At 64.3% G+C, this 56,431-nt stretch carries 54 protein-coding genes (2 of these 54 only partly in view); 22 read left to right on the plus strand and 32 right to left on the minus strand.

Annotated features, from left to right (window positions below):
• The 4 genes from XW59_RS26410 to XW59_RS26425 form a co-directional block, all read left to right on the plus strand.
• A protein-coding gene (locus tag XW59_RS26410) for an IlvD/Edd family dehydratase (protein ID WP_047148392.1) crosses the window boundary here: on the plus strand, positions 1–1,159 show its 3' portion. It extends 659 nt beyond the left edge of the window; only the last 1,159 of its 1,818 coding nucleotides appear in the window; its start codon lies off the left edge, out of view; its stop codon occupies positions 1,157–1,159.
• A 77-nt stretch (positions 1,160–1,236) separates the two neighbouring features.
• Entirely contained in the window at positions 1,237–2,211 is a 975-nt protein-coding gene (gene denD, locus XW59_RS26415) for a D-erythronate dehydrogenase (protein WP_047148462.1), read from the plus strand.
• The gene (locus tag XW59_RS26420; protein WP_047148393.1) at positions 2,208–3,104 is read left to right on the plus strand and encodes an NAD(P)-dependent oxidoreductase; all 897 of its coding nucleotides are present in this window, start codon (positions 2,208–2,210) and stop codon (positions 3,102–3,104) included. Before denD ends, XW59_RS26420 begins: the two co-directional genes overlap by 4 nt.
• A 60-nt stretch (positions 3,105–3,164) precedes the next feature.
• Positions 3,165–3,911 carry an SDR family NAD(P)-dependent oxidoreductase gene (locus tag XW59_RS26425; protein WP_047148394.1) on the plus strand — a complete coding sequence of 249 codons (747 nt, stop codon included), beginning with the start codon at positions 3,165–3,167 and terminating at the stop codon, positions 3,909–3,911.
• A gap of 64 nt (positions 3,912–3,975) precedes the next feature.
• Here XW59_RS26425 and XW59_RS26430 read toward each other — a convergent pair whose 3' ends face one another.
• The 4 genes from XW59_RS26430 to XW59_RS26445 all read right to left on the minus strand — a co-directional run bounded on the left by XW59_RS26430 (position 3,976) and on the right by XW59_RS26445 (position 8,137).
• Positions 3,976–5,484, minus strand: coding sequence for a tripartite tricarboxylate transporter permease (locus XW59_RS26430; RefSeq protein WP_047148395.1), 1,509 nt, complete (start codon positions 5,482–5,484; stop codon positions 3,976–3,978).
• A 16-nt stretch (positions 5,485–5,500) separates the two neighbouring features.
• Positions 5,501–5,971: a tripartite tricarboxylate transporter TctB family protein gene (locus XW59_RS26435; protein ID WP_047148396.1), complete on the minus strand. Its 471-nt coding sequence runs from the start codon at positions 5,969–5,971 to the stop codon at positions 5,501–5,503.
• 85 nt (positions 5,972–6,056) lie between these two features.
• A complete protein-coding gene (locus XW59_RS26440) occupies positions 6,057–7,013 on the minus strand; it encodes a tripartite tricarboxylate transporter substrate binding protein (protein ID WP_047148397.1) in 957 nt (318 codons plus the stop codon).
• Between the two features lie 110 nt (positions 7,014–7,123).
• Positions 7,124–8,137 carry a LacI family DNA-binding transcriptional regulator gene (locus XW59_RS26445; RefSeq protein ID WP_047148398.1) on the minus strand — a complete coding sequence of 338 codons (1,014 nt, stop codon included), beginning with the start codon at positions 8,135–8,137 and terminating at the stop codon, positions 7,124–7,126.
• A gap of 250 nt (positions 8,138–8,387) precedes the next feature.
• Between XW59_RS26445 and XW59_RS26450 the strand changes: the two genes are divergently transcribed.
• The 5 genes from XW59_RS26450 to XW59_RS26470 all read left to right on the plus strand — a co-directional run bounded on the left by XW59_RS26450 (position 8,388) and on the right by XW59_RS26470 (position 13,714).
• The gene (locus XW59_RS26450; RefSeq protein ID WP_047148399.1) at positions 8,388–9,161 is read left to right on the plus strand and encodes an SDR family oxidoreductase; all 774 of its coding nucleotides are present in this window, start codon (positions 8,388–8,390) and stop codon (positions 9,159–9,161) included.
• A 66-nt stretch (positions 9,162–9,227) separates the two neighbouring features.
• On the plus strand, positions 9,228–10,292 hold the full coding sequence (gene ugpC, locus XW59_RS26455; RefSeq protein ID WP_047148400.1) for a sn-glycerol-3-phosphate ABC transporter ATP-binding protein UgpC: 1,065 nt from the start codon (positions 9,228–9,230) through the stop codon (positions 10,290–10,292).
• Positions 10,293–10,413: 121 nt separating this feature from the next.
• Positions 10,414–11,733, plus strand: coding sequence for an ABC transporter substrate-binding protein (locus XW59_RS26460; protein ID WP_047148401.1), 1,320 nt, complete (start codon positions 10,414–10,416; stop codon positions 11,731–11,733).
• Between the two features lie 138 nt (positions 11,734–11,871).
• Positions 11,872–12,807 carry a sugar ABC transporter permease gene (locus tag XW59_RS26465; RefSeq protein WP_047148402.1) on the plus strand — a complete coding sequence of 312 codons (936 nt, stop codon included), beginning with the start codon at positions 11,872–11,874 and terminating at the stop codon, positions 12,805–12,807.
• A 40-nt stretch (positions 12,808–12,847) separates the two neighbouring features.
• Positions 12,848–13,714, plus strand: coding sequence for a carbohydrate ABC transporter permease (locus tag XW59_RS26470; RefSeq protein ID WP_246666233.1), 867 nt, complete (start codon positions 12,848–12,850; stop codon positions 13,712–13,714).
• A gap of 57 nt (positions 13,715–13,771) precedes the next feature.
• On the opposite strand, the gene XW59_RS26475 is transcribed toward XW59_RS26470, so the two are convergent.
• The 8 genes from XW59_RS26475 to XW59_RS26510 are packed head-to-tail and all read right to left on the minus strand — an operon-like array spanning position 13,772 to position 23,384.
• A complete protein-coding gene (locus XW59_RS26475) occupies positions 13,772–15,568 on the minus strand; it encodes a gamma-glutamyltransferase family protein (protein ID WP_047148404.1) in 1,797 nt (598 codons plus the stop codon).
• Between the two features lie 19 nt (positions 15,569–15,587).
• Complete coding sequence (locus XW59_RS26480) at positions 15,588–16,454, minus strand: ABC transporter permease (protein WP_047148405.1); 867 nt, start codon at positions 16,452–16,454, stop codon at positions 15,588–15,590.
• Entirely contained in the window at positions 16,451–17,398 is a 948-nt protein-coding gene (locus XW59_RS26485; RefSeq protein ID WP_047148406.1) for an ABC transporter permease, read from the minus strand. Before XW59_RS26485 ends, XW59_RS26480 begins: the two co-directional genes overlap by 4 nt.
• Positions 17,399–17,439: 41 nt before the next feature.
• On the minus strand, positions 17,440–18,936 hold the full coding sequence (locus XW59_RS26490) for an ABC transporter substrate-binding protein (protein ID WP_047148407.1): 1,497 nt from the start codon (positions 18,934–18,936) through the stop codon (positions 17,440–17,442).
• A 53-nt stretch (positions 18,937–18,989) separates the two neighbouring features.
• Entirely contained in the window at positions 18,990–20,486 is a 1,497-nt protein-coding gene (locus XW59_RS26495) for an ABC transporter substrate-binding protein (protein WP_047148408.1), read from the minus strand.
• Positions 20,483–21,619 (minus strand): oligopeptide/dipeptide ABC transporter ATP-binding protein, encoded by a 1,137-nt coding sequence (locus XW59_RS26500; protein WP_047148409.1) that lies wholly within the window; start codon positions 21,617–21,619, stop codon positions 20,483–20,485. Before XW59_RS26500 ends, XW59_RS26495 begins: the two co-directional genes overlap by 4 nt.
• Positions 21,616–22,659: an ABC transporter ATP-binding protein gene (locus tag XW59_RS26505; protein WP_047148410.1), complete on the minus strand. Its 1,044-nt coding sequence runs from the start codon at positions 22,657–22,659 to the stop codon at positions 21,616–21,618. Before XW59_RS26505 ends, XW59_RS26500 begins: the two co-directional genes overlap by 4 nt.
• Complete coding sequence (locus XW59_RS26510; protein ID WP_206077758.1) at positions 22,656–23,384, minus strand: FCD domain-containing protein; 729 nt, start codon at positions 23,382–23,384, stop codon at positions 22,656–22,658. Before XW59_RS26510 ends, XW59_RS26505 begins: the two co-directional genes overlap by 4 nt.
• Positions 23,385–23,666: 282 nt before the next feature.
• Here XW59_RS26510 and XW59_RS26515 point away from each other — a divergent pair, with 282 nt between their 5' ends.
• Complete coding sequence (locus XW59_RS26515) at positions 23,667–24,929, plus strand: hypothetical protein (protein ID WP_047148412.1); 1,263 nt, start codon at positions 23,667–23,669, stop codon at positions 24,927–24,929.
• Here the strand turns inward: XW59_RS26515 and XW59_RS26520 are convergent, their stop codons facing one another.
• The 4 genes from XW59_RS26520 to XW59_RS26535 form a co-directional block, all read right to left on the minus strand.
• A complete protein-coding gene (locus XW59_RS26520) occupies positions 24,930–25,517 on the minus strand; it encodes a hypothetical protein (RefSeq protein ID WP_047148413.1) in 588 nt (195 codons plus the stop codon).
• Positions 25,504–26,106 carry a hypothetical protein gene (locus tag XW59_RS26525; protein WP_047148414.1) on the minus strand — a complete coding sequence of 201 codons (603 nt, stop codon included), beginning with the start codon at positions 26,104–26,106 and terminating at the stop codon, positions 25,504–25,506. Before XW59_RS26525 ends, XW59_RS26520 begins: the two co-directional genes overlap by 14 nt.
• Entirely contained in the window at positions 26,103–26,681 is a 579-nt protein-coding gene (locus XW59_RS26530) for a hypothetical protein (RefSeq protein WP_047148415.1), read from the minus strand. Before XW59_RS26530 ends, XW59_RS26525 begins: the two co-directional genes overlap by 4 nt.
• A 106-nt stretch (positions 26,682–26,787) precedes the next feature.
• On the minus strand, positions 26,788–28,284 hold the full coding sequence (locus XW59_RS26535; protein ID WP_052958498.1) for a glycosyl transferase family protein: 1,497 nt from the start codon (positions 28,282–28,284) through the stop codon (positions 26,788–26,790).
• Between the two features lie 149 nt (positions 28,285–28,433).
• On the opposite strand from XW59_RS26535, the gene XW59_RS26540 reads away from it, so the two are divergent.
• From XW59_RS26540 to XW59_RS26565, 6 genes are all read left to right on the plus strand, one after another.
• Complete coding sequence (locus XW59_RS26540) at positions 28,434–30,512, plus strand: TonB-dependent receptor (protein WP_136068477.1); 2,079 nt, start codon at positions 28,434–28,436, stop codon at positions 30,510–30,512.
• Between the two features lie 40 nt (positions 30,513–30,552).
• Entirely contained in the window at positions 30,553–31,320 is a 768-nt protein-coding gene (locus XW59_RS26545) for a siderophore-interacting protein (RefSeq protein WP_047148416.1), read from the plus strand.
• A gap of 34 nt (positions 31,321–31,354) precedes the next feature.
• A complete protein-coding gene (locus XW59_RS26550; protein ID WP_047148417.1) occupies positions 31,355–32,269 on the plus strand; it encodes a siderophore ABC transporter substrate-binding protein in 915 nt (304 codons plus the stop codon).
• Between the two features lie 89 nt (positions 32,270–32,358).
• Positions 32,359–33,336, plus strand: coding sequence for an iron chelate uptake ABC transporter family permease subunit (locus XW59_RS26555; protein ID WP_047148418.1), 978 nt, complete (start codon positions 32,359–32,361; stop codon positions 33,334–33,336).
• A gap of 31 nt (positions 33,337–33,367) precedes the next feature.
• A complete protein-coding gene (locus tag XW59_RS26560) occupies positions 33,368–34,294 on the plus strand; it encodes an iron chelate uptake ABC transporter family permease subunit (protein ID WP_246666235.1) in 927 nt (308 codons plus the stop codon).
• Entirely contained in the window at positions 34,291–35,043 is a 753-nt protein-coding gene (locus XW59_RS26565; RefSeq protein WP_047148420.1) for an ATP-binding cassette domain-containing protein, read from the plus strand. The genes XW59_RS26560 and XW59_RS26565 overlap by 4 nt, the downstream gene beginning before the upstream one ends.
• Before the next feature lie 78 nt (positions 35,044–35,121).
• Here XW59_RS26565 and XW59_RS26570 read toward each other — a convergent pair whose 3' ends face one another.
• The 11 genes from XW59_RS26570 to XW59_RS26620 form a co-directional block, all read right to left on the minus strand.
• Complete coding sequence (locus XW59_RS26570) at positions 35,122–36,696, minus strand: ABC transporter substrate-binding protein (protein ID WP_047148421.1); 1,575 nt, start codon at positions 36,694–36,696, stop codon at positions 35,122–35,124.
• 27 nt (positions 36,697–36,723) lie between these two features.
• Complete coding sequence (locus XW59_RS26575; protein WP_047148422.1) at positions 36,724–37,812, minus strand: DUF917 domain-containing protein; 1,089 nt, start codon at positions 37,810–37,812, stop codon at positions 36,724–36,726.
• 2 nt (positions 37,813–37,814) lie between these two features.
• Positions 37,815–38,924, minus strand: coding sequence for a DUF917 domain-containing protein (locus XW59_RS26580; RefSeq protein WP_052958505.1), 1,110 nt, complete (start codon positions 38,922–38,924; stop codon positions 37,815–37,817).
• Positions 38,917–40,476: a hydantoinase/oxoprolinase family protein gene (locus tag XW59_RS26585; RefSeq protein WP_047148424.1), complete on the minus strand. Its 1,560-nt coding sequence runs from the start codon at positions 40,474–40,476 to the stop codon at positions 38,917–38,919. The genes XW59_RS26580 and XW59_RS26585 overlap by 8 nt, the downstream gene beginning before the upstream one ends.
• Positions 40,477–40,511: 35 nt before the next feature.
• Positions 40,512–42,191 (minus strand): ABC transporter ATP-binding protein, encoded by a 1,680-nt coding sequence (locus XW59_RS26590; protein WP_047148425.1) that lies wholly within the window; start codon positions 42,189–42,191, stop codon positions 40,512–40,514.
• Between the two features lie 3 nt (positions 42,192–42,194).
• A complete protein-coding gene (locus XW59_RS26595) occupies positions 42,195–43,070 on the minus strand; it encodes an ABC transporter permease (protein WP_047148426.1) in 876 nt (291 codons plus the stop codon).
• On the minus strand, positions 43,070–44,098 hold the full coding sequence (locus XW59_RS26600; RefSeq protein ID WP_047148465.1) for an ABC transporter permease: 1,029 nt from the start codon (positions 44,096–44,098) through the stop codon (positions 43,070–43,072). The genes XW59_RS26595 and XW59_RS26600 overlap by 1 nt, the downstream gene beginning before the upstream one ends.
• Positions 44,099–44,218: 120 nt before the next feature.
• Positions 44,219–46,123: a LuxR C-terminal-related transcriptional regulator gene (locus XW59_RS26605; protein WP_052958501.1), complete on the minus strand. Its 1,905-nt coding sequence runs from the start codon at positions 46,121–46,123 to the stop codon at positions 44,219–44,221.
• Positions 46,124–46,246: 123 nt separating this feature from the next.
• A complete protein-coding gene (locus XW59_RS26610) occupies positions 46,247–47,488 on the minus strand; it encodes a saccharopine dehydrogenase family protein (protein WP_047148427.1) in 1,242 nt (413 codons plus the stop codon).
• 41 nt (positions 47,489–47,529) lie between these two features.
• On the minus strand, positions 47,530–48,627 hold the full coding sequence (gene nspC / locus XW59_RS26615) for a carboxynorspermidine decarboxylase (RefSeq protein WP_047148428.1): 1,098 nt from the start codon (positions 48,625–48,627) through the stop codon (positions 47,530–47,532).
• Positions 48,628–48,819: 192 nt separating this feature from the next.
• On the minus strand, positions 48,820–49,683 hold the full coding sequence (locus tag XW59_RS26620) for an endonuclease/exonuclease/phosphatase family protein (RefSeq protein ID WP_082137794.1): 864 nt from the start codon (positions 49,681–49,683) through the stop codon (positions 48,820–48,822).
• A gap of 178 nt (positions 49,684–49,861) precedes the next feature.
• On the opposite strand from XW59_RS26620, the gene XW59_RS26625 reads away from it, so the two are divergent.
• Positions 49,862–51,406 (plus strand): phospholipase D family protein, encoded by a 1,545-nt coding sequence (locus tag XW59_RS26625; RefSeq protein ID WP_082137795.1) that lies wholly within the window; start codon positions 49,862–49,864, stop codon positions 51,404–51,406.
• A 37-nt stretch (positions 51,407–51,443) separates the two neighbouring features.
• Here XW59_RS26625 and XW59_RS26630 read toward each other — a convergent pair whose 3' ends face one another.
• From XW59_RS26630 to XW59_RS26640, 3 genes are all read right to left on the minus strand, one after another.
• On the minus strand, positions 51,444–51,653 hold the full coding sequence (locus XW59_RS26630; RefSeq protein ID WP_047148429.1) for a KTSC domain-containing protein: 210 nt from the start codon (positions 51,651–51,653) through the stop codon (positions 51,444–51,446).
• Between the two features lie 80 nt (positions 51,654–51,733).
• Entirely contained in the window at positions 51,734–52,162 is a 429-nt protein-coding gene (locus XW59_RS26635) for a hypothetical protein (RefSeq protein WP_052958502.1), read from the minus strand.
• 19 nt (positions 52,163–52,181) lie between these two features.
• Positions 52,182–52,985 (minus strand): TIGR02587 family membrane protein, encoded by an 804-nt coding sequence (locus XW59_RS26640; RefSeq protein ID WP_047148430.1) that lies wholly within the window; start codon positions 52,983–52,985, stop codon positions 52,182–52,184.
• Positions 52,986–53,187: 202 nt separating this feature from the next.
• Between XW59_RS26640 and XW59_RS26645 the strand changes: the two genes are divergently transcribed.
• From XW59_RS26645 to XW59_RS26660, 4 genes are all read left to right on the plus strand, one after another.
• Positions 53,188–53,763 (plus strand): HPF/RaiA family ribosome-associated protein, encoded by a 576-nt coding sequence (locus tag XW59_RS26645; RefSeq protein ID WP_047148470.1) that lies wholly within the window; start codon positions 53,188–53,190, stop codon positions 53,761–53,763.
• A gap of 77 nt (positions 53,764–53,840) precedes the next feature.
• Positions 53,841–54,521: a protein-L-isoaspartate(D-aspartate) O-methyltransferase gene (locus tag XW59_RS26650; RefSeq protein ID WP_246666232.1), complete on the plus strand. Its 681-nt coding sequence runs from the start codon at positions 53,841–53,843 to the stop codon at positions 54,519–54,521.
• 64 nt (positions 54,522–54,585) lie between these two features.
• Positions 54,586–54,870, plus strand: a complete 285-nt coding sequence (locus XW59_RS26655; protein ID WP_047148432.1) for a DUF3175 domain-containing protein — start codon at positions 54,586–54,588, stop codon at positions 54,868–54,870.
• A 13-nt stretch (positions 54,871–54,883) separates the two neighbouring features.
• On the plus strand, positions 54,884–55,213 hold the full coding sequence (locus XW59_RS26660) for a four-helix bundle copper-binding protein (RefSeq protein WP_047148433.1): 330 nt from the start codon (positions 54,884–54,886) through the stop codon (positions 55,211–55,213).
• A gap of 25 nt (positions 55,214–55,238) precedes the next feature.
• Here XW59_RS26660 and XW59_RS26665 read toward each other — a convergent pair whose 3' ends face one another.
• Together XW59_RS26665 and XW59_RS26670 are read right to left on the minus strand one after the other, a co-directional pair.
• Complete coding sequence (locus XW59_RS26665; protein ID WP_047148434.1) at positions 55,239–55,628, minus strand: DUF427 domain-containing protein; 390 nt, start codon at positions 55,626–55,628, stop codon at positions 55,239–55,241.
• 47 nt (positions 55,629–55,675) lie between these two features.
• Complete coding sequence (locus XW59_RS26670; protein ID WP_047148435.1) at positions 55,676–55,951, minus strand: hypothetical protein; 276 nt, start codon at positions 55,949–55,951, stop codon at positions 55,676–55,678.
• Positions 55,952–56,034: 83 nt separating this feature from the next.
• On the opposite strand from XW59_RS26670, the gene XW59_RS26675 reads away from it, so the two are divergent.
• Positions 56,035–56,431, plus strand: partial view of a DNA-3-methyladenine glycosylase gene (locus XW59_RS26675; protein WP_047148436.1) — the 5' portion only. It continues 164 nt past the right edge of the window; the window shows 397 of its 561 coding nt (coding positions 1–397); the start codon lies at positions 56,035–56,037; its stop codon lies beyond the right edge, outside the window.

A 56,431-nucleotide genomic window follows, 5' to 3' on the forward strand; every position in this document is an offset into this window, starting at 1 on the left:
GCAACTGCCTGGCTCAGCCGCCATCCCGGCTCCCTATCGCGATCGGCAGGAGGTTGCGTATCTCACCGGGAAGCGCATCGTGGACATGGTCTTCGAGGATCTGAAGCCTTCGGATATCCTCACCCGCGACGCCTTCATCAACGCCATCCGCGTCAATTCGGCGATCGGCGGCTCGACCAACGCGCCGATCCACCTCAACGGACTTGCGCGCCATGTCGGCGTCGAACTCTCGATCGACGACTGGCAGACCTATGGCGAGGACGTTCCGCTGCTGGTCAACCTGCAGCCTGCCGGCGAATATCTCGGCGAGGACTATTATCGCGCCGGCGGCGTTCCGGCCGTCGTCAACCAGCTCATGCGCGAGGGGCTGATCGCCGAGAATGCGCCGACGGTCAACGGCCGCTCGATCGGCGATAATTGTCGCGGCGCGGAAATCGTGGACGAGAACGTCATCCGCCCGATCGATCGTCCGCTGAAGACCCACGCCGGCTTCCGCGTGCTCAGGGGCAATCTGTTCGATAGCGCGATCATGAAGCTGTCGGTGATCTCGCAGGAGTTTCGCGAGCGCTATTTGTCGAACCCGGACGATCCGATGGCCTTCGAGGGCAGGGCGGTCGTCTTCGAGGGGCCGGAGGACTATCACGCGCGCATCGACGATCCGTCGCTCGAAATCGACGAGCGTTGCGTGCTCTTCATGCGCGGCGCCGGGCCCATCGGCTATCCGGGCGCGGCGGAGGTCGTCAACATGCGCGCCCCGGATTATCTCTTGAAGCGCGGCGTGCATTCGCTTCCCTGCATCGGCGACGGCCGGCAGTCGGGTACCTCGGGCTCGCCGTCCATCCTCAACGCTTCGCCTGAAGCCGCCGTGGGTGGCGGGCTTGCGCTGTTGAGGACAGGCGACAAGGTGCGCATCGATCTCGAGCGCGGCTCCGCCGACATCCTGATCTCCGACGAGGAACTGGGGAGCCGTCGAGCTGCCCTGGCGGAAGCCGGCGGCTATCAATATCCGGCGCACCAGACGCCGTGGCAGGAAATCCAGCGCGGCATCGTCTCGCAGCTCGAAACCGGCATGGTGCTCGAGCCCGCGGTGGCCTACCGCCGCCTTGCCCAGGGCGGCGTCGACGGGAAAAGCGCCACGGTTCCCCGCGACAATCATTGACGCAACGAGCCGCGAGGGACGGCGCGGCGCAACAATCGACGAACGACATGGCCGGCCTGGCCAAAGGGAGGATATCGATGCGGATACTGATACTCGGCGCCGGCGGAATGATCGGACGCAAGCTCACGGAGGCGCTGCTGGCGCAGGGCAGCCTCGGCGGCCGTTCGGTCACGGCGATCGACGCCTTCGACGTGGTGGAGCCGGCGGCGGCCTCCGATCTGGTCGAGACCAGCGCCGGCGACATTTCCGATCCGGCCACGATCTCCGCGCTGGTGGCCAAACGCCCCGACGTGATCTTCCACCTCGCGGCCATCGTCTCCGGCGAGGCGGAGGCGGACTTCGAGAAGGGCTACCGTGTCAATCTCGACGGCACGCGCGATCTGCTCGAGGCGATCCGCAAGCAGGGCGAAGCCTATTGCCCGCGGCTCGTCTTCACCTCCTCGATCGCTGTCTTCGGCGCGCCTTTCGAGGAGGCGATATCGGATACGTTCCTGCAGGCGCCGCTGACGAGCTACGGCACGCAGAAGGCGATCGGCGAACTGCTGCTCGCCGACTATACGAGGAAGGGTTTCGTCGACGGCGTCGGCATTCGCCTGCCAACAATCGTCGTGCGGCCGGGCAAGCCCAACAAGGCGGCCTCGGGCTTCTTCTCCGGCATCATCAGGGAGCCGCTCAGTGGCCTCGAGGCGGTGCTTCCGGTCAGCGATGACGTTCGACACTGGGTTGCGAGCCCGGCTGCCGCCGTCGGTTTCCTGATCCACGCGGCGACGATGGACACCTCGGCGCTCGGGCCGCGCCGCTCGCTCACCATGCCCGGTCTTTCGGTGACCGTCGGCGAGATGGTAGAGGCGTTGCGCGAGGTTGCGGGAGACGAGGCGGTCGCGCTGATCCGCCGCGCGCCGGACGAGACCATCGCGAAGATCGTCGCCGGCTGGCCGCGCAACTTCGCCGCCGACCGCGCCTCCGAGGCGGGGTTCGCGGCCGACGCCGATTTCACCTCGATCATCCGCGCCCATATCGCGGATCTCGCGGAAGAGGGGCAGCGATCATGACGGGCCGGCCCCGCATAGGTTTCATCGGCGTTGGGCTGATGGGCCATGGCATCGCGAAGAACATCGTCGAGGCGGGCTACACGCTTACGGTTCTCGCCCACCGCAATCGCAAGCCGGTCGAGGATCTGAAGTCGCGCGGAGCGGAGGAGGCGGAGGACGTCGCCGCGCTCGCCGGCAAGTCGGACGTCGTCTTTCTGTGCCTGCCGGGAAGCCCGGAAGTGGAGGCGGCGGTTGCCGGCATTCTTGCTTCCGGCGCGGCGGGCAAGACGATAGTCGACTGCTCGACGAGCAATCCTGTCTCGACGCGCGCACTAGCGGGCGCATGCGCCGAGGCGGGTGTCGTGCTGGTCGATGCGCCGCTGTCACGGACGCCGAAGGAGGCCTGGGAAGGCACGCTCGACACGATGGTCGGCGCGTCGCCGCAGGATTTCGAGCGACTCCGTCCCATCTTCGAATGCTGGGCGGGAAAGATCGTCCGTGTCGGCGAGACCGGCGCCGGCCATACGATGAAGCTGCTCAACAATTTCGTCTCGCTCGGCTATGCCGCCGTCTACTCCGAGGCGCTCGCGATCGGCGCCAAGAGCGGCATTACGGCCGAGGTGTTCCACGGCGTCATCGGCAGCGGGCGCATGGATTGCGGCTTCTACCAGACATTCATGAAATATGTGGTCGAGCGCGATCGTGATGCGCACAAATTCACGCTGCGCAACGCGCACAAGGACATGCGCTATCTGGTCTCGCTCGCCAACGAGAGCGGCATAGCGGCCCATCTTTCGGCCAGCGTGAAGAATGGACTTGCCACCGCCGAGGCCCTCGGCAGAGGTGGCGATTATGTGCCGATGCTCTCGGATATCGTCGCGGAGTTGAATGGCTTGACGCCCGCCAAGGCGTAGCGCGACCTGGTCTAACGAACCCGGGGCCTGGAGCGCCCGGATTTCAGGAGGAGAAAAAGAATGAACCGGATCGATCTCGAAGGGCGCACGGCCGTCGTCACCGGCGGCGCGCGCGGCATCGGATTGGCGACGTCCGAACGGATCTTGGCGAGTGGCGGAGCCGTCATCATCTGGGACATGGACGGCAAGGCGATCGACGAAGCCGTCGCCAAGCTCGGCGCGGGGGCGAGCGGCCGGGTGGTCGAATTGACCGACGAGGCGTCGGTCGTGGCCGCCACCCGGGAAGCCTTCGAGAAGGCCGGCAAGGTCGACATCCTGGTCAACAATGCCGGGATAACCGGTGGCAACGCCAAGACCTGGGAACTTTCGCCCGAAATCTGGCGCAAGACCGTCGAGGTCAACCTCATCGCGCCTTTCCTGACATGCCGCGCGATGGTGCCGCTGATGATCGAGAAGGGCTATGGCCGCATCATCAACATCGCTTCGATCGCCGGCAAGGAAGGAAACCCCAACGCGTCCCATTATTCCGCGTCGAAGGCCGGCCTCATCGGCCTCACCAAATCGCTCGGCAAGGAACTCGCGGGGTCGGGCATTCTCGTCAACTGCATCACGCCGGCGGCCGCGCGTACGGCGATCTTCGACCAGATGAGCCAGGAGCACATCGACTTCATGCTGTCGAAGATACCGTTGCAGCGCTTCGTCGAACCGGCGGAGATCGCGGCGATGATCTGCTGGCTCGCCTCGGAGGATTGCTCCTTCTCCACCGGCGCCGTCTTCGACATTTCCGGCGGTCGCGCCGTCTACTGACGGGAATTCATTCCGATTTTCGCATCGCCCGCGACGAAAGTCGCGGGCGATGTTTCGTTTGCCGCTATGTCTGGTCGGCCTCGCTCATTTGGCCGGAGCGGCGCTGCCGGATCACCCCGACGAGCACCGAGAGCCAGACCAGGATCAGGAAAACCCCGAGTCCTGCCGCGATCGGACGATCGAAGAAGGCGACGATCGATCCGTCGGACTTGATCATCGTGGTGATGAAGTTGCGCTCCAGTATCGGGCCGATGACGATGCCGAGAATGCAGGGCGCAATCGGTATGTCGTTCTCCTCCATGAAGAAGCCGAGCACGCCGAAGACGAGCATCACGATGATGCCGTAGGCGGTGTTGTTGGAACCGAATGCGCCGACGATGCAGAAGGCGAGGATAATCGGCATCAGCACCGTGCGCGGTGCCTGCAGCAGGCGCTTCGCCAGCTTGATCGCGACCCAGCCGAGCGGAACCATCAAGAGGTTGGCGAGGATGAAGATGAGGAAGACGGCGTAGATCGTCTGCGGGTTGAACAGGAACAGCGTCGGCCCGGGATTCATGCCCTTGACGTAGAGGACGCCGATGACGATCGCCGTGATCGTGTCGCCCGGAATGCCGAAGACGAGCGCCGGGATCCACGCGCTCGACAATGAGGCGTTGTTCGCCGAGGTGCTCTCCACGATGCCTTCGAGATGGCCGGTGCCGAACTTTTCAGGCGTCCTGGAGAAGCGGCGGCTGACGGCATAGCTGACATAGGCCGCGACGTCGGCGCCCGCGCCCGGCAGGATGCCGATCAGCGTTCCCATGACGTTGCCGCGGATCTGCTGGCGCCAGTAGGTCTTCACCATGCCGCCCCAGTTGCGGAAGATGTTGCCCACCTTGCCCTGGACGCCTTCCCAGGGCGGTGCGCCGGCGGCGATCGTGCGGAACACTTCGGAGACCGCGAAGAGGCCGATCATCGCCGGGATGAAATCGATGCCTGCCATCATCTCGGTCGAGCCGAAGGTGAAGCGCGGGACGCCGGCGGGATTGTTGAGGCCGATGGTCGCCACGAACAGGCCGATCAGCAGGCTGACCGCGCCCTTGAGCGGCGACGCGGCCCCGATGAAGGCCGAGCAGGTGAGGCCGAGCAAAGCCATCCAGAAATATTCGGGCGAGGAGAAGTTGAGCGCGATCTCGGCGAGTGCCGGTGCCGCGAAGATCAGCACGGCCGTGCCGAAGAGGCCGCCTATGGCGGAAAACAACACGCAGGCGCCGAGAACCGTCTCCGCCTGGCCCTTGCGCGTCATGGCGTAGGCTTCGTCGCTGTAGGCTGCGGATGCAGGCGTTCCCGGCATCCGCAGCAGCGCGCTCGGGATGTCGCCGGCGAAGATCGCCATCGCCGCGCATGTCACCATCGCGCCGACCGCCGGAATGGGGTCCATGAAGAAGGTGAGCGGCACCAGAAGCGCCGTCGCCATGGTGGCGGTCAGGCCGGGAATGGCGCCGACGAGCAGCCCGAAGAGGGCGGCCATCAGGAGCGTGGTCAGTACCTGCCACGTCATGACCAGTTCGAATGCGGCGATGATCGGATCCATCGGTCGATCTCTCCTTCTACCAGGGCATGCGGGGCATGAGCCCGAAGGGGAGCGGCACGAGCAGGATGCTGCGGAAGATGTAGTCGGTCACCAGCGTCGCGCAAATCGCGTAGGCGATCGCTTTCCACCACGGCACGTGCAGCATCCTGAAGAGCACGATCAGGATGAGCGTCATTACCGGGATGAAACCGATCGTCCGCGCGAACAATATGTAGGCGACCACGCAAAGGATGGTGACGAGCACGGCAAGCAGGGCGCCCGGCTTGCGGGTCCATTCGGTCCGCATGATGAGGGGCACGCCTGCCGAGCGCCATCCGGCGGCCAGCATGGCGAGCCCGCAGGCGGCGAAGCCTATGGCGATCGCGGTCGGAAAGGCGGCAGCACCGTATCGCTGGCCGGGTATCGCGGGGAAGGATTGGGAATAGATGCCGCCCGCGAGCCCGAAGACGAGCAGCACGGCACCGAGCATGGTATCGCTGAAACGCATGAGATCTCCACCTGTGGCGGGTGGCAGGAACGCGAAGAGGTGACGTGGGCGGTGGCCAGCCTCCCGCGCTCCCGCCGTTTCGTCGCTACTTGGCCAGTCCGACCGCCTTCATGGTCTCGCCGAGAGCCTTGTTGCTCTTGTCCATGAAGTCGCCGAATTCGGCGGCCGGAGCCCAGCGCACGCCGAAGCCCTGCTTTTCCATGAAGCCGCGATATTCCTCGCTGTCGTAGACGGTCTTCAATGCCTCCGTCAGCTTCGCCGCGACGTCTTCCGGCAGGCCCTTCGGCCCGACGATCCCACGCCAGGCGCCGATCTGCCAGTCGGAGCCGGCCGCTTCCTTCAGCGTCGGCACGTCGGGGAAGAGCTCGCTGCGGTCGGGCGACATCACCGCCAGCGACTTGACCCTGCCGGCGTCGATCAGGGAACGCGCCTCGACCAGCGAACAGGGCACGATGCCGACCCCGCCGGCAACGAGATCCTGCAGTCCGGGCGCGGCACCTTCGCTCGGCACCCAGGACACCAGTGCCGGATCGATCCCCTTGTCGTTCAGCATGCCCGCGATGGCGAGATGCCAGATGCCGCCCTGTCCGGTGCCGGATGCGCGGAAGGTGCCGGCCGGGCTCGACTTGATCGCTTCGAGCAGTCCTTCGAGGTTCTCATATTCCGAATCGGCTGAAACCTGCACGCCGGCGGCATCCTCGTTCATCAGCGCCAGCGGCGTGTAGGCTTCCCATGTCAGATTGGTGAGGCCCTGCCAGTGCATCATGCCGATTTCCACGGTCGCGATGCCGAGCGTGTAGCCGTCCGCCTCTGCTTCCGCGATCGCGGAATGGCCGACCACGCCGGAACCGCCGGTGCGGTTGGTGACGTTCACCGGCTGGCCGAGTTCCTTCTCCAGGAGCGAGCCGATGATGCGTGCCGTCGCATCTGTTCCGCCGCCGGCACCCCACGGCACGATGATGGTCAGCGGGCGATCGGGATATTGCGCCATGGCCGGCGTCGCCAAAGGCAATATTCCGGCAACGACGCCTGCCGACGCCATCAGGCCCAGTAAGGTTCTTCGAAGCATGCTTTTCCTCCCTTTGCACTTCAGTGTTGAAACCGTCGCCGAAGCGCAAAGGCGCGGTCCGCGCCTTTGGGCCGCGGCATTATCTATGACGTGGCCCCCGCTATCAGTTCGAAGGCCACTTCCACCACCGTCGGCGGTCCGCCCTCCAGGATCAGGCTGGCGGCGATCTCCCCCACTTCCGCGCGCGGCGTCATCACGGTGGTGAGCGGCTGCGGCGCGAAGCGGCCGATATCCAGCCCGTTGAACCCCATGATGGCCAGTTGCGACGGCACCGAGATTCCGGAGACGATGCAATGGAAGAGGCCGCCCATGGCGAAATCGTCATTCGAAAAATAGACGGCGTCGAGCTTCTTGCCGCGCGCGAGCAGGCGCTCGAGCGCGGCGCGTCCCGCCTCGGTGGACGAGGTGCCGGCTATGAGCTCCATGTCGGCGAGGGCGATTCCGCTTTGCGACAGCACGGTCCGAAAGCCTTCGTAGCGCTTGGCCGATCTGGAGTCCGCGTCGAAGGCCGGGCCGATATAGCCGATCCTGCGGTAGCCCTTTTCCAGAAGATGGCGGGCGCTCGCCGCACCCGCCTTGTGCTGCGAGAAGCCGACGACCAGGTCGATGCCTTCGCCGTCGGTGTCGAGAAGCTCGGCCACCCTCACGCCGCTGCCGACGAGCATCGAACGGGTCTTCTCCGTGTGCTCGAGACCCACGACCAGAAACGCCGCCGGCCGCCAGGCAAGCATCGACTGGATCAGCACTTCCTCGCGCCCGAGATCGTAATCCGTTACCCCGATCACCGACTGATAGCCGAGCGGGTCGAGCGACCGGCCCGCGCCGCTCAGAAGATCGGGGAAGACGATGTTGTGCAGCGAGGGTATGACGATCCCGACGAGGTTCGACCCGGCGGAGGCGAGGGCGCCCGCCACGCGGTTCGGCACATAGCCGAGCTCGTCGACCACCTGGATGACGCGCGCGCGTGTCTCGGCGGAAAACGAACCATGATTGCGAAGTACCCGCGAAACGGTGCTCATGCCGAGGCCGGCCGCCTCGCTGACTTCGCGAAGCGTGACGGTCTTGCCGGCCTTGGGACCCCTGGTTGTTTCCGACATTCCTCCAGCTTTCTCCAAAAGCCCGATGAGCTTTTTTGTCCCCGCGAAGCCTTTGGAGAGACCGTCGCGAAATCGTTCTACACTAAAATGGCAGCGCTGCCAAATACAGCCTTGTCATGCCGGAAACGATGGGTTACCGATTTAAAGCAGCGCTGCCATGCCGCAGCGAAACGCCGCCGGAGGAGCGGCCAGTTCGGGCAAAACCGGACCAAGGGAGGATACCGGATGAATTCTCGCCGCAGGCGCGGGCATGACTGAAGCTTCCGGATCGAGCGGCCCCGTGGCCTTGGTCACGGGCGGCGGAACCGGCGTCGGACGGGCGATCGCGGAAGCACTCGCCACCGCCGGCTACCGCGTGGTTGTCACCGGGCGACGCATCGAAGTGCTGGAAACGGCCGCCGCCGAAATGACTTCCGCGGCCGGGCGCCCGGTCGTGCCGATCCGCGCCGACATCTCCGATCCGGCGTCGGTGAAGGCGCTGTTCGCGGAGGTCGTCTCGCGCTTCGGCCGGTTGGACCTGCTCGTCAACAATGCAGGCATCAACGCGCCGCTTCTTCCTCTGGAGGAGGTTTCCTTCGAGGAGTGGAACGCGGTCGTGGCTTCCAATCTCACCGGCGCCTTCCTTTGCACCCAGGAGGCGGTCCGCCTCTTCAAGGCGCAGAGCCCGCAAGGCGGCAGGATCGTCAACAACGGCTCGGTGTCGGCGACGACGCCGCGACCCAACTCCGCGCCCTATGCCGCCACCAAGCATGCGATCACCGGGCTGACCAAGGCGACTTCGCTCGAAGGCCGGGCCTTCAACATCGCCTGCGGCCAGATCGACATCGGCAATGCGGCGAGCGCGATGACGCAGACGATTTCCAAGGGTGTCCTGCAGGCGGACGGCCGGACCGCCGCCGAGGCGACGATCGATCCCCGCCTGGTGGGAGAGGCGGTCGTCTACATGACGGGACTGCCGCTTTCGGCGAACGTGCTTACGATGACGGTGATGGCGAACCAGATGCCATTCGTCGGGAGGGGGTGAAGTTACGCAGCGGACGAGCGGTACGGAACAAGGCCGTCGTCCAATTCATGGTGCTGGGAGGAGTTAATGGCATCTGTCGAGATCGCCGACGTACGAAAGTCCTTTGGAACGCATTCCGTCATAAAGGGCGTGAGCGTCGACATCGAAGACGGCGAGTTCGTCATATTGGTCGGCCCTTCCGGTTGCGGAAAATCCACCCTGCTGCGCATGCTGGCGGGCCTCGAGCACATCACGTCGGGCGAGATCCGGATCGGCGATCGCGTCGTCAACAATCTCCCGCCCAAGGATCGCGACATCGCGATGGTCTTCCAGAATTATGCGCTCTATCCGCATATGACCGTCGCCGAGAACATGGCCTTCTCCCTGCTCCTCAAGGGGGCGTCGAAGGTGGAGATCGAGGAGCGCGTGAAGCCCGCCGCGCAAATTCTCGGGCTTTCCAATCTCCTGCAACGCTACCCCCGCCAGCTTTCCGGCGGCCAGCGCCAGCGTGTGGCGATGGGACGGGCCATCGTGCGCGACCCGCAGGTCTTCCTCTTCGACGAGCCGCTTTCCAACCTCGACGCCAAGTTGCGGGTGTCGATGCGCACGGAGATCAAGAACCTCCATCAGCGCCTCGCCACCACGACGGTCTATGTCACCCACGACCAGATCGAGGCGATGACGATGGCCGACAAGATCGTCGTCATGCATGACGGCGTCGTGGAGCAGATCGGGGCGCCGCTGGAACTCTACGACCGTCCCAATAACCTGTTCGTGGCCGGCTTCATCGGCTCGCCGGCCATGAACATGCTGCACGGCAGGCTCGACACGGACGATGCGGCTCGCTTCGTCACCAGCGACGGCATCGCGCTGCCCGTATCCCGGTCGCCGCAGGAGGCGAGGGGAAGGGAACTCGTCTACGGCGTGCGCCCGGAGGGGATCGTGCTGGGCGGCCCGATCGGCATGGAGGTGATCGTGGTGGAGCCGACCGGCTCGGAAAGCCAGGTCGTCGCTAAACTCGGCGCGGCGGAGATCACCTGCGTCTTCAGGGAACGCGTGACGGTGCGGCCGGGGGAGACACTCAACGTTTCGATCGACCCTGCCGCGATTCATCTTTTCGACGCGCAGACAGGCATCAGGTTCGCCGCTTAAGCCGAAGCGGGAGGAGATCGCCGACGGGCGGAGGACCCGGAAGCGAAAAGCGAAGGCGCGGCAGGTCAGGGAGTTTGAGCCGCGCGGACCGATAACGTTCCGAACAAAGGAGGAAAGACGCATGGCTATCACTCGCAGACAGGTACTCGCCGGCACGACCGGCCTCGCCGCGACGGCCGCCCTTGGCGGGCAGTTCGGCGTCAAGCATGCCTTTGCCCAGGACAGCGTGCCCACCTTCACGCCGGAGGAGGGCGCCAGCCTTCGTCTCCTGCGCTGGGTTCCCTTCGTCAAGGCCGAGGAGGAGGCCTGGAACGCCAACACCAAGGCCTTCACCGAGGCGACCGGCGTCGAGGTCCGCATCGACCAGGAAAGCTGGGAGGACGTGCGTCCCAAGGCTGCCGTGGCGGCGAATATCGGATCGGGACCGGACATGGTGATGGGCTGGTTCGACGACGCGCATCAATATCCCGACAAGCTGGTCGACGTGACCGATCTCGGGACCTCCCTCGGTGCTGCCCATGGCGGCTGGTATCCGGGCCTCGAAGGCTATGCAAGACGTGGCGACCAGTTCATCGCCCTGCCGCTGTGCGCCATCGGCAACGCGATCTGCTACCGCCAGAGCCATATGGAAGCGGCCGGGTTCTCGGAATTCCCGAAGGACACGCAGGGCTTCCTGGAACTCTGCAAGGCGCTGCAGGCGAAGGGAACGCCGGCGGGCTTCCCGCACGGCAAGGCGGTCGGCGACGGCAACAACTATGCCCATTGGCTGCTCTGGAGCCATGGCGGCAAGATGGTCGACGAGCAGGGCAAGGTCGCCATCAACAGCGCCGAGACCAAGGCGGCCGTCGAATACGCCAAGGCGCTCTATGCGACCTACATTCCCGGAACGGAAAGCTGGCTCGACATCAACAACAACCGCGCCTTCATGGCCGGCCAGGTTTCGCTGACGGCCAACGGCGTCTCGCTCTACTATTCGGCCAAGAACGATCCCGCGATGGCGGACCTCGCGGAAGACATCCGCACGGTCAACCTTCCGATCGGGCCGGTGGGCGAGTCGGTGGAACTGCACCAGACCTCGACGATCTCGATCTTCAACCACACGAAGTTCCCGCAGGCGGCGAAGGCCTATCTCGCCTTCATGTACCAGGCCGACAAGATGAACGCGTGGATCGAGGGCGCCAGCGCCTATTGCTGCCAACCCCTGAAGGCGTTCGAGAACAATCCGGTCTGGACCTCGACGCCGATCCACGAGCCCTATTCGCGCGCGTCGGCAAGCCTGCGGCCGAACGGATATGCCGGCCCGCTCGGCTATGCATCGGCGGGCGTGATGGCCGACTACGTGCTCGTCGACATGTTCGCCGAAGCCGTCACGGGGCAGCGCTCGACGGAAGAGGCGATCGCCAATGCCGAGCGCAGGGCGAACCGCTACTACCGCCTCTGACATGGCCGAAACGCCGCCTCGCCGCCGAAAGCGGCGCGGCGGAAAAAAATCGCAATGCGGCAAGCGGCCATTGAGGTCGCTTGCCGAAAAGCGGCGGAGAGACCGGCTCCGCTGCCTGAGCAAGGAGATCGGCAAGCCATGTCCAATCCCGCCGCAACCGAGCACAAACCATCCTTCCTCGAGCGGCTTTCGCAGAGCCGCAACGGGCTCGGCTTCCTGTTCATGCTGCCGGCAGCCGTCTTCCTGCTCTGCTTCCTCACCTATCCGCTCGGCCTCGGCGTCTGGCTTGGTTTCACCGACACGTCCATCGGGCGGACCGGCATGTTCATCGGGCTGGAGAACTACATCTGGCTCTGGAACGATTCCGTCTTCTGGCTCTCGGTGTTCAACACGCTGCTCTACACATTCGTGGCATCGGTGCTGAAATTCGTGCTCGGCCTGTGGCTGGCGCTGATCCTGAACGAGCACATGCCGTTCAAGAACCTGTTCCGGGCGATCATTCTCCTGCCATGGGTCGTGCCCACCGTGCTCTCGGCGCTCGCCTTCTGGTGGATCTTCGATTCCCAGTTCTCCATCATCTCCTGGGTGCTGATGGAATGGGGCATCATTTCCAGGCCGATCAATTTCCTCGGCGATCCCAACAATGCCCGCGCCTCGGTCATAGCCGCCAATGTCTGGCGCGGCATTCCATTTGTCGCGATCTCGCTGCTCGCGGGATTGCAGACGATCCCACAATCGCTGCACGAGGCGGCAGCCCTCGACGGCGCGACGTCCTGGCAGCGGTTCCGCCGCGTGACGCTGCCGCTGCTGACGCCGATCATCGCCGTCGTGATGACTTTCTCGGTGCTGTTCACCTTCACCGATTTCCAGCTCATCTACGTGCTGACGCGCGGCGGGCCGGTGAACGCCACACATCTCATGGCGACGCTTTCCTTCCAGCGCGCGATTCCCGGCGGCCAGCTCGGCGAGGGCGCGGCGATCGCGGTCGCGATGATCCCGTTCCTGCTCGCGGCGATCCTGTTCAGCTTCTTCGGCCTGCAGCGGCGCAAGTGGCAGCAGGGCGGAACGGATTGAGGAGGATGAGATGAGCCGATCCACGACAGCAGCCGAAACCATGCAGGACGACATTGTCGGGATGGAGCAGTTCAACACGCTGCCGCGCCGGCTGGTCGTGCTCTATCTGCCGCTCGCCGTCTTCGTTTTCGTGCTGCTCTTCCCGTTCTACTGGATGGCGATCACGGCGGTGAAGCCGAACTACCAGCTCACCAATTACGCCGCCTACAGCCCGTTCTGGGTCGTCCAGCCGACGCTGGAGCACATCCGCTACCTGCTCTTCGAAACCTCCTATCCCGGCTGGCTCTGGAACACGATGATCGTCTCGGTGTTCTCGACCGTCATCTCGCTGGCGGCTTCGGTCTTCGCGGCCTATGCGATCGAGCGGGTAAGATTCACCGGCGCGCGCGTCACCGGCCTGATGATCTTCCTCGCCTATCTGGTGCCGCCGTCGATCCTGTTCATCCCGCTGGCGTTCCTCGTCTTCCAGATCGGCATCTTCGATTCGCGCCTCGCGCTGATCCTGACTTATCCAACCTTCCTCATACCGTTCTGCACCTGGCTGCTGATGGGCTACTTCCGATCGATCCCGTTCGAGCTCGAGGAGAGCGCGCTGGTGGACGGCGCGACGCGCTGGCAGATACTGACGAAGATCGTGCTGCCGCTGGCGGTGCCGGGCCTTATCTCGGCCGGGATCTTCGCCTTCACGTTGTCCTGGAACGAATTCATCTATGCACTGACGTTCATTGCATCTTCGGAGAACAAAACCGTGCCCGTGGGCGTGCTGACGGAGCTGGTGCGCGGCGACGTCTACGAGTGGGGCGCGCTGATGGCCGGTGCGCTGATCGGCTCGTTGCCGGTCGTCATCCTCTACTCCTTCTTCGTCGACTATTACGTCTCATCGATGACGGGAGCGGTGAAGGAATAGAAAGGGGCGGCGCAGGGCCGCCCCGCTCGTCCGGCGCTTTGATCCGGCGGTCGGCGGTTACCGCCCAACCGCGTAGGCCTGCATCAGCCGCGGCGTGGCGGCGGCTCTCAGTATGCCGTCCTCGTCGCGCGCGGCCGCGACCATGCGGCCGATCGTCCATTCCGGGGTGACTTCGAGCTGATGCCCGCGCTCGCGCAACGCCTCGATGGTCGCCTTGCCGAAGTTCTCCTCGATCGCAAGGTGCCCCGGCTTGCGGTCGCGCGGGTAGAAGGAATTCGGGAAATGCGAGGTGTGCGACATCGGCATGTCGATCGCTTCCTGCAGATTGAGGCCATGGTGGACATGGCGCAGGAAGAACAGGAGCTGCCACTGCTCCTGCTGATCGCCGCCCGGCGTTCCGAACGCCATATAGGGCCGCCCCTCCTTGTGGGCGAGGCTCGGCGTCAACGTCGTGCGCGGCCGCTTGCCGGGTTCCAGGCTCGCCGGAAGTCCGGGCTCCAGCCAGAACATCTGGGCGCGCGTGTTCAGCATGAAGCCCAATGCGGGAATGTAGGGCGAGGATTGCAGCCAGCCGCCGGAGGGCATGGCGGCGACCATGTTGCCGTCCTTGTCGATGACGTCGAGGTGGACCGTGTCGCCGCGCCGCGCGGAACGCATGTCGGCCATGGTCGGCTCGTTCGAGGCCGCGTTCGGGTTGGAGATGCGTGAAAGCCGTTCCAGCGCAAGCGTCATCCGCTCGAACTGGTCGCCGTAGCCGCCGATCCTGCCCGGCCGCAGCTCCAGTGACGCCTCCCGGCCGATGAGCCCGCGGCGGGCGTCATTGTAGGCATCCGAAAGCAGGGTCTCGATCGGCACCTTAACGAAATTGGGATCGCTGTAGTAGAATTCGCGGTCGGCGAAGGCGAGCTTCATCGCCTCCGTCAGCGTGTGGACGAAATCCGGCCCGCGCGTGTCCATGGCGGCAAGATCGAAGCCCTTGAGCAGGGCCAGCGTCTGTAGGAATACCGGTCCCTGACCCCATGGCCCGATCTTGTTCAGCGTGTAGCCATGATAGTCGTAGGTAAGCGGAGCTTCGTAGCTTGCCTGCCAGCGGGCCATGTCGTCCGCGGTGATGACGCCCTTATGACGGTTGCCGCTCTCGTCCATCACCTCGTTGCCGGCGGCGAAGCGTTCGATCTCCTCGGCCACGAAGCCGCGATAGAAGGCGTCGCGCGCCTTCTCGATCTGGTTCTCGCGATTGCCGCCGGCGGATTCCGCCTCGCGGATGACGCGCCGCCACGTATTGGCGAGTGCCTCGTTGCGAAAGAGCTTGCGGGCCTCCGGCAGCCTTCCGCCGGGGGTGAAGAATGCCGCCGAGGTGGGCCATTCCCGCTCGAAGAAATCCTTCAGCCCGGCGATCGTGTTGGCGACGCGCGGCAGCATCGGATGGCCGTTTTCGGCGTAATGGATGGCTGGCGCGAGCACTTCCGAAAGCGGCAGCGAGCCGTGATCGCGCAGAAGCTGCATCCAGGCATCGAAGGCGCCGGGAATGACGGTCGCCAGAAGCCCGTTTCCGGGAATGAGCTCCAGGCCTTGCGCGGTGTAGTGGTCGAGCGTGGCGGCTGCCGGCGTCGTGCCTTGCCCGCACAGCACCTCGGTTCTGCCGGTGCGCGCCGAATGGAAGACGATCGGCACCTCTCCGCCGGGTCCGACCAGATGCGGCTCCACCACCTGCAGCACGAAGCCCGCCGCGACCGCTGCGTCGAAGGCGTTGCCGCCGCGTTCCAGCATCGCCATGCCGGAGGAGGACGCCAACCAGTGCGTCGTCGTGACGACGCCGAACGTGCCGAGGATTTCAGGTCTGGTGGTGAACATGGACTGCGTTCTCCGTAAACTAATGATCGCGAGGGTCGAGCGCGTCGCGCAGGCCGTCGCCGAGAAGGTTGAAGCCGAGCACGACCAGGAAGATCGCTCCGCCGGGGAAGACGGACATCCACGGCGCCTGCGTCATGAAGTTCTTGGCGGTGTTCAGCATGGAACCCCATGAAGGGTTCGGCGGCTGCTGGCCGAGACCGAGGAAGGAGAGGCTCGCCTCGGCGATGATCGCCGTCGCGATGGTGATCGTCGCCTGCACCACGATCGGCGGCAGCACGTTGGGGAAGATGTAACGGGTCATGATGAGGACGTTCGGCAAGCCGATGGCGCGCGCGCCTTCGACATAGTCCTCGGTCTTGACCGAGAGCGCCTGACCGCGCGTCAGGCGAATGAAGATCGGCGTCGCCGAAAGACCGATGGCGATCATCGCATTGGTGAGGCTCGGCCCGAGGAAGGCCGCAAGCGCGATCGCGAGGATGAGGAAGGGGATCGCCAGAAGCGCTTCCGTCACCCGCGACACCGCCGCGTCGATCCAGCCTCCATAGAAGCCGGCGAGCAGGCCGAAGGGCACGCCGACGAGGACGGCGATCGCGACCGAGATCACGCCGGCCATCAGCGAGGCGCGCGAGCCGAAGAGCATGCGCGAATAGATGTCGCGGCCGAGCTCGTCGGTGCCCAGCCAGAATTCGGCCGAGGGCGCCTTCCTGATGGCCGTGAAGCTGGTCTGGAACGGGTCGTGGGTGGCGAAGAGGGGCGCGCCGATCGCCAGGAGCACGAAGATGACGACAAGCACGCCGCCCAAGACGGCGCTGCGGTTGGCCATGAACTTGCTCGCCGCGCGCCCGAGTTTGCGCCTTGGCGCGATCGCCTCTGCCTGCACGCTCATCGCGGATGCCTCAGACGTGGATTGATGAGGATGTAGAGTATGTCGGCCACCAGGTTCATGAAGATGAAGCCCACGGCCGTGCAGAGCACGACGCCCTGGACCACGGCATAGTCGCGGGTGAAGACGGCGTCGACGATGAGCTTGCCGAAGCCGGGAATGGTGAAGACCTGCTCCGTCAACACCGCGCCGGCGAGCAGTTCGCCGAAGAGCAGCGTCGAGAGCGTGACGATCGGCATCAGCGCGTTGCGCAGCGCATGTTTCAGGATGACGGATTTCGGTAGCAGGCCCTTGGCGCGCGCGGTGCGGATGTAGTCCGACGACAGCACCCCGAGCATGGCGGAGCGCGTGTGGCGCATGAGATAGGCCGCAAGTGCCGTGGCCAGCACGAAGGACGGCATCAGCATCGTGCGCAACGACTGTATCGGGTCGACCGACAAGGGCACGTAGCCGGAAGCCGGCAGCAGCCGCCATTGCACCGAAACGATCATGATCAGGATGATGCCGAGCCAGAAATTTGGGATCGACATTCCCGAAAGCGCGACCGCGTTGGCGGCGTAGTCGGTCGGCGTTCCCTTCCTGACCGCCGAAAGCACGCCGGCGGGGATGCCGATCAGCATCGCCATTATGATCGCCATGACTGCAAGCTGCAGCGTGACGGGAAGTTTTTGCGCGATCAGGGTGGAGACGGGCACGCCGGTGCGGATCGACTGACCGAAATCGCCCTGGAGGACGTTGCCCAGCCAAAAGAAATACTGGACGTAGAAGGGGTCGTCGAAGCGGTACTTTTCGCGCAGATAGGCCAGCACCTCCGGGTCGCGTTCCTCGCCGGCGATCGTCAGCAGCGGATCGCCGGGAAGGATTTTCTGCAGCCCGAAGACGATGAGCGACACCAGGATCAGCGTCGGGATCGCGACCAGCACACGCCTGCCGATAATGTTGAGCATCTTGCCTGCCTATTCCGCTCGACGACCCCGACCAGCTTCGATCATTGCGCCAGCTTGACGCCCTTCAGGCGCACCATGCCGTCGGGCGAGGGCGCGAAGCCTTCCACCTTGTTCGACAGGACGAACGGCCAGGGCTGGTGATAGACGTAGATGATCGGCAGATCGTCCTGCAGGATCGCCTGCGCCTTCTCGTAAAGCTCCTGTCTGGCTTCCACGTCCGGGGTCTCGCGCGCCTCGTCGAGCAGCTTGTCGACCTCCTCGTTGCAATAGTCGGAATCGTTCAGCGTGCCCTCGCAGGTGACGAACTGGTGCAAATTGCCGTCGGGGTCGACGCGGCCCGACCAGCCGATCTGCGCGGCCTGATAGTTGCCGGCCTGCATTTCCTGCTGCATCGAGGCGAACTCGGTCGGCCGCAGGCTGATGTCGAAACCGGCCTCGCTCGCCATCGCCTGGATCAGCTCGTTGGTCGCCATGGCGGTGGTGTTGTTGCCGAAGACGAGCTCGAAGGAGACACGCTCGACACCGGCTTCGGCAAGCAGCGCCTTGGCGCGTTCGACGTCGCGCGTCACCACCGGAAATTCTGGGCTGTTATAGGGGCTGGCGGGCGGGAAGGGCTGCTGGGCCGGCTCGAACAGGCCGTTTCCGACGACCTCGTTGATGATGTCGCGGCCGATGGCGAGCTGGAATGCCTGACGGACGCGCTTGTCCTTGCCGAGCGGATTGTCGGCGCGCGGATTGGCGCCGGTGTTGATGGTGATGCCCTGGTAGCCGAGGCCGGGAATGGGCATGAACTGCAGGTTGGCGTCGTCGCGCACGGATGCGGCGTCGGACGGGTTCAGGCGTTCCAGCATGTCGAGGTCGCCGGCGCGCAAATTGGCGAGCCGCACGGTGGAATCCGGAATCGGCTGGAAGACGAGCCGGTCGAAATGGAATTCGTCCGCGTCGCGGTAGTCGGCGAATTTTTCGAGCACGATACGGTCATTCTGCACCCGGCTTACGAATTTGTAGGGGCCGGAGCAGACCGGATTGGTGCCGATGTCGGTTTCGAAGGTGGCCGGCGACAGCATCATGCCGGCGCGGTCGGAAAGCTGCGCCAGCAAGGTCGCGTCCGGTTGGGAAAGATTGAGCGCGACGGTGAATTCGTCGACCACCTCCACACTATCGACCGAGGCGAGCTCGCTGCGGCGAAGGCTATCGGGAAGCGTGCGAGCGCGATCGATATTGGCCTTCGCGGCCTCCGCGTCGAACTTCGATCCGTCATGGAAAACGACGTCGTCGCGCAGCTTGAAGGTCAGCGTCTTGTTCTCGTTGCTCCAAGCCCACTCGGTTGCAAGCTGAGGCTGGAAGTTCAGTTTCGGATCGATGTCGACCAGCTTGTCGCAGAGCGAGGTGAAGACGATGCGGCCGACGAACGTGCGTGCCCTGTGCGGATCGAGCACGTCCGGATCTTCCTGAAGCCCGATGCGGAAGTCCTGGGCGGAGGCCGAGGATATGGCCAGGATTGTCGTCGTCAGCAGTGCGGCGAGATATGTCTTCATTTTGCGGTTCCCCTTTATTTGTTGTCCCGGCCGGAAAACCGGCCGGGTATCGGTCATTCTGCCAAAGTGACGTCCGCCAGGCGGATCATGCCGTCAGGATAGGCGCGGAAGCCTTCCAGCCCCGCCTTGTGGGCGAAGGGCCACGGCAGGTAGAAGAGGTAGATGACCGGCATGTCCTCCTGCAAAATTGCCTGCGCTTCGTCATAGAGCTTCTTGCGAGCCGCCTGGTCGGTGACGGTGCGCGCTTCGTTGAGCAGGCGGTCGATCTCCTCGTTGCAATATTTCGCGTCGTTCAGCCCGCCTTCGCAGGTGACGTACTGGTGGATGTTGCCGTCGGGATCGACGCGCCCGGACCAGCCGGACTGTCCGACCTGGAAGTCGCCGCTCTGCAGGACCGACTGGAGGGCGGCGAACTCGGTCGGACGCAGGCTGATGTCGAAGCCGACCTCGGCGCCCATCGCCTGCACCAGTTCGAACACCTGCTGCATGATGGTGTTGTTGCCGTAGGTCAGCTCGAAGGCGACGCGCTCCTGGCCGGTTTCGGCGATCAGCGCCTTGGCGCGCTCCACGTCGCGGCCGCGCGAGCCGATCTCCTCGTTATAGGCGAAGCTCGCCGGCGGAAATGCCTGCAGCGCGGGCTGGTAGGTGCCGGCGCCGACGACCTGGTTGAGCACATCACGGTCGATCGCCAGGTCGAGAGCCTGCCGCAGCCGCTTGTCCTTGCCGAGCGGATTGTCCGCCTTGGCCCCGTTGGCGATGTTGACCTCGATCGCCTGATAGCCGAGGCCGGTGACCGAGGCGAGCTTGATCGAGGCATCGCCCTCGACGGTCGCGAGATCGGACGGAGCCACGCGCTCGATCATGTCGACATCGCCCGCCCGCAGATTGGCAAGCCGCACCGTGGCGTCGGGGATGGGCACGAAGGTGACGCGGTCGAACTGATATTTGTCGGCGTTCCAGTGCTCGGCGAATTTCTCGAGCACGATGCGGTCGTTCTGCACGCGCTCGACGAATTTGTAGGGACCGGAGCAGACCGGTCGCTGGCCGGTATCGCCCTCGAAGGAGGCCGGCGACATCAGCATGCCGGCGCGGTCGGTGAGCTGGGCAAGAAGGGCGGCATCGGGCTGGGACAGCTTGATCGTCAGCGTGGTCGCATCGACCACCGCGATTTCCGAGATCGAAGCGATCTCGCTCTTGCGCAGGCTTTCGGCATCGGTACGCGCGCGGTCGAGATTGGCTTTGACCGCCGCGGCGTCGATCGGCGCGCCGTCATGGAAGGTCGCTCCTTCGCGCAGCTTCATGGTGAGCAGGGTGCCGTCGTCGTTCCAGCTCCATTCGGTGGCGATCTGCGGAATGATGTTCAGCTTCTCGTCGATGTCGACCAGTTTGTCGCAGAGCGAGGTGAAGACGATGCGGCCGACGAAGGTGCGGGCACGGTGCGGGTCGAGGACATCCGGATCGTCCTGAAGAGCGATCCGGAGGTCCGCCGCCGATGCCGAGGCGGTTGCCAGCAGCAAGGCGCCGAGGGCTGCCGTCACGAGCTTTTTCATGGTTGTCCTCCTGTGGGATTGTGATGGGGGGCGGCCTGTTCCGCCTTGCGCGTCTGATAGGTCCGATAGAGTTCGAGCCGCATGTCGAGCGTCGCGCTCGCCAGCGGCGGGTCGCCCGGGTGCTCCGCCGCCGCCTGTATCTCGCGCCAGAAATGGCACGCGACGCTGCGGCCTTCTCCTACGGGCTCCAGCGGGGGATGTTCCTCCGAGCATCTGGGTCGTGCGTGCGGGCAGCGCGTATGGAAGCGGCAACCCGAGGGCAGCGCGGTCGGGTTCGGAACGTCGCCCTGCAAGAGCTGACGCTCGGTACGCCCTTGCGGCACGGGCGAGGGGATCGCCTGCAGGAGGGCCTGCGTATAAGGGTGCAGCGGCTTTTCGTAGAGCGGATCGACGTCGGAAAGCTCGACGATCTCGCCGAGATACATCACCGCGACGCGATCGCTCATGTGGCGGATCACGGCGAGGTCGTGCGCCACGATCACCAGGGTCAATCCGAACCGCCCCTTCAGATCCTCGAGCAGGTTGATGACCTGCGCCTGGATCGAAACATCGAGCGCCGAGACGGGTTCATCGCCGATGATGAGCTTGGGTTCGCCCGCGAGCGCCCGGGCGATGCCGATGCGCTGGCGCTGGCCGCCGGAAAACTCGTGCGGATAGCGGTCCGCATATTCGGGGCGCAGTCCGACGGTGCGAAGGAGCTCGGCGACCCTGGCGTTGACCTCGCGGCCACGCGCCAGCCCGTGCAGGCGGATCGGCTCGGCGATGATGGCGCCGACCGTCATGCGTGGATTGAGCGAGGCGAACGGGTCCTGAAAGATGATCTGGAGATCGCGGCGCAGCCGGCGCATCTCCTTCGCCCCGAGCCTGGTGATGTCCTGTCCCTGATAGAGGATTTCGCCCTCGCTCGGCTCCAGCAGCCGCAGCAGCAACCGGCCGAGCGTGGACTTGCCGCACCCGGATTCGCCGACGATGGCGAAGGTCTCGCCCTTCCTTATGGCGAGCGAGACGTCGTTGACCGCGTGCACGACGGGCGAGGATTCGAAGAAGCCGCCGCGCCCGCCGAACCGCTTGGAAAGGCTGTGGCCTTCCAGAATGATGTCGACGCCTGCCGGTGCGCGGGATGCCTCGCTCATCGGCGCGCCTCCATTTTCTGTTCGAGAGGGGCGTACCAGCAGGCCGCCTCGTGTCCGGCGCCAAGCTCGGCCAGCGGCGGTGCCTCGTCGAAACAGCGGCGGTCGGCGAAGGGGCAGCGCGGCGCGAAGCGGCAGCCCTTCGGCATCAGCTCGAGCGGCGGCACGGCTCCCTTGATCGTGGCGAGCCGGCCCTGCCGCCGGCCGAGCGACGGAACCGAGCCGAACAGGCCGATCGTGTAGGGATGTTGCGGATCGTTGAAGATCGCGTAGGCGGGACCCTGCTCGACGATGCGTCCGGCATACATGACCGCGACATGGTCGGCGACCTCGGCCACGACGCCGAGATCATGGGTGATCATGATCATCGCCGTGCCGGTTTCGCGCTGGATCTGCTTGATGAGGGCCAGGATTTGCGCCTGGATGGTGACGTCGAGCGCCGTGGTCGGCTCGTCGGCGATCAGCAATTGCGGGCGGTTGGCGAGCGCCATGGCGATCATCACGCGTTGGCGCATGCCGCCCGACATCTGGTGCGGATAGGCGTCGAGACGCTTCTCGGCGGCGGGCAGGCGCACCCATTCCAGCATTTCCAGCGCCTGCCGCCGGGCCTGCGCCTTGGAGACCTTGCGGTGGCGGAGAATGCCTTCGATGATCTGGTCGCCGATGGTGAAGGCGGGGTTCAGCGACGTCATCGGCTCCTGGAAGATCATCGCGATCTCGTTGCCGCGCAGGTCGGCCCGCGCGCGCTCCGGCATGGCGAAGAGGTCGTGTCCGCCGAACGTCGCCGTGCCGGAGAGTATCCGCGCGGGCGGCGAGGGCAGCAGGCCCATCAGCGCGAGGGAGGTGACGCTCTTGCCGCAGCCGGATTCGCCGACGAGGCAAAGCGTCTTGCCGCGCTCCACCGAGAACGACACGCCTTCGATGAGGTTCGCCGGCGCATTCGCTGAGAAGGTGAGGGAGAAATTCTCAACCGCAAGAGCCGGGGCGGCAGCATCGACGTCTTGTGCCCGCAATTGCCGCGTCGACGCGATCGAGACCGTCATGCCACCTCTCCGCGAGTTTCGGCTTCGGCCGTCAGATCGTTCGCCGCTTCCCCATTGCCCAGGACGATCGACTGCAGGTTGGCGTTGATCGCGCTCAGATGCTGGCTCATCGCCCGTTCCGCCGCGGCGCCGTCGCGCCTGGCGATGGCCGAGACGATCGCCTCATGTTCCTGAAAGGATTTGCCGCGTCGCTCCACGGTGCGCGCCATGGCGCGTAGCCTGCGCCAGTCCGGCTCCTGCCGAATCCGTTGCACCACGTCAAAAAGGGCGAGCAAAAGTCCGTTGCCGGCGCATTCGGCGATGCGGCGATGAAACGCGCTGTCCCACAACTCCCAGCCGTCATCGTCCCCCGCGGTCGCCGTCTTCTGGGCAAGCCGTTCCAGCGAGGCGATGTCGTCGGCGGAACAGCGCAGGGCCGCCATGCGCGCCAGCGCCGGCTCCATCTGCATCCGCGCCTCCATCACCTCCGAGGGATTTGTGCGCTCGGCGAGATTGCCGAAGAATTGCGGCTGGATCGCGGGACGACGTCCGACAAAGGTTCCCTTGCCCTGCTGCCTCCAGACCAGACCCTCGGCCTCGATCACTTCCATCGCCCGGCGCACGGCTCGGCGGCCAAGGCCCATGGCAAGCGCTAGCTCGCGCTCGGGCGGCAATTGCCATTCCGCATCCTCCCGATGTTCGCGCACGAGCTGACGCAACCTCTCAAGCGCGATGGAGGAGTTCAATGTCGATCGTTCCGGCTTCAAGTTCCTGCCTCTGACGAGACCATTATTTTGATTGGTTCCCTTGGGGCATCCTTCGTTTATGGCGGGAACATGTCAAGCTGGAATCGAGGATAGGGGGCGTTTTCCGCCGCCCGCCGATACGGTCCTGGGGCGTCGTCTTCGTCGCCGTCTTGGATAAGCCGGCGGCGAGTTCCAGGGTCACCCGCAGATCGTGGCCGAACGCTTCAATTCAGGGTGGAAAACCATTAAAAGGCTTGCTGGGGGCATTGTGAGACGATTCGCATGCTCGCCGTTCTTGCCGCGCCGTTCGCGCTGACCTTCCGCCTCCTCTCCCGCTTTTGGCCGCAGCTCATTGCGATCCTGGTGGCGGGCAATCTGGCGCACGGGCTTCTCATGTCCTTCGCCGCGAGGATGGCCTTCGTCCATCAGATGGCGGGGCTTGCCCTTCTGACCCTGGTCGCGCTCGTGCAGCTCGTCATGACGGTCGCGATGTTCCAGGTGCTGCTCCCGGGGCTGCCAGGCATCCGCGCGGCGCAGGCGGAAGCGGCGGACGGCGGCGAAACAGGCGGCTCCGCGTTCGCCTCCATGGTGACGATCGCGCTCCTGCCGTTCTTCGCCTATTACGCGGCATGGGGGTTCCTCGGGGACACAGTGCGGCAATATTCGCGCGTCGTGCTCGACATGGTGCCTTTCGGCGAGCGCATGGTCGTGCTCGATTTCCTCGATTCCCGCTGGCTGTTCCTGTCGGTGGCGATCTCCTGGGCGATCAGGCGGCTCGCCAAGATGGCTCAGACACGCTCCACGTCTCCGTTCTGGCAAATCGTCGTCGTCATCTGCGAGACCAACTGGATCTTCGTCGGTCTCTACGTGATCAGCCGCTGGAAGGACCAATGGCTCGCCTGGGTGATGAGCCGCGAGTTCTGGAACTACTTCCAGGTGATGAGCGAGGGCTTGGTGTCCTCCGCCCATGCTGCCGCGACGATGGTGCCGGTCGAGATATCCTCGATCAGCCTGGTGACGACCTTGAACAATCTCTTCTGGTACATGATGCTGCCGGTGATCTGGCTGGTGATGACGGCGCTGATCTATGGCTACGACGTGCGCGACGACAACGAACTGAGGCGGATACATCGTCGTGTCGAGCAATTTGGCGAGCGCTACAAGGCGGTGCCGAAGTTCCTGCGCGACTTCGTCGAGCATTTCATCAACGGCTACCGCTCGCGTTACCTTCCGATCGCCAACGGCGTGCGCATCACGCTCAGTTCGGGCGTGCTGCTGATCGCGGCGCTGATCGTGGGCTATCGCTTCATCGACTGGGCGGCGGCATGGCTCTGGCTCGGCTCGACGCGCCTGATCGGGCCGCACGAACTCGACACGTGGCAAGTCCTTGCCAAAGGTGTGTCGCTGCTCTTCGGCAGTCCTTTCCAGGATTCCTCGACAGGAATTCTGATAGAGCCCGTACGGATCTGTTTTCTGGCGGCCGTGCTGGAATCGGCATTTTCGCTGCCGAAGCGGGTGACGGTGGCCCAGCCCGCCGGCGAATAGTCAGCCGGAGGGGCGCAGGTAGCGAAGATAATAGGGCCGTTCGCTGCCGAGGCCGAGCGTCGGCCGGATGGTGGCGACCGCATCTTCCGGCACGAGGAATGCTTCCCTGATCTTGAGCGTGTCGCCGGTCTTGGCGCCTGAAAAAACCGCGGAGTTGCAGGTCATCTGCTCATCGGAGGAAGGCAGCAGTCGGACGCTGGTCGGGAGCCACGAGCGGCCGCCGGCATCGACCAATGTTATCCTGCAGCCCATCCAAAGGCGCTCCAGGTCAGGATCGCCCACCTTTACCGTATAATCGACGAAGATGGGAACCGCGCCTTCGGGCAGGCGCAGGGAGCTCGTGTCGTTCAGCGTCGACATCGCCTCCAGACGCCAGTCGCTGCCGCCGAAGGTCACGTCGGTTCCGACCTTCGCGTCGCGGGCGATGAGATCGTTGCCGCGTAGCAGGAGGGAGACCTGATCGTAGCCTGAGAACGCAATCGCCGCCGGCAGCAAGATCGTCAGCGCCCAGAGCGAGCGACGGCGCCATTTTTTCTCGGCGGCACCCGTCTCGACCACGCCATGCTGCAACGTCTCAGCCGCGCTCATCGCTTCTTCCCTGTACCGGGCGATTCATGTCGTAGACGGGTATCACTGTTTCAGGCGTCCCGTCCGGCTTCAGATCCAGTTGGTCGAGCGCGACGCGCGCCTCGGAGTCCAGCGCGAAATAGGACCTGTTGGAAACGAGCAGGGTGGCGCCGTTCACCTGCGAGGGCGGAATCTCGAACACGAAACGCCCGCGCGCCGGCAGACCGGGCTCGACGGCGAGCGGAGGAAGGCCGGTCGCGTTGGAAAGACGTTTGGTGTGGTTATAGCGCAGTCCCGTCGGCCCCTGCCAGGTGGCCGAGCCGACGGTCGTGGAGGTCGTGCTCGCGCCCAGGCCAGTGGTGATAATCGCCCACAGGCCGCTCGTCGTCAGCGTTTTCTCCTCGCCGAACTCCTTGATGGCAAGTTCGTTCGCAAACTCCACCTTCTCGATCGTCACGTCGAAGAGCCGCGCCTCGACGTTTTCGCCCATGCTTCCATGGACGGGGATGGGGCCGATCAGGTCGGCATAGCGCGGCTTGGAGATCTGCATGCCGTAGCAGACAAGCGCGGCAAGCCCGATTATGCCGAGATTGGCGATGCGCCGCATCATGAGGCCGTCTCCGTTTCGACCGGCACGGTGACGCGGCCCAGCACATGCTCGTTGAACCAGCCGGGCGTGCCGTAGAGATTGTCGATCGGCTTGTAGATCTTCGATCTGATGGTGAGTGGCAGGCGGTCTGGCAGGTCGACCGTGTCCGGCACCATCCAGATATACGCGATGCGCTCTGTCATGCCGGGGTGAAGCTCCGGTGTCAGGTGCGGGTCACGCGTCAGGGCGACGAAGGACGCTTTGTCGGCCGAGATCGCCGGGTCGAGCGTGATCAGCGAGTGATAATCGCCGGTGGAGCTGGCGGTTCGGTTGGTCATCTCGGCCTCCACGACCAGGGCGCGGGTTCCTTCCGTGACGGGCATTCCGAATATGCGCTGATCGGTGACGACGAATGCGCGCAGCGGCACGACGATCCATTGACCGGTCTCGATCGGCTCGCCGCTGTCGAAGCTGGGAATTTCCGGTTCTTCCAGGGCTCCGAACGCCCCGAGCATTCCGGCCACCAATATCGCGGCGATCGTACCGGCGCCGATGGTGAACCAGGTCTTCATCCTGCTGCGAAAGGTGTCGAACATGGATCGCGTCCCGCTCTCCGAATCCATCACCGCCCCGCGGGTCCAGTCTAGGTGCTAAATCGACAAGATGGAACCAGGAGTTGCCGCCAACTTCCGCGAGCAACCGCTATCCCGCCTTCATCGTCCGTCCGGTCCAGGCTTTCGAGGCGCGTCCATGCGCTTCCTCATAGGGCAGTTCGGATCCGTCGATCGCCATGAAGCCCAGCGCGGCCGTTGCAACGATCGTTGCGGTCGCGCGCTCGTCCCGAACGGCGCCGGTCCACACCCCATGCCAATACTCCAGGCTTGAAAAGCCGGTCCGGCTGCCGCTTCTCACCCTGGATTCCTGGATCGCCGGCACCACGACGTCCCGCGGTTCGTTACCCGTCAGACAGGCCAGGCGCATGGCGCGAAACGGCGTAGCCTGCGCAACGTCGCGATTGGTCGTCACCGCCATCAGGCGCGGCCATCCGAGCATCGCGGCTGCGTCGCGATGCAAATGGCGCGAGGACGCCGTCGCCACTCCCAGCAGACTCGCCGGCGCGCCGAGCGGGTTGATGAGGTGCACGAGCAGGTTGAGGGGCGATCGCATCTCGAAAAGGCTGTAAAGGCCCACGAGCGCCTGCAGTTGCGGGTCGATAGCGGAGAGCGGCAGGAAGGCGATGGTCTGGCTTCGAAGCGTCTCGCGCGCCTCCTCCATGGAAAGGCATTGCGGAATGCCGGCAAGGCCTAGCGCGGTCGAGACCTGGCCCATGCCATGCCCGAAGCCGTGCAGCAGCACCCTGTGCCCGGCCTGAGCGACGAGCCGCGCGGCCAGAAGGAACCATGGCGGACTCGACATTCTCGGCGACAGATAGGCCGGCCAGTCGAGGTCGACCGCGCCCGAGCCCAAGGGCAGCGCGCCGGCATGACGGCGGGAAGACGCAACGAGGCCGGCCAGTTCGTCGGCGGTTATGCCGCGATAGTGCATCGCCACGAGCAGCGCGCCGATCTGCGTCGGATCGGCTTCGCCCTCGAGAATGATGCGAAATGCATCCTCGGCCTCGTCGGTGGTCAGCGGACGCGATCGGCCCGCGCCGGCACCAATGGTCGCGATGTGCCGGGCGAGCCTGTGCTTGGGCTCGGCATTTTCGTCTATCGCGGCCAGTCTTCGGGCGAAATCCTCCGGCAGCGGCTGGCCTTCGAGCAGGACGGTCGGCCGCATCGCCAGCGGCGGCGCCTGAAGGATGGGCCGGCGCGCCTCCTCCGGCCCGAAGCCGGCGCCTTGCTCTGGCTCGGCACGAATATTCGAAGGATCGATCAGCGCTTCCGCTTCCGCTGAAAGGGCGCGCAGCCTTTGCCGCAGCTTTTCGGCCAGCGGCGTCGGCAGCATGCCCTTGCCGGTGCGTATCACGATCGGATCGTCGTAGATCGCGCGAATCTGGCTGAGCAGTCGGCTCATCGCCGGCGCGCCGAGATCGAGCCGGGCAGCCGCCTGGGAGACGCTGCCTTCCACCAGCAGGGCATCGAGCGCGACGAGCAGCCTGAGCCGCGCCAGCGGAGAGGTCGGCAGGTCGGCGGCGTCCGCGAGATCTTCCGATTTCCGTTTCTTTTCCGACGAAGCGCGCGCGTTGGTCTTCACCATGCCCTCTCAAGTCGCGTGCCTTCCCGTCTTCGGGCGGGAGCAAATTGCGTTTTCCTGAATTTGGAAATGCTCTGAAACATCGCGGTTGATTCACCTGCAGTCGAATTTAATAGGAGTGCCGAAGTCAAGTTTAAACGGGGGCGAAAGTGATGACAATGAACGATGCGGCTCTGCGGTCGGGGGCGGGATATATCGCGTCGACGCGAAAAATGCTCCTCGGCGGCACCTGCGTTGCCATCCTGTTCGCCGCGCCGGCTATAGCCCAGGACGCAATCGAAGAGGAAGCGGTCACAAGCGCGGAAGTCATGCAGCTCGAAACGCTGGTCGTTACCGCTTCCTCGGTTGCCACGGATATCCGCAACGCGCCGGCAAGCATCTCGGTCATCGATAGAACCAGCCTCGAACAAAGGGCCGTAACCGACCTTTCCGAGGCCATCCGTACCGCTCCGGGCGTAAATGTCGGCTTCGGTTCGAGCGGCACGCGAGGCATCAGCATTCGCGGTTTGGGCTCCGGCTATTCGCTGATTCTGGTGGACGGCAAGCGCGTGAATGCCGGGCTGACCACGCTGCGGCATTACAATGGCGACCTGGACTGGGTTCCGATGGAAGCCATCGAGCGCATCGAGGTTGTGCGTGGTCCGATGTCGACACTCTACGGTTCCGACGCGCTCGGCGGTGTCATCAACATCATCACCAAGAAGAGCAGCGAGCGATGGACCGGGTCGCTGACCACCGAATTCCTCCAGCCCGAAAGCAAGGCGACCGGCAGCACCAAGCGGCTCAATGCCTATGTCAGCGGACCGCTTATCCAAGACACGCTCAACTTCACGGCTTTCGGCAACATCAGCAAAAAGAACCCGGACGACCCGACATTCTCGGATGATATCCAGACGCCGCGCGGCACCGAGGACTTCGACCTCACCGGCCGGTTCACCTGGACTCCCACCGACAATCAGGTGATTGATTTCGAGCTTTCCCATGGCCAGGAAAAATACGACCCCTACGTCGCTCCCGGCGAAGAGCCCGCCACGCCGACGACGATCAAACGCACGACGGCGTCGGTGCGCCATGTGGGCGAGTGGGACTTTGGTACGTCCACCATCACCGCTTTCATGGAAAACGCAAAGAACGAGCACGAAATTACCGATAGACAAGGCAATGTGCTCGGCGACGGCATAACCGTCCGCAACTACACGCTGGACGGCAAGCTGGCCATGCCGCTCGAATTTCTGTGGCAGCAGAACCTGACGATCGGCGGCGAGGTGCGGTATGAAGAACTCGACGATCCCGAGAATCTGGGCAAGGATAATTCCGTCATCGGCACGAGCGGCTCGCCCGTTACGGATGCCTGGACCGCGGCTCTGTTCGCGGAGGATCAGATCGAATTTCGCGACGATTTCCGGATGACCGCCGGGCTGCGCTACGATTATCACGACCGGTTCGGATCGCATTTCAGCCCGCGCACCTATTTCATTTATGACGCCACCGAAAGCCTGTCGTTCAAGGCGGGATGGGCGCAGGCCTTCAAGGCACCCAATCTGCGCCAGCTCGACCCGAACTGGGTGCAGACCTCGCGCGGCCGCGGCTGCGGCGCGGTGGGCGGGCCGTGCGAAATGGTCGGTAATCCGGATCTCAAGCCGGAAACCAGCAACAGCTTCGAATTCGGCTTCTATTACGAGAATGCCGGCTGGCAGGGCGGCCTGACCTATTTCTACAACGACATCAAGGACAAGATCACCTCGGCTCGGATTCCCAGCCTGGTCACGCCCGACGGCACGAAATATGTCCAGCAGATCAATGTCGATCACGCTCGCAGCCACGGCATCGAGGGCAACCTCACCATCCCGATCCATCCGGACGTCACCTGGACGAACTCCTTCACCTATCTCTTCGAGGCGAAGAATCTCGAGACCGGCATGCCGTTGTCGGCCGATCCCGAACTGTCGCTGCACACGAACATCTCGTGGCAGATGACCGAGAAGTGGAACGTCTCGACCGCGCTCAGCTACTATGGCAAGCAGGTAGACTACACGCTCACGCCGGAGACACTGGTCGCGCAGAATGTCGATCCATATTTCGTTGCCGACGTCGCGATGCGTTACGACTTCAACGAGAATTTTTCGACCAAGTTCGGCGTCAACAACATCTTCGATTCGCAACCGGAGACGGAGTCGAACTTCAAGGAGAACGGCAGGACCTACTTCATCTCGCTGACCGGTAGGTTCTAGGACACCGGCCGGCACGGCGGAAGAAAACGGAGAAATGCAAATGGCGGAACCTTCGACCAGGGATGATGCGAAACCTGCCGCGCCGTCCGGGCGCCCGCAGCTCAAGGTGTGGGCGGCGCGCGTACGCGCCTCCTCCGACGCACCGGCGAACATGCGCCGCGTCATTCTGGAAATCCCCGGCGCGGAGCAATTCAGCTACGAGCCGGGCCAGGCCATGGTGGTGATGGTGCCGCTCGCCGACGGCACGGTCGGCCGGCGCGACTACACCATCCGCGCGCTCGACAGGGCTGCCGGCACGATTGCGATCGACATATTGAAGCATGGCGAAACGCCGGGTCCCGCATGGGCGATCGCCGCCAAGCCGGGCGACACGATCGAGATCAAGGGACCGCGCGGCAAGACGGTGTTCAGCCCTCGGGCGGATTGGCATCTGCTGACCGGCGACGAGACCTGCATTCCCGCGATCGCGCACATCCTGGAGACGATGCCCGCCGGAACCAAGGCCCATGTCTTCATAGAGGTGGACACGCCGGCCGACGAGATAAAGCTGGAGACGCGGGCGGAGCTTTCGCTGGTCTGGCTCCATCGCAACGGCGCTCCCGCCGGGCCGGGAAACCTCATGTCCGACGCCGTGGCGGAATTCGAGCTGCCGGCGGGACGCGGGCAGGCCTACATCATCGGCGAGACCAGTAATGTGCGCAGGCAGCGCCAGGATCTCGTCGCGCGCGGCCTGTCGCGCGAGCAGATTCTCTCCGAAGGCTATTGGCGTCCGGGCCGCATCGGCGGCCACGACCATGTCGACGACTAGCGCCCATTCAAGATTTTATGAAGGAATATCAACGATGAAGAAGCTTCTGTTCGCAGGCATTGCGATAGCCCTGTCGCATTTCGTGCTTGCAGCGCCGGCGCAGGCCGCGACCATCACCGTGACACATGCCCAGGGCGGGACCGAGCTGCCGGAGAACCCGCGGAAGGTGCTGGTGTTCGACCTCGCCTCGCTCGACACGCTCGATGCGCTCGGCGTCGAGGTGGGCGGCGTGCCCTCCGGCAACCTGCCGGCCTATCTCTCCAAATATGCTTCCGACGACATCGCCAAGGTCGGTTCGCTCTTCGAGCCCGATTTCGAGGCCGTGAACGCGGCCGAGCCGGATCTCATCATCGTCGGCGGACGTTCATCGCCGAAATATGCCGAACTTTCCCGCCTCGCGCCGACAATCGACATGACTCTCGACCAGTCCGACTATCTCGGCAGCATGAAGAAGAATGTCGAGACGTTGGCGAGGATCTTCGGCAAGGAGGAGGAGGCTGCCAAGCGCCTCGCCGCGCTGGACGAGGCGGTCGCCGGGCTCAGGAAGAGCGGCGGGGAAGCAGGTAGCGTGCTGGTCATTCTCACCACCGGCGGGCGCATGAGCGCGCATGGTCCGGGCTCGCGCTTCGGCGTGGTCTATGCCGATTTCGGGCTCAAGCCGGCCGCCGAGGGACTGGACACCGGCAATCACGGCCAGGCCATCTCGAACGAGTTCATTCTGGAAACCAATCCGGACTGGCTCTTCGTCGTCGATCGCGATGCCGCGATCGGCCGCGAAGGCCAGGCGGCACGCCAGTTGCTCGACAATGAGCTCGTCGCGCAGACCACCGCCTGGAAGAACGACCAAGTCGTCTATCTCGACCCTGCCTCCTGGTACCTCGTCGGCGGCGGGCTGACGGCGATCGGCAACAGCGTCAAGCAGATATCGGACGCCTTCGCGCGGAATTGATCCTCGCTACGACGACATTTATGGTGGCCGACCCTTCTGGGTTGGCCGCCTTGTTGTTATGAGGTGCCGAATTCGTCCGGAAGTTTCTCTTGAAACCGCTTTCGCCTGCCACTCTCCTCCCCGCTCTCCTTCTGGTCGCAGCGCTCGCTGTCGGCAGCCTTTTCGTCGGCGTCAGCGATGTCTCGCCGAGCGCGCTCTTCCGGGAAGGTTTCGACGGGCGGGCCGCACAGGTGCTGCTTGCCAGTCGCGTGCCGCGCACGCTGGCGTTGATCCTGGCGGGGGCGGCAATGGCAGTGGCGGGCCTTATCATGCAGATGCTGGTGAGGAACCGTTTCGTCGAGCCTTCGACGGTCGGTACGGTGGAATCGGCGACGCTCGGCATACTTGTCGTCACCATCTTCGCGCCTGACCTGCCGGTCTTCGTGAAGATGCTGGTCGCGGCCGCCTTCGCGCTCGCCGGCACGGCGCTGTTCCTGCGCATCCTGCGTGCGGTACCGCTGCGTTCGATTCTGATGGTTCCGCTGATCGGCATCCTGCTTGCCGGTGTCATCGGAGCCATAACCACCTTCTTTGCCTATCGCTATGATTTCCTGCAGTCGCTGAATGCCTGGACGACGGGTGACTTTTCGGTCGTCCTGCGCGGGCGCTACGAGCTTCTCTGGATATCGGCGGCCATGACGGCCGCCGCCTATCTCGCCGCCGACCGCTTTACCGTCGCAGGGCTGGGCAAGGAATTTTCCACCAATCTCGGCCTCAATCACGAGCGCGTCGTCGCGCTCGGGCTGGTGATCGTGGCGCTGGTGTCGGCGGTCGTGGTGGTTTCGGTCGGCGTCATCCCGTTTCTCGGACTGATCGTTCCCAACGTCGTCAGCCTGATGATTGGCGACAATGTGCGGCGCGCCCTGCCATGGGTCGCCATCATAGGTGCCGGCTTCGTGCTCGCCTGCGACATCGTCGGGCGGCTGGTGATCTATCCTTACGAGATCCCGATCGGAACGATCATGGGCGTGGTGGGAAGCTTCTTCTTCCTCTACCTGCTTTTGCGGAAGAACGCCCGTGTCGCCTGAGACGAGAAACAAGCGGGTCGCCGCGGTTTGCATCGTCCTGGCCGTTTTGGCGGCCGCGGCGATCGTCGCCTTCATGACGCTCGGCGCGCGCGGAAGCTGGAGCTTCATCCTGCCGTTCCGCGGGGCGAAGCTGGCGGCCTTGCTGCTCGTCGCGGTGTCGATCGCCGTCTCCACGGTGATCTTCCAGACGGTGACCAACAACCGCATCCTGACGCCGTCGATCATGGGTTTCGACGCGCTCTACGTGCTGATCCAGACGGTGCTGGTGTTCTTCCTTGGCGCGGTTCAGGTCTCGGCAGCGGATCCGCGCCTTCTTTTCGTCGCCGAAGCGGCGATCATGACTGCCTTCGCCGGCTTGCTCTACCGCTGGCTCTTCACCGGCGCGGTCCGCAGCCTGCATCTTCTGATGCTCGTCGGCATCGTCTTCGGCATCTTCTTCCGCAGCATTTCCAGCTTCCTCCAGCGCATCATCGATCCGAGCGAGTTCCTGGTCCTGCAGGACAGGCTCTTCGCCAGTTTCAACACGGTCGATTCGACGCTGCTCGGCATATCGGCGCTGATCGTGATGCTGGCCGTTGCCGTGGTCTGGCGGCTCCTGCCGGTGCTCGACGTGCTGGCGCTCGGCCGCGAGACCGCGATCGCGCTCGGCGTCGACCACCGCCGCATGGTCGCGGTCGTTCTTATCCTGGTCACTGTCCTCGTCGCCGTCTCGACCGCGCTCGTCGGACCGGTCACCTTCTTCGGCCTGCTGGTGGCGAACCTCGCCTATCTCGCCGTGCCCAGCGCGCGGCATCGGGTCGTGCTGCCGGTCGCCGCGCTACTGGCGATCATATTCCTGGTCGGCGGCCAGGTGATCCTGGAACGCGTGCTCGCCTTCGACACCGCGCTTTCCATCGTAATCGAATTCGTCGGCGGCCTGGTCTTCATTGTTCTCGTCGTCAGGGGTGCTGCTCGATGATCGAGCTCGACAAGATCACCAAATCCTATGGGGAAACGGTCGTCGTCGACGGCGTCTGCATCTCGCTGCAGAAAGCCGGCGTGACCGCGATCATCGGACCCAACGGAGCCGGCAAGTCGACCCTGCTGTCGATCGTCGGCCGTATCCTCGGCGCGGATGCGGGAACGGTGCACATCGACGGCATGGACGTCGCGCGGACGCCCGGCGACGCGCTGGCGCGGCGCTTGTCGCTGCTGCGCCAGGAAAACCACATGTCGGCGCGCCTGACGGTACGCGACCTCGTCACCTTCGGCCGCTACCCGCATTCGAAGGGGCGCTACACGGCCGACGATGCCGCGCATGTCGAGCGGGCGATCGGCTTTCTCGGTCTCGAGCCGCTCGCCGACCGCTTCCTCGACGAACTGTCCGGGGGGCAGCGCCAGCGCGCGTTCATCGCCATGGTGCTGTGTCAGGACACCGACTACGTGCTTTTCGACGAGCCGCTGAACAATCTCGACATCAAGCACGGTGTCGCCATCATGCGGCTCATCCAAAGAGCTGCGCGGGAGCTCGGCAAGACGGTCATCGTCGTCCTGCACGACATCAACATCGCGGCCGCCTATTGCGACCGGATCCTGGTGATGAAGGACGGCCGCATCGTCGAGCATGGCGAGCCCGCCGAAATCATGAAGGACGAGCTTCTCAGCGCGATTTACGAGGCGCCGATCACCGTCCATCGGATCGAGGATCGCCTGGTGGCGATCTATTGATCCGGCGGCCCGCCGGCAAAAGGAAACGGGCTCCCACCGAAGCGGAAGCCCGTGCAAGAACGTATTTCGATTAAAGGCTTATCCCTCGCACTTCCAGTACATGCGCGAGAAATCGTAGTCCCAACTCTGCATCGGAACCTCCTTGTAGCCCTGCAGGCACTTGTGCGCCGCCATGCGCTTGAGCTGCGTCAGAAGCGGCACCTCGGCCTGCTTGTCGTGCAGCTTCGCCTGGATTTCCTTGTAGACGTCGTTGCGGGCGTCGGCATCCACCGTTTCCCGCGACTTGTCGATCAGCCCGTCGATCTGCGGATCGGCGGCCCAGGACATCGACGACCAGGTGCCGGCCGCCTTGGAGTGATATTGCACGAAGAACACCGAATCCGGCGAGGGATAGGTCGGGCCGTAGAAGACCTGCGTCGTGTTCGGCGTCGTCTCCGGCTTCGTTGCCAGCTCGGTGATGCGGTTCCACGGTTCCGGCTGGAGGTCGACGGAGAAACCGATCGATTCCAGCGTCGCCTTGAACAGAAGCCCGATTTCCTCCTCGAACGCCGTGTTGGCGACGTAGGAGTGGCTGATCTTGATCGGTTCCTGACCGGCATATTTCGACTTAGCGACTTCCTCGGCGGCCTTTTCGAGGTTGAACTCGGGTTCCGGGAGGGTGTCGAGGAAGGCATCGGCAAAAAGCGGCGCCAGCGCGCTCTTCATCTCCCCGCCCGGATAGATCACGTCGCGGATGGTCGCGTAATCCATCGCATAGGCGATGGCGCGGCGGATGTGGACGTCGTCGGTGGGCGCGAGCTTGTTGTTGAGCTTGAGGTAGAAGCCGGTGGCCGTCTGCGCCTTGATCACCTTGTAATTGTCCAGCGCCTCGATCGCGGCGTAGGTTTCGTTGCTCTGGTACTGCGAGGACATGCCCAATTCGCCGCGCTGCGCCAGCGCCCGGACAGTGGCCTCGTCGCGCGTCACCACGAAGCGCAGTTCGTCGACCGGCCGCTCGTTCGGCCAGCCGGCGTGATAGCCCTCGTAGCGCCGCAGGATCATCTCGGCGCCGCGGGTCCAGCCGGTCAGGCTGTAGGGGCCCGCGCCGGCGCTGTTTTCTCCGAGATAGTTTTCCGCCCACTCGCCGTCATTCTGCTCGCCGAGCAGGTCGGAGTTGACGACCAAGATCAGCGGCGTGTTGGAGATGAAGGGCGCGTAGACGCGTTCGAGCTTGATCTCGACCGTCATGTCGTCCACCGCGCGGACGTTCTCCGGCTTGACGAGATCGGAGAACAGATAGGCCGGACCCTCGTTGAGCGTCAGCAGCCGCTTCATCGAATAGACCACGTCCTTGGCCTCGACCGGGCTGCCGTCCTGGAAGGTGGCGCCTTGCTTGAGCTTGAAGGTGTAGGTCTTGTTGTCGTCGGAGACTTCCCAGCTCTCGGCGAGCTGCGGCACGACGGCGCCGTCGCTGTCGACGGTGGTGAGCGCGTCGTAGAGGTTCACCGCCGCCATGTATTCGGTGTAGTCGGTTATCTTCGCGGGGTCGACGGTGCCGAAAATCTGCACCACGTTGACGACGAGCGAGAGCTTGTCCTGGGCGAGCGCGGGAGACGCCAGCGCGGTCGACGCGGCCAGCGCGACCGCCAACAGGGATCGCTTGATGATTTTCATTGCAGGTTCCTCTTCTGTAATGCCCGTTCAGCGGGACAATTGGTTGATCGGCACGTAATCGCGCTCGTATCCAAAGTAGCGGGGGCCGACGAGCTCCAGCCCCTCCGGCGTTGCCCACTGCGGATCGCAGGCAAGGCCGATCATGGTCACCGCGAGACCGTAACGAAGCTGCTCAGTGGTCACCGGCAGTCCGCCATCCGCATCGAGCGCGCAGATCAGATCGGGCGTCACGGCGAGGAGATCGCCCCGGTCGTCCTCGCAAATCAGGAACTCGTTCTGGAAATCGACGGTGAAGGTGCGGCCTTCATCCTGCTCCATTCCCTTGAAGACGGCGCGGCCGCGCGCAAATCCACCGATCGTACGCCGATCGATGTCGACGACGCGCCCGCTGAAAAGACGGTTTCCGTCCAGCCGCCGCACCAGGGCGTCGGCCGGATTGCGGCTCGCCTTGCGCTCCGAGGCCATGGTCTCACCGATCTCCTTGATCAGCGACATGGAGCCTCGCAGGATACCACGCTTCACCTCCGCGCCGCTCATCGGATAGAGCGCGACGAGCGCGGCCCCGCCCATCTCCACCGTCTGACAGCGCGCGAGACGTTCCGTCCATCGGTTCGAAATGGCGTTGATGACGGAGCTGTTGCCCTTGTCGTCGGCCAGCACCATCGGGGTGGCGGAAATGCCGTGGATGGTGAGCGTCACCATCTGCAGTTCCGGGAAAGCGCGGCCCATTCCGTCGCCATCTATCAAGGGCAGGCCGGTGGCGGCGGCCACCGCATACGGGATCGTCGAGTTGAGCCCGCCGGCCTCGATGCAGATCAGCGCGTCGGCCTTGCGCCCGAGGAAGGTTTCGAGCTGCGCGAGCGCCTCGCGGGCTTCCTCGCCATTCGGCAGCTTTTCGAGCATCACGGTCGGCGCGCCCATCATGCAGACGGGGATGCACAGCGCGTCGTCGGCGAGCTCATCGACGGAGATGACCTTCACCGGCCCGTGCCGCGCAATCGCCTGCCTTGCCATCAACTTGCCGATATAGGGATCGCCGCCACCGCCGGTGCCGAGAAAGGCACCGCCGAGGGCGATCGCGTCCATGTCCTCGACATTCACCATGAAGGACGCCATCGTCATGCCTCCTGTTCAGTGCTCATCGGTTTGAAAACGACGTCCTTGAATCCGAAGCCCTTCGGCCCGACGACCTCCAGCGCCTCCGGGCTGCGCAGCAGCGGATGGCAGGGGATGGCGAGCACCGCAACGCGCTGGCCGTAGCGCAGCATCTCGGTGGTGATCGCGGCACCGCTGTCGGCATCGAGGATGACGATCAGGTCGGGGACGATCACTTCCACGGTGCCGTTGCGGGAGAAGATCAGGAATTCGTTCTGGATGTGAACGGCGGCCTCGTCGCCCTCATAAGCCTCGAAGCCCTGGATGATCGCCTCGCCGCGCACGAAGCCGCCGGCAAGTTGCCGCTTGAGGTCGGTGATCTTGCCGCGGAAGACGACCTTGCCGCCTTCGTTGGCGCAGACCGCCTCGACCGGGTCGCGGTTCGCCTTGCGGGCGCCAAGCACCGCGTTTCCGAGCGAGATCGCCTTGGTGTAGGAATCGGGTATCGCGAACTGCTTTACGAACTCGCCCGACATCGGCGCACTGGCAAGCGTCGAGGCTCCGCCTTGCGCGACCACGCAGGCGCGCGCCATCCGCTCATGCCAGACCTCCGAAATGGCATGGTCGAAGATGACGACGTTGCCGTGGGGGTCGCACATGACGCTCGGCGTCGAGCGATGGCCGTAGATGGAATAGGTGGTCATCTGCATTTCGGGGAAGGCGCGGCCCATGCCGTCGCAGTCCACCACCGGCAGCCCCGCCATCGCCGCCGTGATCAGCGGCTCCATCGAATTCTGGCCGCCGATCTCCTCACAGGCGATGGCATCGACCTTGATGCCCAGCCGCTCCTCGAGCGCGCGGACGCAGCGCAGGCCCTCGCGCCCCTCCTTGATGCGCTCATGCGAGACGAGCGGAGCGCCTATACCGCCAAGGGAGACGACCTTGGCATCGTCGGGCAGATCCGTGAGCGGCATGATCTCCATCGTGTAGCCCTCGCGAAGGGCCTGGCGCGCGCGCAGCTTGCCGACATAGGGATTGCCGCCGCCGCCGGTGCCGAGAATGCCGGATCCGATTTCCAGCGCCTCGATCATTCCCTCGTCGAGACGCCATCTGTTGCTGGTACGATCAAGCATCATAGCCACCCATCTCACCCACCACCTTGACGTGAATGCGGGTCGCATTGCCGGGCAAATAGGCCAGCGGCACGTCCTCGCGTTCGATCGTCTCGATCGTCGCCGCGTCGGCGCCCGAACGGATCGCCTTCTCGCGAGCCTCGTCCTCCGCCTGCTTCAGGCAGATGTCGCGGGTCAGGCCGTTCTCCAGCGAGAAGATCCGATCGACCTCGCCGCTGATCTGCGCGATCGCCGCGCCGACCGCATTGGCGACGGCGAAGTTCTCGGGCCTGATCACCTTCAGGTCCCCGAGTTGGTCGGGCATGAGGATCGAGCCGCCGCCGACGGCGATCACCGGCACCGGCTCGGGCGAAAGGCGCGTGCGTTCCACGGCGCGTTCGAGCATCGCGGCGATCTCCGCCTGCGCGGCCTGGAGGAGTGCCGGGTCGAGCGAGCGGACCGCGTCGGCCGAGCCGACCTGAGCACTGCCGCTCGCCACCGCGATGTCGGTGGCCGTGAGCGTGTCGCCGCCGAACACCAGCGCTTCCTTGGTGATGCGGTAGCCCACGGATTGGGGGCCGACCGCGACCTGGCCGTCCGATTTCCGCCGGACCAGCGAACCGCCGCCGAGGCCGATCGAGAACACGTCGGGCATGCGGAAATTGGTCCTGACGCCGCCGATGTCGACGACGGTCGCCGCCTGCCGCGGGAAACCGTGCTGCAGCGAGCCGATATCGGTGGTCGTGCCGCCGATGTCGACCACGATGCCGTCGCGCACGCCGGTCAGGAAGGCCGCGCCGCGCATCGAATTGGTCGGGCCCGACGCGAAGGTGAGGACGGGGAATTTCTTCACCGTTTCCGCGCCCATAAGCGTGCCGTCGTTCTGGGTGATGAAGAACGGGCAGTCGAGGCCGGCCGACTGCAGCGCCTTGGCGAAGGCTTCAACCGTGCGGTCGCTGAGCGCCAGCAGGCTCGCGTTCATGATCGCCGCGCTCTCGCGTTCGAGCAGGCCGATGCGGCCGATATCGCTCGACAGGACGACGGAGATGTCGGGGCGCTTCCTGAGCAGGCGCTCCCTGGCCGCCTTCTCCATCTCGGCATTGATCGGGCCGAAGACCGAGGTGATGGCGGCTGCCTCGATGCGCTTGGCGGCGAGATCATCGGCTATGCGGTCGATCTCGTCGAGGTCGAGCGGCGCGATCTCACGACCATCGAACTCATAGCCGCCGCGCACGAGATAGCCATGGCCGCCGGCCGCCTCGCGCAGGTCGTTCGGCCAGTCCACCATTGGTGGCAGGCAGGCCGTGGCAGGCAGGCCGAGCCGGATCGCGGCGACGGGGTTGATGTGCTTGCGCTCGATGACCGCATTGGTGAAATGCGTGGTGCCGATCATCACATTGGTGATCTTCGCGCGGTCGACGCCGGCCTTGGAGATCGCAGCCTCCATGGCCTCGAGCACGCCGGAGGTGACGTCCTCCGTGGTGGAGGCCTTGACCCCCGCGAGCACCGTGCGCCCCTGCATGACCACCGCATCGGTGTTGGTGCCACCGACGTCGATCCCTAGACGATACATGACTGTCTTTCCTGCTTTGTTGAGCTCATTTGTCCTCAGGCCGCCGTGTCGACGAGATATCGGCGTCGATCCTCGTCGCTTACGGCGGGCTTCCGCTTTTCTTCCTCGTCGCTGATCACCGGCACGGCGGCGATCAGGGCGCGGGTATAGGGGTGTTCGGGTGTCTCGAAGACCTGGCGCGGCTCGCCGGCCTCGACGATCTCGCCACGCAGCATGATGGCGATGCGGCTGCAGAAATTGCGCATCAGCGAAAGGTCGTGGCTGATGAAGAGATAGGTCAGCCCAAGCTCCTCGCGCAGCCGCGTCAGAAGCGCGATGACGTTCTTCTGCACCGACACGTCGAGCGCCGATGTCGGCTCGTCGAGCACGATGATCTCCGGATCGGCCGCCAGCGCTCGCGCGATCGCGACGCGCTGCTTCTGGCCGCCGGAGAGCTCGTGCGGATATTTCGAGACGTAGTGATCGGGCAGGTCCACCTGCAGCAGCAATTCGCGGATCCGGTCCTCCACCGCCTTGCCGCGCATGCCGGCGAAGGCGAGCGGCACCCGCAGCGTCTGTCCGACCGTGCGCTTCGGATTGAGCGAGGTGCCGGGGTTCTGGTAGACGATCTGAATCTTGCGCCGGAAGGCGGCGCTGCCGCGCTGTTCCTCGACCGGTTTTCCGTCGATCCGCAGCTTGCCGTCGGAGGCGCGGATCAGGCCCATAATCATGCGCGCCACCGTGGTTTTGCCAGACCCGGATTCGCCGGCGAGGCCAAACACCTCGCCGCGGCGAATGGCCAGCGAGACGTCGTTGACGGCGACGTGCCGGTGCCCCCTGCCGAAGAGCGGCCGGTCCTCGAATACCTTGGAAACACCGTCGATCTCGACGATCGCATCGCCCGCCGCGGGTTCCTGATCGGTCACGTTCGCGCCGTAGAGCGGGGGGATCGCGTCGATGAGCTGTCGCGTATAGGCCTGCCGCGGTCGCGAGAATATCTCCGAAAGCGGTCCGTGCTCGACGATCTCGCCATGCCGCATGACGTAAATCTCGTCGGCCATCTGGCGCACCACGCCGAGATTGTGGGTGATCATCAGCAGCGACAGCCCGTTTTCCGCGACGAGCCGGTTGATCAGCTTCATGATCTCGTCCTGCGTCGTCACGTCGAGCGCGGTACCCGGTTCGTCGGCGATCAGCAGTTGCGGCTGGTGAAGCAGCGACAGCGCGATGAGGACGCGCTGGCGCATGCCGCCGGAAAGCTGCGAGGGATAGGCCGCGCAGACGCGCTCCGGATCGGCGAGCTGCACCTTGCGCAGCACCTCGAAAATGCGCTGGCGACGCTCGGCCGTCGACGATCTGTTGCCGAGCCGCAAATCGGCGAAGCGCATCACGTCGTCGAGATGCCGGCCGATCCTGAACACCGGATTGAAGGAGGAGAGCGGGTCCTGCATGATGATCGAGAAGGCGGTGCCCTTGAGCGCGTCGCGCTTGCCCCGGGGCATCGCCAGCACGTCATCTCCCTTGAACAGGATGCGGCCGCTCTCGATCTTCGCGTTGCCGGGCAGGGTGCCCAGGATCGCCTTGCTGGTGACCGACTTGCCGGAACCGGTCTCGCCGATCAGCGCCACGCGTCCGCCCTGCGGAATGGCGAGCGTCACATCCTTCAGGACGTGCAGGCGCCGGCCATAGGTGTGGAACGAAACGTCGAGCCCGTCGACCTTGAGGAGTTCGCTCATCGCTCAGACCTCCACGTCGAACATGTCGCGCAGGCCGTCGCCGAGCAGGTTGAAGCCGAGCGTGGCGTAGAAGATCGCGAAGCCCGGAGCCAGCACTCCCCACCACATTTCCGGCAGGAACTGGCGCCCGTCGGCGACCATGGAGCCGAGATCCGGCGTCGGCGGTTTCACGCCGAGGCCGAGGAATGAGAGCGTCGCCCCGAACAGGATGACGAAAGCGGCGTCGAGCGTCGTCTTGACCGATATCACGGAGATGCAGTTGGGCAGGATTTCCCGCGTGAGGATGTGCCAGTGGCTCGCGCCGGCGAGCCGCGCCGCCTCGACGAAATCCTCCGAGGCGATGGATTTGGAGACGCGGTAGACAAGCCGCGCATGCCAGGTCCACCACAGAAGCGTGATGGCGATCATCGCATTGACGAGATTGGGTTCCAGCACGTTGCCGATGGCGAGCGCCATGACCAGCGGCGGGATTGCCAGCATAACGTTGGTGAAGCCGGTGATGATCTTTTCGGTCCAGCCGCTGAAATAGCCGGCGAGGAGGCCGAGCGCCGAGCCGATGGGGACGGCGATCGCCAGGACGCCGACGACCAGCAGCAGCGATATGCGGAAGCCGAAGATGACACGGGTCAGGATATCGCGACCGACCTTGTCGGTGCCGAGCCAGTAGGTCCAGTCCGGCGCGGCGTGGCGGGCGCGGAAATTGACCGCCGCGCCGACATGCTCGGGGTAGGGCGCGATCAGCGGCGCGAAGACCGCCAGCACCACGACGGAGATGACCATCAGTGCACCGATGATGGCGGTCGGGTTCCGCGTGAAGCTGTACCACGCCATGTAGCGCGGGGTGAGGGCGTTCGTGAAATCGGTTTCCGTCGCGGCCATCAGTTGGTCTCCTTCAGCCGCAGGCGCGGGTCGATCACCAGGAGAATGAGGTCGATCACGATGTTGGCGACGATGAAGAACAGGCCGGAGATCAGCACCACGGCCATCACCGCGTTCAGATCTTTCTGCAGGATCGCCTCGAGCCCGTAGGAAGCGAAGCCGCCCCAGGAAAAGACCAGCTCGACGACGAAGGCGTTGCCGATCAGCGAGGCGAACTCCAGGCCCATGATCGTCAGCGGCGCGATCGAGGAGAGCTTGAGGAGGTAGCTGAAGACGATGACGCGGTCCGGCACGCCGAAGGATTGCAACGTCAGCACGTGATCGCGGCGCTGATGCTCGATCATGGCGGAGCGGGTGATGCGCGTGATCTGGCCGATGCCGGACATGGCGAGGGCCAGCGCCGGGAACAGCACGCGCTGGAAGGCGTCGGTGAAGACGTCTAACCGGCCATGGACGAGGGAGTCGACCAGCAGCAGCCCGGTCGGTCCAACCGGTGGACTGAGCCCGTGATTGATGCGGCCGATGATCGGCCAGTCGGTGAGGAAATAGGCGGCGAAGAGCTGCAGCAGGATCGCGAAAAGGAAGCTCGGCATCGTCACGCCGACGATGGAGAAGAAGCGGCCGGTGTTGTCGATCCAGCTATTGCGGTAGCGCGCGGTGACGACGCCCAGCGGGATCGCCACCAGCGTCATGATCACGATCGTGACGATGACAAGTTCGAGGGTCGCCGGCAGAAGCGCCGCTATCTCGCGCGTCACCGGGCGGCTGGAAATCAGCGAACGGCCGAGATCGCCGTGCAGCGCGTTCCAGATATAGGCGAAGTACTGCTTGATGACGGGCTCGTCGAGACCCATCGCCAGACGCATCGCGTCCACCTGTTCCTGCGTGGCGCTCGGGCCGAGCGCGATGCGTGCCGGATCGCCGGGCACCACGCGTGCGAGCACGAAAATCATCAGCGAAAGGACGAAAAGCACGCCGATGAAACCGGCGATCCGCTTGGCGAAGGTCTGGAGGTAGTTCTCCTGCATCGAGGCCCCTGTCATGCCGCGCCTTCAACTGGGCGCGGTTTCCAGGCTCATGTTGCGACTCCGGAGAGGCCGTCTTCAATAAGTTTGAAGTATAGGTTTTCTCAATTCTGGTATAGGTTTTCAGCCGATCCAGCCGAGCGCGCGGGCCGACGAGATCGCCTCCGCGCGCTTCCGGCATCCCATCTTCCGGTAGATGTTCGTCAGGTGGAACTTGACCGTGACCTCGGAGAGCCGTAGCTGCCGCGCGACGAATTTATTGGTGCCGCCTTCCGCCGCGAGACGCAGAACCCGCAGCTCCTGGTGCGTCAACGGCGTCCTTGCCGGTTCGGCGCGCGCCATCAGCCCCTGCAGCTTCCGCATCACGCTTCGCCGCTCGGTGGAGGCAAGCGCGTGGCCGGCGATGCGCTTGTCGTCCAGGAGCGTGTCGAACAGCGCGGTATCCCTCAGCAGATGGGTGACGATGCCGATGCGGGCGATGTCTTCCAGCAGGTTGGAAAACAGCCATCGGGCGCGGGTGACGTCGCGATGCATCCTCGCCAGATAGGCCGCCCAGAGTTGCAGGCGCCCGCGTTCGCGCTCGCCGATATTCTCGTTGCGCAGCAGTGCCTCGACCTGATCGCGCAGCATGGGGCGGCGCGGCACGTGCTGGATGAGGTGGCGCAGCCACGCCATCGCCAGCTCGATCTCGATCGGATCGACAAGCCGGGTCAGCGCCTCCTCGGCGCTCTCCACCCATGTCAGGTTGATGCGTGATTGCACCGTCATCAGCTTGTCGGCGGCGGACTGCCAGCGGTTGGCGGACTGGAGGATATCGACCTCCCGCATGGTGATGGCGAGGTTGAAGCGTCGCGAGCGCCACTCCTGTACCCGCCATCTGTCGAGAAAGCTGATCGCGGCGCCCAAGCCGACCTGACGGCTCAGCACCTGGCTGCAATAGACCAGCGCGAGCTCGACCACGGTCGGCCAGATTTCGCCATAGGCGAACTTGTCGAACTCCTCGGTGATGAAGCGCACCAGCGCGTCGGGCTCGCCCTTCTCGAAGCCGACGACCGCCTCGAGCAGGTGAAGCAGGCGGCGGTCGGTGGGTGTGTCGAAACTCACGCGCTCGAGCGAGGCGCGCGCGCCCCTCAGCGAGATTTCCGCCTGGCCGAGCAGCCCGCGCCGCAACAGGATGACGACACTGTGCAGCTCGATATAGAACACCAGAAGATGCGCGTCCGCCTGACTGTAATGATAGTGAGCCCGCTTGGCGATGTCCTCGGCGATGTCGAGTTCCTGCCTCTGGTAGGAGACGGACAGCATCGCGTTGTAGAAGCCGCCCCGGTGAAGGTGGTCGTCGATCGGAAATTCGGCCAGCATGTCGAAGAGCCGTTCGCGCAAATCGTTTGAGACGACGTAGTCCTCGTAGATCGCCATCACGAAGCGGAACGCGCGTACCGGAAGGGAATATATCGCGCGAGCGCGGATCACGGCATCCAGGCTCAGCATGTCGTCGCCGTAGCGGCGGACCATGAGAAAGCGGGCATGGGTCACGTTGCCCGATTTCAGCGCGTGCATCGCCCGAGAAAGGATAAGTGTCTCATCGGTTTCCGCGAGTTCATTCGGAAAATGCTTGAGCACGTCGAGGCAGGCGTCGTTTCCATGATAGTGGATGAAGTAGACCCCGCCTTGCCGCCGATAGAGCGCAAGGGCGCCCTGGTGGTCGCCGCGATCCTGCAACGCGCGTATCTCGGTGACCGGGTCGGGTGCCGCTCCCGCCGCCTGGTTTCCGGAGAAAGCCGCGTGCAGGAGAACCGCCGCCTCGGCCGAATGAATGCGCAGCCGTCGCGCACCGGGTTCCCAGCCGATCACCGATGGCATCAGCGCGGCGAGCCGTTTCGCCGCCGCTGCCTCGCTGCCGATGATCGGGATGCCGGCTGCAAGCTCGTCACAAGCGTCCGCCGCCAGGCGCCGGAGCAGTTCCCTTTGCCGGCCGGTAAGAAGCTTCGCGAGGTCGGCGACGACGGCCGGTGCCAGCTTGTCCATGAAGCGCCTATATCGAGGCGAACGCGCAGGGACGCAAGTACCGGCTTGCCGGAGAACCGGATCAAGCGTGAAAAAGCCCGCCGTGGTGGTCGCGGCGGGCTCGAGCTCCGTGCGGGGCGCGTCTCAGTCGAACTGGAGCGCGCGGTCGCCGGCCTCGTCGCGGATGCGGGTCGGAAGACCCATGCGATCGAGGAGGGCGAGGAAAGGACGTGGTGGCAGGTCCTCCACATTCGCCATCTTGCCGACGTCCCATTTGCCCTCGGCAATCAGCAGCGCGGCGGCGACCGGCGGCACGCCGGCAGTATAGGAGATGCCCTGGCTGCCGACTTCCGCATAGGCTTCGGCGTGGTCCGCGACGTTGTAGACGAAAACCTCGCGCTCCTTGCCGTCCTTCGTGCCCTTGATCAGGTCACCGATGCAGGTCTTTCCGGTATAGCCGGGCGCCAGCGACGAGGGATCGGGCAGCACGGCCTTGACCACCTTGAGCGGCACGATCTCCTGGCCCTCGGCCGTCTTGACCGGCTGCTCCGAAAGCAGGCCCAGATTCTTCAAGACCGTGAAGACGGTGATGTAGCGCTCGCCGAAACCCATCCAGAAGCGGACGTTGGGGACGCCGAGATTCTGGGAGAGTGAGTGGACTTCGTCGTGGCCGGTCATGTAGGTGGTGCGGGAGCCGACGACCGGCAGATCCCAGTCCTTGCGGATTTCGAACATCTCGTTCGAGGTCCATTTGCTGTCCTGCCAGGACCAGACCTGACCGGTGAACTCCCTGAAATTGATCTCCGGATCGAAATTCGTCGCGAAATAGCGGCCATGGTCGCCGGCATTCACGTCGATGATGTCGATCGAATCCATGCGGTCGAAATACTCGTCCTTGGCGAGGCGCGCATAGGCGTTGACCACGCCGGGGTCGAAGCCGGCACCGAGAACCGCCGTCACTCCGGCCTTCTCGCATTCCTCGCGCCGTTTCCATTCGTAATTGGCGTACCAGGGCGGGGTCTCGCAGATCTTGAGCGGGTCTTCGTGGATCGCGGTGTCGATATAGGCCGCCCCCGTCGCGATGCATGCCGAAAGGACCGGCATGTTCACGAAGGCCGACCCGACATTGATGACGATCCGGCTTCCCGTCTTCTCGATCAGCGCCGTCGTTGCGGCAACGTCCGTTGCATCGAGCGCATGCGCCTCGATCCGGCCCTGCGTCTTCATGCTCTCCTTCTCATGAACGGAGGCGATGATCGCTTCGCATTTCGCCACGGTGCGCGAGGCGATATGGATGTCGCCAAGCACGTCGTTGTTCTGCGCGCATTTGTGCGCGACGACCTGCGCCACGCCGCCGGCACCGATGATGAGGACGTTTTTCTTCATTTCGGGGGTTGGTCTCCTTTTTCCTGTGATCCCCGAGCCTTCTAGGAAAGGCTCTGCTCGTAGTCCGCGAAGGTGAACTCGCGCGCCAGCCTCACGCTGCCGTCGAGCTCGCGTATGGCGATCGAGGGCATCCTGACGCCATTGAACCAGTTCTTTTTGACCATGGTGTAACCGGCCGCGTCCTGTATCGAAATGCGTTCACCGACCTTCAGTCGTTCCGGAAAGCGGAATTCGCCGAAGACGTCGCCCGCCAAGCACGACTTGCCGCAGACCATATAGGCGTGCGGGCCCTCGTTCGGCTCGATCTCGGCGCTCTCGCGATAGATCAGGAGGTCGAGCATGTGGGCCTCGATCGAGCTGTCGACGATGGCGAGGTCCTTGCCGTTGAAGAGCGTATCGAGGACGGTCACCTCGAGCGTCGTGCTCTTGGTGACCGCGGCCTCGCCGGGCTCCAGATAGACCTGCACGCCGTATTTCTCCGAGAATCCCTTCAGACGTTTGCAGAAGGCGTCGACCGGATAGTTCTCGCCGGTGAAATGGATGCCGCCGCCGAGGCTGACCCAGTTCACACGGTGAAGAAGGTCACCGAACTGGTCCTCGATTCGCATCAGAAGCTGGTCGAAGAGGTTGAAGTCCTCGTTCTCGCAATTGTTGTGGATCATGAAACCGTCGATGCGGTCGATCACGGAGCGCACCTTCCCGGCATCCCATTCGCCGAGCCGGCTGAACGGACGGGCGGGATCGGCAAGGTCGAATTCGGAGGAGCTGACGCCGGGATTGAGCCTCAGGCCGCGGATCATCGACGCGGTCTTTTCCTCGAAGCGCTCGAGCTGGCCGATCGAGTTGAAGATGATCTTGTCCGCGTTGGCGATCACTTCGTCGATCTCGTCGTCGGCATAGGCGACGCTGTAGGCATGCGTCTCGCCGCCGAATTTCTCGCGCCCCAGCTTCACCTCGTAGAGCGAGGAGGACGTCGTTCCGTCCATATATTCGCGCATCAGGTCGAAGACCGACCAGGTGGCGAAGCATTTGAGCGCCAGCACCGCCTTGGCGCCGGATTCCCTGCGGATGCGGGCGATCGTTTCCAGGTTGGAAAGCAGCTTGCGCTTGTCGATCAGATAATAGGGCGTGCGGATCATGGACGGTATCCGGGTTCTCATTCTCGGGAAGGTGGGGTCATACGCAACGCCTCGACCGGGAACAAGCCATCAGGAGGCATTTGGCAGGGGCTCGATGTCGCGGCGAGCGCAGATGTAACCCGCCAATGTGACAGATGGACGGAAAACGCCGCGGAAAACCGGGCGCGCGGGCCGGCGCTTTTCAGCGCATTGTCAGGCAGCGACCGACAGGGCGTCCGAAGCCGATTCCCCGGTGGGTTCTCCAGCCAGCTTGACGGCTGCCTTGATCGGCAGATGATCCGACGCGACGCGTGCCAGCGGCGTATCGTGAACCTCGACATGCGCGACCAGCTCGCGCTGGTTGGCGATGACGCGATCGAGCGGCCAGATCGGAAACCGCGACGGAAAGGTCGGCAGCGGCGGGTGGGCAGGCCCGAAGGCCTCGTGCAGGGCCTTGAGCGAAGATTTCGTGCCGTCCCGGCGCTCGTTGAGGTCGCCCATGAGCAGGGTCGGGGTGTCGCTGTCGGCCAGAGCCTCGGCCAGAAGCATATCCACCTGCTTGGAGCGGGAGCGCCGCAGCAGGCCGAGATGGGCGGCCACCACGCGCAGGCGGCCGTCGGTAAGATCGAGGTCGACCATGAGGGCGCCGCGCGGCTCGACGCCGGGCAGCGTCACCTCGCGCACGTCCCTGATCGTGCCGTCCCGAAAAAGCAGCACATTGCCGTGCCAGCCATGGCTCTTGCGGCGCCTGGAAAGCGGGACGGGAACGAGCCCGGTTTCGCGGCCGATGTCTTCGAGGTCGAGCAGGCCGGCCCGTTCGCCGAAGCGCTTGTCGGCTTCCTGCAGCGCCAGCACGTCCGCGCCGATCTCGCGTATGACGGCCGCGGTGCGCTCGGGATCGAAGCGACGGTCGGTGCCCACGCATTTATGGATATTGTAGGAGGCGACGGACGTGTGCGGCCCTTCCGGGCGCTGCTTCGGCGCATTCCGCGCACATGATCTCCATTCCGGTCTGAACTCCGCGATAGGACGCAGAAGCAAGGAGGATATGACCGGGCTGGCGTTTCTTCGGATCATGCGTGTGAAATTCTCCCGTGGTCGGAGGCTCGACATTTCGGCGGGCGCGGCCGTACGCATATTCTCGGCGTAACGGCTCTGACACTGATGATTGTCAATAATATGGTTGTTCGCCACGTATTTTTCCACATTGGGCCCGATCAGGACATAGGAAGATGGTCGAAGACAACGGAGGATCATGAACACTCTTCTGATCTTGGCGGCCTCGGCTGCCTTGTTCATGCTGATGTCGACGCTCGCCGTCTATTCCTTCGGCCGCTTCGCGAGGCAGGCGAGGGGAGCGAAGAGCTTTGCCTTGCCGGTCCGCGACGGGGAGACGCAGCTCGACGTGATGACCTCCGGGCTTGGCGCCGGCGATGGGGGCCAGCACGGCCTGATGCTGCTGGCCGACAATATGAGGGCCTTCGCGCTGCGCGTCGATCTTGCGCGCAACGCGGGGCGCGGCCTCGATCTGCAGTATTATTACTGGAAGGACGACCTGACCGGTGGGCTGCTTGCGCGGGAAATCGTGAGAGCGGCGGATCGCGGCGTGCGCGTCCGGCTGCTGCTCGACGACATCAACATGCGTGACGACCGCGACCATCTCGCCCTCGACCGCCATCCGAACATAGAGATAAGGCTGTTCAACCCAAGCCGGAACCGTGCAGCCGGGCTGCGTCGCGGCTTCGAGCTTCTGCTGCGTATCTTCAGCTCCACACGCCGGATGCACAACAAGATGTGGATCGCCGACGGCAGGGCGGCGATCATCGGCGGCCGCAACATAGGCGACGCTTATTTCGACGCCTCCGATGCCGCCAATTTCCGCGACATGGATCTGCTGCTGGTCGGACCATGCGTGACGCAGGCGGAGAATATCTTCGACGATTTCTGGAACAGCGCCGCGGTGCTGCCGATCAGGTCGCTGGCCGACCGGCGGGTCGGCGATCTCGACCGGTTCCGGGAGAAGATGGAACGGATGATGCAGGGGCCTTCGACCAAGCCCTATCTGCAGGAAATCGTCGAGGAGCACGGACGCAGGCCGATCGGCTTCGGCAGTTCCGCGTTTCACTGGACCGGCGAAGCGCAGGTGATTTCCGATCCCCCGCAGAAGGCGGATGGTGGGAGGCGGGCAAATTGGCTCGTCGAGGCCATCTTCCCGATGATCATGGAGGCGGATCGGGCGGTCGGGATCATCGCTCCCTATTTCATTCCAGGCGTTACGGGCGTGCGCCGCATGGCCGATCTGGTCGCCAGGGGGACGGAGGTGACGGTTCTCACCAATTCTCTCGCGGCCACCGACGTGGCCGCGGTGCACGGAGCCTACGCGCCTTACCGAAAACCGCTTCTGGAAGCGGGAGTGCGGCTTTACGAACTCAAGCCCGAGTTTCCGCGGCAGAAATTGACCCTGTTCGGATCGCGCGCGGCGAGCCTGCACACCAAGGCCTTCATGATCGACGGCGAAAGCGGTTTCGTCGGCTCGTTCAATTTCGATCCGCGCTCGTTTTCGCTGAACACCGAAATGGGCGTGCTGTTCACGCATCCGGCCCTGGTCGAGGAGATGAACGTCGAGTTTCGGGCGCAGCTCGGTTCCGAAAGCAGCTATCACGTCGTCCTCGACAAGGGGAAGGTGAGGTGGGAGGACGGCGCCGCCCCGAACCTTCTCTACAAGGAGCCGCAGGCGAATTGGGGACGTTGGCTCGTTGCAACGATAATCGGCTGGCTGCCGCTCGAATCGCAATTGTAGCCGCCGTCGCGAGCGAACGCCGGATGCTCGATCGATTTCAGGAAGCTCTGTCGACCAGCCGGTATTCGTATTTGTCGCGGATGTGGGCGTTGAAGAACCGTCCCTTGGAGGCTGCACGCTTGAACGCCGCATAGGTTTGCGGTGACACGCCCTCGTAATCGTACCGGTTTCCGGAGGGCACGAACCACACCGACAGCGTGCGTGCCGTCGGGTCGTAACTGGTCCTGCGAATTGCGGTCGAAGGCATGACTCCCTTCCTCAGACGTCCGGAGAATAAACCCGGACCGCCGTCGGGGGTTCCGTGATGCGCGTCTTCAAAAACGCGACTTAAGGCTCCGTGTAGCCGACGACCTCGAATTCGAAGCGCGCGGCGGTGGCCGGGTCGGTGGAGAACAGGAGCGCGCCCCGGCGGGAAGAACCGGCCGGAACGTAGGTGAACTGAATTTCCCGCTCCTCGACGCCGCCGGGCCCCGGATCCAGCGTGCCGCGAACCACGACGTCGGCGGCGGTTTCGTCGCCGTGGTTGCGTAGAAGGACGGTGACGTGAAAATCGCCGTCGATGTTCTCCACGCTTTCCATCGTGGCGGTGAAGCTCGGAGGCCGGCCGTCGGAGGAGATTGCCTTGTAGCCGAAATAAACGAGTCCGCTGCAGACGAGGACGCCGGAGGCGACGCCGATGATCCATTCCACTGTTTTGGCGGTGACGATGGGTGCCTTTCCGCCCTTGCTCTTGTTCCATCGCTTCGTTTGGCTCATCGGCGTGCCCGTTTGAAAATCAGAGAATGAGGCGGGCAGCGGCGGCGCCGACGGAACACGGAAAACCAAGCACCACGACCGCCATAGCAACCTGATTGAAAGATACGCCATCCGTTCGGCCGAAGATCCACAGCACGGCCAGGCTTATGAGGGCGGCGACGACATAGCCCGGAAGGGTGACGCGGATGAATGCGCTCCACCAGGGCGTGTCGGGGGATATTTCGGTGCCCCCCGCAAATCCGACCGCGAACACGAAGCCGTGCATGAGCGCCAGCGAAAGCAGGATCAGCGCCACCGCGTGCCATTCCGCCATCTGATAGGAGATCAGGATCATCTCCTCGGTCGGGGCGACGTTGAAACCGAGAAACAGCGCGCCGATCGCCATGATGAACAGCTCGCCCGCATAGGTCTCCTTTTTCTCCGCCTCCCGCGCCTCGTCGGACGTGATGAACTGGGCGCGCGCCAGCAATGCGCCTATGGCCGCCGGCACGGTCTGGATCGCGATCTTTCCGAGCATCTCGTTCCACGACATGTCGGAGCCGATCACCGCCATCGTGCTCAACACGACAAGGCTGACGAACGCGCCGACGCCGCATGCGAGGAGACTGTCCAGGAGGTCGTCGCGCCAGCCGCGGGTTTCCTCGAAGCCGATCTTGCGTGACAGACCCATGAGCAGCGGGATGGTTATCGCGATGAGAACGACGAGGCGCGCGCGCTCCATGTAGAAGCCGAGCCACCACATCTCCATCGTCATCAGCATGGGCAGCGAGAAGATGAGCGCACCACCGGCGGCGCGACCGAGATCGCGCATCACCTTCTGCATATCCGATTTTCGCCCGAGCGATCGGCTGGACAACGGGTTTCGTTCCTTCGCACATCTGTCCCCCTAGAAACCGGGAGGCCCGATATCCGGTTCCATTCGAGGCCTGGCGGCCGGTGCGAGACGGTGGCGCGATTTGCGGAACCGGCGGGGCTTCGGATGGTTTTCTCTCCAGCGAGACAAACTTCCCATGGGGAGGAGTATGATGCAGGTTCCCTTGCAGATCGCGTTTCACAAGGTCGAGAAATCCGATTGGGCCGAGCGCGAAATCAGGGCGCGGGTCGACAGATTGACCAAGCTCTACAACAAGGTCGTCGGCGCCAGCGTCACGGTCGACCAGCGGGCGACCAATGTCGAAGGCACCATCCCGCCTGTCGTTCGCATCGAATTGAGCATGCCGGGCGCCGCGCCCGTGGTCGTTGCCTATGAGCCCGAACGGCTGCAGAGGCGATTCCAGAGCCCCGATCTGCGCAATGCCATCAACGACGCCTTCGAAAGCGCGGAGCGACAGCTGGCCGGATTGAAGGATCAGCGCACCGGGCGGCCCGAACAGTTGGATCACGAGGCGCGGAACCAGTTTCTCGGACAGATTGCCGAGATGCATCCGGAAGAAGATCATGGCTTCCTCATCACAAAGGAGGGCAGCCTGCTCTACTTTCATCGGAATTCGGTCCTGAGCGAGGATTTCGACGAATTGAAGCGTGGCGACGAGGTCCATTATGTCGAGCAGATGGGCGATACCGGCCCGGCAGCCGCCAAGGTGAGAACCCCGTCACGTTGATGCATTCGGCGACGATCGAGGATTTCGGGAACCCCTATTCGTCGCTGCCAGCCTGACGGCCAGCGGAAATGCGAGCAATGAGCTCTCCAGCGAAATCCCGGGCCCTGATGGTCAAGCATCAATTGGAGCAGCGCGGCATTTCCGATAAGCGCGTGCTCAGGGCGATGCGACGCGTGCCGCGGGAGAAGTTCATTCCCGATCATCTGCGCGACCTTGCCTATGAAGACGGCCCCTTGCCGATAGAGGAAGGGCAGACGATCTCGCAGCCCTACATCGTCGCCTTCATGGCCGAGGCGGGCGAATTGAAGCCCGGGGACAAGGTGCTGGAGATCGGCACCGGCTCCGGCTACGCGGCCGCGGTCATGGCCGAGATCGCGGGCAGGGTGATCACCATCGAGCGCCATGCGGCCTTGGCCGAGAAGGCGAGGCAGCGCCTGTCCGATGCCGGATACGCCAATGTCGATGTTCGCACCGGAGACGGCACTCTCGGCCTGCCCGGCGAAGCCCCTTTCGATGCGATCATCGCGACTGCCGGGGGCCCGCGCGTTCCCGAAGCCTGGAAGGCGCAGCTTGCGGTCGGCGGCCGCATCGTCGTGCCGGTCGGACAGAGCCGCAGCATGCAGGATCTCGTGCGGCTGACGAGGATCGGCGACGACGAGTTCAGGCGCGAGCCGCTGGGTCCGGTGCGTTTCGTTCCCCTGATCGGAGAGGAAGGCTGGGATGAGGGTCTCCACTGGTATTTCGGCAGGGACGAATAGGGCGCGCGGAACATAGCGCACCGCCGCCGGTTTGGCCTCGTGAGCTTTTGAACGAGGAATTCAGATGGCCGCGAAAAGGAAATGGTCCGCCGAGGTGACCAAGCACAGCGATGCGCTATCCCTCGAGGAGAACATCTTCGAGGCTGACAGCCCACGGAAGATCGCCGCCTCGCTGAAGCATTCAGCCGAGCACAGCGAGAAGCGCAAGTCGGAACCGTACCGCTCGGCAATGTCGATGCTGACATTCTACATCAACCGCGCCGGTAAAAATCTCAGCGCCGAGCGGAAGGACACCCTGGAGAAGGCAAAGGACGAACTGCGCGTGCTGTTCGGCCGCGAGAAGAAATAAGGGAGAGTTCGAAATGAAGATCGACCCGGAGATGCGGCAATGCATCGACGATTGCCTCGAATGCCACGCAACCTGCCTGTCGACGGCGATGAACCATTGCCTGGAAATCGGCGGCGCGCATGTGGAGAAGAAGCATTTCACGCTGATGATGGCGTGCGCGGAGATTTGTCGGACCTCGGCCCATTTCATGCTTGTCGGCTCGCCGCTTCACCGGCGCATATGCGGCGAATGCGCCGACATCTGCCTCGAATGCGCGGCGGATTGCGAACGCCTCGGAGACATGGAGGATTGCGTGGCCGCATGCCGGCGCTGCGCGGAATCCTGCCGGCAGATGGCGAGCTGAGGCCGACGGCCGGTTCGGTGGACGTTCATTCGACGATATGGGGCGTGTGCCGTTCGTCCTGCGCGGGAACCGCCTCGATGCGGGCATGCCTCGGATCGAAGGCGCCGTGTCCGGCGATCGCCGTCGCGCCGGGCTCGGGCGTCTCGTAGGCCCACATGAAGTCCTCCGCCGCCTCGCCGACGGCGCTGACCCGCCAATAGCTGGCAGTTCCCTTGGACGGGCTGACCGTGCTGGTGCCGGTCTTTTCCAGGAAGTCGAAATAGATGTCGTCGAAGGGAATGTAGAATACCGGCTCGTTTCCACTCTCCCGCACGAGCTTCGCTCTGTCGGTCGACGCGATGGTCGCGTCCGAAAAGGTGACGTTGACGGTTCCGTGGAAAGGTTCGATCGAAACGGCTTTCTCGTGCGTGGTCATGTCCGGTCTCCGTTCGGCTCGTTTGTCGGAAGAAGTGTCCTCGACCGCTAGACGTCGTCGAACTTGCTGCCTTCCTTGCCGGGATTTCGCGAAAGCACGCGCTCGTCGGCATCGTCGGGCAGCGCCTCGTCGCTTTCCTGGTAGGGATTGTCGTCGTCCTCGCCGGGCAGGTCGCCCGACGGCTCGACTTCATAATCGGTCTCGAAGTTTTCCGGCAGGCTTCCTGGTCTAAGCTCGCCGCCTTCGACCTCATCCCAATCGGCTTGCTCTTCGACAGGCCCGTCCGGCGGCAGCCTGTCCTCGGGTTTTCTGTTCGGGCCCATTTCCGCTTTCCTTTCCCTTCTGATATCCACCCAACCGAAATGCAGCGCGTTCGTTCCCTGCCGTGAAGACAAACGAGGAAGTCATGTCGCTTGCGCAATTCTTCAGCCGGCCGGCGGTCATCGTCGCACGGGAACTGATCGGCGCGGAATTTCGCGTGAACGGCGTCGGCGGCGTGATCGTGGAGACCGAGGCCTATGAGCCCGACGATCCGGCCTCGCATAGCTATGGTGGGCCGAGGGTCCGGAACCGGGCGATGTTCGGCCCTCCGGCCCATGCCTATGTCTACCGCTCCTACGGTATTCACTGGTGCATGAATGCCGTCTGCCTGCCGGGAAGCGCGGTGCTGATACGGGCGCTTGAGCCGCGCTGGGACATGGCGCGGATGGAACTTCGCCGCGGCGCGACACGACCGCGACTGTTGTGCTCCGGCCCGGGCCGGCTCTGCCAGGCGCTCGGCATCGACGGCACGATGGACGCGC

The organism is Aquamicrobium sp. LC103 (assembly GCF_001014615.2).
In the GTDB taxonomy this organism is placed as follows: Bacteria; Pseudomonadota; Alphaproteobacteria; order Rhizobiales; family Rhizobiaceae; genus LBCQ02.

Bases quoted from the DNA above. Each gene is read 5' to 3' on its own strand.
- denD (WP_047148462.1), top strand. From the start codon at position 1,237: ATGCGGATACTGATACTCGGCGCCGGCGGAATGATCGGACGCAAGCTC.
- XW59_RS26420 (WP_047148393.1), top strand. From the start codon at position 2,208: ATGACGGGCCGGCCCCGCATAGGTTTCATCGGCGTTGGGCTGATGGGC.
- XW59_RS26425 (WP_047148394.1), top strand. From the start codon at position 3,165: ATGAACCGGATCGATCTCGAAGGGCGCACGGCCGTCGTCACCGGCGGC.
- XW59_RS26430 (WP_047148395.1), bottom strand. From the start codon at position 5,484: ATGGATCCGATCATCGCCGCATTCGAACTGGTCATGACGTGGCAGGTA.
- XW59_RS26435 (WP_047148396.1), bottom strand. From the start codon at position 5,971: ATGCGTTTCAGCGATACCATGCTCGGTGCCGTGCTGCTCGTCTTCGGG.
- XW59_RS26440 (WP_047148397.1), bottom strand. From the start codon at position 7,013: ATGGCGTCGGCAGGCGTCGTTGCCGGAATATTGCCTTTGGCGACGCCG.
- XW59_RS26445 (WP_047148398.1), bottom strand. From the start codon at position 8,137: ATGTCGGAAACAACCAGGGGTCCCAAGGCCGGCAAGACCGTCACGCTT.
- XW59_RS26450 (WP_047148399.1), top strand. From the start codon at position 8,388: ATGACTGAAGCTTCCGGATCGAGCGGCCCCGTGGCCTTGGTCACGGGC.
- ugpC (WP_047148400.1), top strand. From the start codon at position 9,228: ATGGCATCTGTCGAGATCGCCGACGTACGAAAGTCCTTTGGAACGCAT.
- XW59_RS26460 (WP_047148401.1), top strand. From the start codon at position 10,414: ATGGCTATCACTCGCAGACAGGTACTCGCCGGCACGACCGGCCTCGCC.
- XW59_RS26465 (WP_047148402.1), top strand. From the start codon at position 11,872: ATGTCCAATCCCGCCGCAACCGAGCACAAACCATCCTTCCTCGAGCGG.
- XW59_RS26470 (WP_246666233.1), top strand. From the start codon at position 12,848: ATGCAGGACGACATTGTCGGGATGGAGCAGTTCAACACGCTGCCGCGC.
- XW59_RS26475 (WP_047148404.1), bottom strand. From the start codon at position 15,568: ATGTTCACCACCAGACCTGAAATCCTCGGCACGTTCGGCGTCGTCACG.
- XW59_RS26480 (WP_047148405.1), bottom strand. From the start codon at position 16,454: ATGAGCGTGCAGGCAGAGGCGATCGCGCCAAGGCGCAAACTCGGGCGC.
- XW59_RS26485 (WP_047148406.1), bottom strand. From the start codon at position 17,398: ATGCTCAACATTATCGGCAGGCGTGTGCTGGTCGCGATCCCGACGCTG.
- XW59_RS26490 (WP_047148407.1), bottom strand. From the start codon at position 18,936: ATGAAGACATATCTCGCCGCACTGCTGACGACGACAATCCTGGCCATA.
- XW59_RS26495 (WP_047148408.1), bottom strand. From the start codon at position 20,486: ATGAAAAAGCTCGTGACGGCAGCCCTCGGCGCCTTGCTGCTGGCAACC.
- XW59_RS26500 (WP_047148409.1), bottom strand. From the start codon at position 21,619: ATGAGCGAGGCATCCCGCGCACCGGCAGGCGTCGACATCATTCTGGAA.
- XW59_RS26505 (WP_047148410.1), bottom strand. From the start codon at position 22,659: ATGACGGTCTCGATCGCGTCGACGCGGCAATTGCGGGCACAAGACGTC.
- XW59_RS26515 (WP_047148412.1), top strand. From the start codon at position 23,667: ATGCTCGCCGTTCTTGCCGCGCCGTTCGCGCTGACCTTCCGCCTCCTC.
- XW59_RS26520 (WP_047148413.1), bottom strand. From the start codon at position 25,517: ATGAGCGCGGCTGAGACGTTGCAGCATGGCGTGGTCGAGACGGGTGCC.
- XW59_RS26525 (WP_047148414.1), bottom strand. From the start codon at position 26,106: ATGATGCGGCGCATCGCCAATCTCGGCATAATCGGGCTTGCCGCGCTT.
- XW59_RS26530 (WP_047148415.1), bottom strand. From the start codon at position 26,681: ATGTTCGACACCTTTCGCAGCAGGATGAAGACCTGGTTCACCATCGGC.
- XW59_RS26535 (WP_052958498.1), bottom strand. From the start codon at position 28,284: ATGGTGAAGACCAACGCGCGCGCTTCGTCGGAAAAGAAACGGAAATCG.
- XW59_RS26540 (WP_136068477.1), top strand. From the start codon at position 28,434: ATGACAATGAACGATGCGGCTCTGCGGTCGGGGGCGGGATATATCGCG.
- XW59_RS26545 (WP_047148416.1), top strand. From the start codon at position 30,553: ATGGCGGAACCTTCGACCAGGGATGATGCGAAACCTGCCGCGCCGTCC.
- XW59_RS26550 (WP_047148417.1), top strand. From the start codon at position 31,355: ATGAAGAAGCTTCTGTTCGCAGGCATTGCGATAGCCCTGTCGCATTTC.
- XW59_RS26565 (WP_047148420.1), top strand. From the start codon at position 34,291: ATGATCGAGCTCGACAAGATCACCAAATCCTATGGGGAAACGGTCGTC.
- XW59_RS26570 (WP_047148421.1), bottom strand. From the start codon at position 36,696: ATGAAAATCATCAAGCGATCCCTGTTGGCGGTCGCGCTGGCCGCGTCG.
- XW59_RS26575 (WP_047148422.1), bottom strand. From the start codon at position 37,812: ATGGCGTCCTTCATGGTGAATGTCGAGGACATGGACGCGATCGCCCTC.
- XW59_RS26580 (WP_052958505.1), bottom strand. From the start codon at position 38,924: ATGCTTGATCGTACCAGCAACAGATGGCGTCTCGACGAGGGAATGATC.
- XW59_RS26585 (WP_047148424.1), bottom strand. From the start codon at position 40,476: ATGTATCGTCTAGGGATCGACGTCGGTGGCACCAACACCGATGCGGTG.
- XW59_RS26590 (WP_047148425.1), bottom strand. From the start codon at position 42,191: ATGAGCGAACTCCTCAAGGTCGACGGGCTCGACGTTTCGTTCCACACC.
- XW59_RS26595 (WP_047148426.1), bottom strand. From the start codon at position 43,070: ATGGCCGCGACGGAAACCGATTTCACGAACGCCCTCACCCCGCGCTAC.
- XW59_RS26600 (WP_047148465.1), bottom strand. From the start codon at position 44,098: ATGCAGGAGAACTACCTCCAGACCTTCGCCAAGCGGATCGCCGGTTTC.
- XW59_RS26605 (WP_052958501.1), bottom strand. From the start codon at position 46,123: ATGGACAAGCTGGCACCGGCCGTCGTCGCCGACCTCGCGAAGCTTCTT.
- XW59_RS26610 (WP_047148427.1), bottom strand. From the start codon at position 47,488: ATGAAGAAAAACGTCCTCATCATCGGTGCCGGCGGCGTGGCGCAGGTC.
- nspC (WP_047148428.1), bottom strand. From the start codon at position 48,627: ATGATCCGCACGCCCTATTATCTGATCGACAAGCGCAAGCTGCTTTCC.
- XW59_RS26620 (WP_082137794.1), bottom strand. From the start codon at position 49,683: ATGATCCGAAGAAACGCCAGCCCGGTCATATCCTCCTTGCTTCTGCGT.
- XW59_RS26625 (WP_082137795.1), top strand. From the start codon at position 49,862: ATGAACACTCTTCTGATCTTGGCGGCCTCGGCTGCCTTGTTCATGCTG.
- XW59_RS26630 (WP_047148429.1), bottom strand. From the start codon at position 51,653: ATGCCTTCGACCGCAATTCGCAGGACCAGTTACGACCCGACGGCACGC.
- XW59_RS26635 (WP_052958502.1), bottom strand. From the start codon at position 52,162: ATGAGCCAAACGAAGCGATGGAACAAGAGCAAGGGCGGAAAGGCACCC.
- XW59_RS26640 (WP_047148430.1), bottom strand. From the start codon at position 52,985: ATGCAGAAGGTGATGCGCGATCTCGGTCGCGCCGCCGGTGGTGCGCTC.
- XW59_RS26645 (WP_047148470.1), top strand. From the start codon at position 53,188: ATGCAGGTTCCCTTGCAGATCGCGTTTCACAAGGTCGAGAAATCCGAT.
- XW59_RS26650 (WP_246666232.1), top strand. From the start codon at position 53,841: ATGAGCTCTCCAGCGAAATCCCGGGCCCTGATGGTCAAGCATCAATTG.
- XW59_RS26655 (WP_047148432.1), top strand. From the start codon at position 54,586: ATGGCCGCGAAAAGGAAATGGTCCGCCGAGGTGACCAAGCACAGCGAT.
- XW59_RS26660 (WP_047148433.1), top strand. From the start codon at position 54,884: ATGAAGATCGACCCGGAGATGCGGCAATGCATCGACGATTGCCTCGAA.
- XW59_RS26665 (WP_047148434.1), bottom strand. From the start codon at position 55,628: ATGACCACGCACGAGAAAGCCGTTTCGATCGAACCTTTCCACGGAACC.
- XW59_RS26670 (WP_047148435.1), bottom strand. From the start codon at position 55,951: ATGGGCCCGAACAGAAAACCCGAGGACAGGCTGCCGCCGGACGGGCCT.